Origin of the sequence: Duganella sp. Leaf61 (assembly GCF_001421905.1) — a bacterium.
Taxonomy (GTDB): domain Bacteria; phylum Pseudomonadota; class Gammaproteobacteria; order Burkholderiales; family Burkholderiaceae_D; genus Rugamonas; species Rugamonas zoogloeoides.
In genome coordinates, this window is sequence record NZ_LMLM01000012.1 from 230687 (window position 1) to 288357 (window position 57671).

Genomic DNA, 57671 nt, shown 5'->3' on the forward strand with positions numbered 1-57671 from the left:
GAACGGGCCGGCAATGGCGAACTGGGCGGCGGCTCGATCACGGCGTTCTACACCGTGCTGACCGAGGGCGACGACCAGCAGGATCCGATTGCCGACTCGGCCCGGGCCATCCTGGACGGCCACATCGTGCTCAACCGCCGCCTGGCCGAAGCTGGCCACTATCCCGCCATCGACATCGAGCAATCGATCAGCCGCGCCATGCATTCGATCACGCCGCACGAGCACCAGCAGCGCGCGCGCCGGCTGAAACAGTTGTTTTCACGATACGAACGCAGCCGTGACCTGATCAGCGTGGGGGCGTATGCTTCGGGTACCGACCCGGTGCTGGACCAGGCCATCGTGCTGCACGACAAGATCGAGCAATTCCTGCAACAGCAGATCACCGAAAGGGTGACCATGGACGAGAGCTTGGGGCAACTTACCACGCTGTTCAACTGATTGACGGCTCCGGCCGAGACCTATAATCGGAGTCATTATGGCTTCCAAAGCACAACTCGAAACCCTGATCGACCTAGCCCGCCGCGAAACCGACGATGCAGCCAAGCGCCTGGGCGCCTCGCTCAAAGCGGTGGACGAGGCGCGGCAAAAGCACGAGATGCTGGTCGGCTACCGCGAGGAATACGTCAACCGCTTCCAGGAAGCGCAGGCCGCCGGCATCACGCCCATGGCTTACCGCAACTTCCAGGCCTTCATGGACAAGCTCGACGTAGCCGTCAAGGGCCAGCATGACGCGATCACGCGCGCCGAACAGCGCAGCAACCAGGAAAAGCTGGCCTGGCAGACGGCCGAGCGCAAGCGCGTCTCGTACTCGACCCTGAACGAGCGCGCCGATGCTGCCGCGCTCAAGCTGGAAAACAAGCGCGACCAGAAGCAGATGGATGAACACGCAGCACGCCAGGCGTTCTACAAGCGCTGATTTCTCACAATACCACCCGGTCCACCATGCAAAACGCCCCACTTCCGTCGGTCAATGCCAGCAAGGCGGCCAACCTGCCCAAGGTCAACCCCAATCCGGGCGTCGGCAGCAGCAACGATGCTTTCAAGCAGGCCCTGTCGCAACAGCTCGAACAGCGCCAGATCATGAAAAATGCCGAGACCCGGACTGCCGAGCGCCAGGCGACCGCCAAGCCGGCCCGGCAAGAGCAGTCGATCGACCACGGCGCGCCGTCCAAGTCGGTCGAGCATGCCACCCGGGCCGCCAACGCCGACCAGAAAGATGCCCCGAAATCCGCCAACAATGACGCCAACAATGACGTCAATGAGCGCGCCGCCAGCGATGCCGAGGCCGCGCACGCGGCCGATCCGGTGGCCGACATGCTGGCCCTGGTGGCAGCCTTCAACCAGCGCACCGATGCCAGCGCGGCCAGCGCCGACGCCGATGCTGCCCTGGCGACTGCTGGTGGCGCGGCGGCAGGCGCCGTCGATGCTGCCACCCTGGCGGCACTGACCGCCGCCGAAGCCAGCACCGACACTGCCGAACAGTTGCCCGACACCGAATTTCAGGCTGCACTGGGCCGCGCCGCCGCCCCCCTGCCCGTTGCCGACAGCACCGACGCCGCCAGTACCCCGATCCCGCCGCGTGCAGAACTGGCCGGCGACGCCGCGCCGGCCAAGCATGCCCAAGGCACCCCCAGGCCAGCAGTCGAAGCGAAGACCGATGCGTCCGCCGACCCGGCCGCCACCAGCGCCACCCCGCACGCGCCAGGCACCGAACTTCCACCAAAAGTCGAGGCCGGCAGCTTCGGCCAGCAATTGGCCACCGCCGGCGCACGTGCCGACGCCCATGCCGAAGCGGACGCAGCATTGGCCGCCAGGGATGCCGCATCAGCCACGCCGGCCACGCTGGCAGCGGCCGGCGCGGCCCCTGGCGCCAATGCACCGGAGCTGGCCAGGGTAGCCACACCGGCCACCACGCTGTACAGCCGCGTGGGCACGCCCGCCTGGGACCAGCAACTGGGCCAGAAAGTGATCTTCATGGCCGCCGGCGGCGAACAGAGCGCCACCATGGAACTCAATCCGCCCGACCTGGGGCCGTTGCAGGTGGTCCTGAGCGTGAACAAGGATCAGGCCACCGCTGCCTTCACCTCGGCCGCGCCGGAAGTACGCCAGGCGCTGGAAGCGGCCCTGCCCAGGCTGCGCGAGATGATGGGCGAAGCCGGTATCACACTGGGCAATGCCACCGTCTCGTCAGGTGCCGGGCAGCAGGCTGCCGACCAGCGCGCCGGCAGCAGCGACGGCAACCGCCATGGCAGTGGCCGGGGCGGCGTGGCCGGCGACGATGGCGCCGAGGTGGCGCGCACCGTCACCACCCGGCGCTTGCCGAGCGGCGCGGTCGATACCTTCGCCTGAACCCGGTCCGGCGGTCCGGCAGGCCGCCATGACCGGTTTTGTTGCATGTTCCGCCATGGAAACACCGAGCAGGTGGGCGTTCGCCCCTCTTTTCGGTCGATCTTGCTGCGCAGGCACAACCGATAATGACATAATGGCGGAACCGATTTAACACCCAGGGGCAATTTTTGAAAGCGAACCCAAAAATGAAGGCTGATCAGAAAGTGGATGCGCCGGCAGGCGGCGGCAGCAAGAAGCTGATCATCATCATCGTGGCGGTGTTGCTGGTGCTGGGCGCCGGCGGCGGTGGCGCAGCGTGGTATTTCATGCACAGCAGTGGCGACGCGCACGAGGAAGAAGCGCCGTCCAAGAAAAAGAAGAAGGAAAAGAAAGCCGGTCCACCGGAATATTTGCCGGTCGATCCATTCACGGTCAACCTGCAGCCGGGCGAAGACGGCGCCGAGCAATACCTGCAACTGGCGTTCACGCTGGAAGTGGGCAGCGCCGAGGAAAAGGAAAACCTCAAGGTCAACATGGCCAAGGTGCGCAGCCGGGTGCTCTTGCTGCTGTCGAGCAAACGCGCGGCCGACATCAATACGCCCGAAGGGAAGATGCAGCTGGCCAAGGAAATCGTCGAGCAAACCAGCGAGCCGCTGGAGCAGCGCGGCGACAAGCAGGACGTTGTCGATGTGTTGTTTACCGCGTTCATCATTCAGTAAGTAGTGTCACCACAGCGAAGCAGGCAGTCACACCATGGCCGATAATTTTCTCTCCCAGGAAGAAGTCGATGCCCTTCTGAAGGGCGTCAACGGCGACCAGGACGATGCCCAGGCGCAGGAAGATGTCGCGGGCGTCCGCACGTACAACCTGGCCACCCAGGAACGCATCGTCCGGGGCCGCATGCCGACCCTGGAGATTATCAACGAGCGCTTCGCGCGCCTGTTGCGCGTGGGCCTGTTCAACTTCCTGCGCCGCAGCGCCGAAGTGTCGGTGGGCTCGGTGCGGGTGTCCAAGTACAGCGAATTCATCCGCAACCTGGTGGTCCCCACCAACCTCAACCTGATACACATCAAGCCGCTGCGCGGCACGGCCCTGATGGTGTTCGATCCGGGCCTGGTGTTCCTGCTGGTGGACAACCTGTTCGGCGGCGACGGCCGCTTCCACACGCGCGTGGAAGGCCGCGACTTTACCCAGACCGAGCAGCGCATCATCCTGCGCATCCTCGACATCGTGTTCGAGGCTTACACCAAGTCGTGGGAACCGGTGTACCCGGTCGAATTCGAATACATCCGGTCCGAGATGAACACCCAGTTCGCCAATATCGCCACCCCGAACGAGGTGGTGGTGGCATCGACCTTCACGGTGGAGCTCGGTTCCGTGTCGGGCCAGATCCACTTCTGCATGCCGTACTCGATGATCGAGCCGATCCGCGATTCGCTGACCTCGAGCCTGCAGGGCGAGGCACTGGAAGTCGATAAGCGCTGGATCCGCCTGATGACGCAGCAAATCCAGATCGCCGAAGTGGAACTGGTGGCCTCGCTGGGCACGGCCAAAGTCAACTTCGACGAAATCCTGAACATGCGCGTGGGCGACATCATCCCGCTGCAAATACCGGAATTCATTTCCGCCACCGTGGACGGCGTGCCGGTCATGGATTGCAGCTATGGCGTGATGAACGGCCAGTACGCGCTCAAGGTGGAAAAACTGCTGGCCAATACCGATCACTTCAAATAACACACCATGCCGGCGCCCTGGCCCCTGGCCGCGCCGGTAACCGCTACACAGGAGAGCAACATGTCGGACAATCAAGACGACCAAATGGATGATCCATGGGGCGCGGCCATCGCCGAGCAGGCCGAGGCGGAAGCCGCGGCACTGGCGGCACAGCAGGCGCAACAGGCAGCCAGCGCGGCCGTCTTCAAGGATTTTTCTGGCACGCCCAGCAAGACCGAAACCCATAACGATATCGACTTCATCCTCGACATCCCGGTCCAGCTGACGGTCGAACTGGGCCGCACCAAGATCGCCATCAAGAACCTGCTGCAACTGGCGCAGGGTTCGGTGGTGGAACTCGACGGCATGGCCGGCGAGCCGATGGACGTGCTGGTCAACGGCTGCCTGATCGCCCAAGGCGAGGTGGTGGTGGTGAACGACAAGTTCGGTATCCGCCTGACCGACATCATCACGCCTTCCGAACGCATCCGAAAACTCAATAAATGAAGCAGACCTCCGTCTCGCCACTGGCATCCCTGATCTCGACAGCAACCCTGGCGGCACTGGTCGCCACGGCAGCCCTGGCCGGCGCACCGGCGCTGGCCCAGCAAGCGGCGCCCGCCACGACCAAACCGCCACCGGCGACTGCGCCAGCGGCAGCGGCACCAGCCATTACAACAGCCGCACCGGCCAACACACCAGCAACGGCCCCGGCCGCTACGCCAGCAGCAGCAACGTCCCCAGCCGCGACACAGGCAGCACCGGCCAGCACGGCGGCCACCACCCCGGGCAACGACACGGCTGCCGCACCGGCTGCCGATGCCGCCACCGCGCCTGTCACTGCAGCCAACGACACCACCACCGCCCCCAATCCGGCCCGCGCGCCGCTGGGCGTGCCGGCCGCGCCGTATTCCAACGCCGCTACCGGCGGCGGCCTGATGCAGACCACTTTTGCGCTGGCCTTCGTCATCGCCCTGCTGCTGGGCGGCGCCTGGATGCTCAAGCGCTTCGGTCCGCGCAGCTTTGGCGGCGGCAACAACACGGTCAAGCTGGTGGGCGCGCTCAGCGTGGGCGCGCGCGAACGCATCATCGTGGTGGAAGTGGGCGAACAATGGATCGTGGTCGGCGCCTCGCCCGGCCGCATGAACGCGCTGGCCACCATGGCGCGCCAGGAAGCGCCGGAAGTCGCCCCCGGTAGCCAGCCGATGGCGGCGCCAGCCAATTTCGCCGACTGGATCAAGCACACCATCGATAAACGCAACAACAGCAAGCAATGATGCACTCCAAGCACAGCCGTAATCGCAACATCATCACCGGGCTGCTCGTGGGCGGCGCGCTGGCGCTGCCGCTGCTGGCCGCCGCGCAATCGAGCGTGGGCATTCCGGCCCTGAACGCCACCCCGGCGCCGGGCGGCGGCACCAACTACACGCTGCCGCTGCAGACCATGCTGTTGATGACGGCGCTGAGCTTCATCCCGGCCGCGCTGCTGTTGATGACCTGCTTTACCCGCATCATCATCGTGCTGTCGCTGCTGCGCCAGGCACTGGGCACGCAATCGGCGCCGCCGAACCAGGTAATGGTGGGGTTGGCGCTGTTCCTGACCCTGTTCGTCATGGGCCCGACCTTCGACAAGATTTACAACGAAGCTTACCTGCCGCTGCAAGAAAGCAAGATCAACATGAGCGAGGCGCTCGACAAGGGCGCCGCGCCATTGAAGGCGTTCATGCTCAAGCAGACGCGCCAGGCCGACCTGGCGCTGTTTGCCAAGCTGTCGCGCACGCCGGCCATGCAGGGACCGGAAGACGTGCCGCTGCGCATCCTGGTGCCGGCGTTTGTGACCAGTGAACTCAAGACCGCGTTCCAGATCGGCTTTGCCATCTTCATCCCGTTCCTGATCATCGACATGGTGGTAGCGTCGGTGCTGATGGCGATGGGGATGATGATGATGTCGCCGGCCGTGATCTCGCTGCCGTTCAAGCTGATGCTGTTCGTGCTGGTCGATGGCTGGCAATTGCTGCTCGGCTCGCTGGCCCAGAGCTTTTACTAGGGGAACGCTATGACACCGGAAAGCGTGATGACCCTGGGCCGCCATGCGATGGAAGTGACCCTGATGATTGCCGCGCCGATGCTGCTGGTCGCGCTGGTGATCGGCCTGATCGTCAGTATTTTCCAGGCCGCTACCCAGATCAATGAATCGACCCTCTCGTTCATTCCGAAGCTGGTCGGCGTGTTCGTGGCGCTGGTGGTGGCCGGGCCGTGGATGTTGTCGATCATGCTCGACTACATGCGCGAAGTATTCGGCGGCATTCCCAACCTGGTCGGCTAGCTTTTTGGCACACGCTTGACCACTCCATGATTACCCTTTCCAGCACCGACCTCAATATGTGGATCGCGGGGCTGCTGTGGCCGCTCACGCGCATCCTCGGCATGATCGCGGCCGCCCCCATCTTCGGCAACAGCGCGGTGCCGGCGCGCGTCAAGGTCATGCTGGGCGTGCTGCTGGCGATGATCATCGCCCCCACCGTGCCGGCCGCCCCGGCCGTGGAACCGCTGTCGTGGGCCGGCCTGTTGATCCTGGTGCAGGAAATGCTGGTGGGCGTGGCGATCGGTTTTACCATCCGCGTGATCTTCGCGGCAGTGGAGATGGCCGGCGAAATTTCCAGCCTCACCATGGGCCTGGGCTTTGCCACGTTTTTCGATCCCAACACGCGCGGGCGCTCGTCGGCGATCAGCCAGTTCCTGTCGCTGGTGGCCACCCTGGCCTTCTTGTCGGTGAACGCCCACCTGGTGCTGCTGTCGGTGCTGGTGGAAAGTTTTTCCACCTTGCCGATCTCGGCCACGCCGATCTATAGCGGCGGTTTTAAACAGATGGCCGACTGGGGCGGCACCGTGTTCAGCACCGGCGTGCAACTGTCGATGCCGATCGTGACGGCGCTGCTGCTCACCAACGTCGCGCTGGGCATCCTGACGCGCGCCGCGCCCGCCCTGAACCTGTTCGGTATCGGCTTCCCGATCACGCTCGGCGTCGGCCTGCTGGTGGTGGCGATGACCCTGCCCTACCTGGTCATGCCGATGCAAAACCTGTTCTTGAACGGCATCGAACACGCCCGTCTGATGCCGCGCACCTGGCACGAGCGGGTGCCGCCGGTAGTGCCGGTACCGCCCGCGCCGGTACTGCCAGGGCCGCAAATACCGGCCCCGGCCAACCCGGCGCCGCCTGCCGCGCCAGCACCTGCGCTTCGATAGGAGTAACCCGGTTGTCCCGGGCCCGCTTCTTTCGTAGACTGGCTGCACATCCACTAGCAGCCACGAGCATGCCCACTCGCCATCTCCAGTTCGACGACCAGACCGTGCGCCTCGACGCCCGCGCCGACCGCCTCGATCCGCGCGACCGTCCCTACGCGCCGCCGCTGGCCGCGCTGCCGCCGCGCTGGCCCGAAGACGCGCGCCTGCGCCGCCTGCTGCCGGCCTACGTCAGGCAGGGATTGGTGCTCGATCAGAGCGCGCACGGAGAACATGGCGCATGTACCGGCTACGGCCTGGCCGCCGTGGTCAACTTCCTGCTGTGGCAGCGCGAAGGTGCGCCCACTGCACCGGTCAGCCCGCACATGTTGTACGACCTGGCGCGCTTCTACGACGAATGGCCGGGCGAGGAATACGAAGGATCGAGCTGCCGGGGCGCCATCAAGGGCTGGAGCAAGCACGGCAGTTGCCTGGCGCCGCTGTGGCAGGCCAGCGTCCACGCCGATCCGCACGCCGCTGTCGGCTACCGCCCTGATCCGCGCTGGGCCGCCGACGCCGCCACCCGCCCGCTCGGCGTGTACTACCGGGTGGACCGCGACGCCATTACCGACATGCAGGCCGCCTTGCACGCGATCGGCGCGCTGTACGTGTCGGCCAGCGTGCACGCGGGGTGGCTCGCGGTTGCGGCCGGCAGCGGACTGGCGCAAGGCCACGATGGTCTGCCGGTGATCGGGTATGACGGCATGGCGGCCGACGCCGGCAACCACGCGTTTGCCATCGTCGGCTACAACGAGCACGGCTTCGTGGTGCAAAATTCCTGGGGCGAAGACTGGGGCGCAAGCGGCTTTGCCGTGGTGCGCTACGACGACTGGCGCAACAATGGCCTCGACTGCTGGGTGGCGGCACTAGGGGTGCCGCAGGTGGCGGCCGTATCGGCTGTCGGGCGCCAGCCGGCCTCGGCTCTCGGGACCCTGTCCAACGCGGCGCTCGCTAACGTCTCCAGTAATGCTGGCGACGTCAGGCACGCCGGTCGTGCCGGGGCCGTCGGTGGCATCGGTGGCACCGGGGCCGCCGGCGACTCGAGAAATGTCGGGGGTGCCGAGGTTACTGGGGGTGCCGGTCGAGTCGACGTTGCCACGGCCGCCGCCAAGTCGCGCCGGATCGGCGTGTCGCTGGCTGCTGCCGATCCGCCGGTGCTGGCCAATCCGGCGCTCGCTGGCGCCCTGCCGTGGTCCACCGATACCGCCTATGCCCACACGCTGGTCAGCGGCAATAACGGCGTGCTGCGCAGCAGCCGGCCCGACATCGGCCGCGCGGCCGACCTGGTGGCGGTGGCCGTGGACGAAGGCCTGGGGGCCTGGCTACGCAGCGGCAGCAGTGGCAGCAATGGCGTCAGCGGCGGCCGCAAGAAAGTGGTGATTTACGCCCATGGCGGCCTCAACACGGAGTCGGCGTCGCTACGCCGCATCCGTGTGATGGGGCCGTACTTTGCCGCCAACGGCATTTACCCGCTGTTCTACACCTGGCGCACGGGCGTACTGGAAACCTTGGGTGGCCTGCTGTACGACGCCGTCGGCGACGTGGCGGCGCCAGCCCTGGCCGGCCGCACCTTCAGCGATGCCAAGGACGGCCTGCTGGAAACCGTGGCCCACCAGGTCCGGTGGGCGTGGCGAGAAATGCAGGACAATGCAGCGCGCGCCGCGCAGGACGGCGGCGCGCTGGCCTTGCTCGCTGCTGCACTGGTGCGGTTGTGGCAAGAGCACCCGGCGCTCGAAATCCACCTGGCCGGCCATTCCGCAGGCGCCTTCGTGCACGGCCACCTGCTCGAACTGTGTCGCGCGGCCAGGCTGCCGGTGGCGTCGGTCACGCTGTACGCGCCAGCCTGTTCGCTGGCGTTCGCCCGGCGCTGTTTTGTGGCGGCGGTGACGGCCGGCGTGGTGCCGCGCGACCGCTTCTGGCTGCACCTGCTGTCCGATGCGGCCGAGCGCGACGATACCGTGGGACCTTACGGAAAATCCTTGTTATACCTGGTGGCGCGCGGTTTCGAGGAGGTACGCAAGACGCCGCTGGCCGGCTTGCAACGGACGGTCGATGCGACCGCGCTGCAACCGGACGACGACCTGTGGCGCGCGGCCGACTGGCCGCAGGTGCGTGCCTGGCGCGCCTGGGTGGCAGCGCTGCCGGCCCAGGCCGACGGCGTGCCCGCCTGCGAGGTCACCGGCATGCGCATGCCGGTATCGTTGCAGCGCGCGGTCAAACCGGCCCACAACGCTTTCGATAACGATATCGTGATCCTGACCCGCACCATCAACCGCGTGCTGGGACGGTCGCCGGGCACGGCCCTTGATGCGCCCGTAACCGATCTGGATTATTAGATGTAATTGAACAGTGACAATCCCGACAAGGATTTGAACGATTTCTGCGCCGCGTCGAGGTTGGTCGATTGCTGGGTGAACATCGAGATCGCCGCCACGTAATCGACGTCCTGCAACTCGGAGAGCACGGTCGCGTATTGCAGCTTGAGGTCGTCGCCGGCGCTATCGAGCGAATCGAGTTCCTTCAGGCGCGAGCCGACCGCTGCCTGCACCGACAGGATGTTGTCGGCAGTGTTGTCGATGCTGTTCTGCGCCTGGTTCAGCGCGTTGCTGAGGCTAGCCTGGCCGGCAGCGCCCGAACCGGGCGCACGCAAGGCCTTGATCATGTCGTCGATGGCGCTGAACACCGATTTCTTGGTCGAAGGCTCCACCGAAAACTGGTCACCGTCGGCCGGTGCACCCTTGATGTCGAAGGTCATGCCGTCGAACGCAATCGCCTGGCCGCTCACGTACGGCACCGGGACCGCCGGCACCGGCGTTGCTGGTACGGGCTGGTTCAGGGTCAGGTCGGTGATGGTGTAGGTGGTGGACGCCGGCGTACCGGGTACGGCAGGCGTGACCTGGAAATCGATCTGGTACTTGTTGCCGGTGAGCTTGGTGGCATCGGCCACCGAGCCGGGACCGATGATGCCGGTGCCGCCGCGACCGTAATTGTCCGCGGACGCGCCGGTAGCGAAACGGCCGTTGCCGGTCATATTGTTCTCGAACACCGAAGATCCGGAATCGCTGATCGCCACCTTGCGGGTGGACGCCACCTGCAACTCGCGCTGGCCCTGGTCGCCGTTATAGACCACGCCATTGGCGGTGGGCGTGAACGGCTGGGTCGTCGATTTATAGCCGGAAAACACGTAGCCGCCCACGCCATCGGACGTGTTGGCCTGGCCCAGCAAGTCGGCCATCCGGCCTTCGAGTTCGACCGCCAGCGATTCGCGGTCGGCCTGCGACAAACTGCCGGCGCCGGCCTTGACTGCCAGCGTCTTGATTTCGGTCATCAGGTTGGTGGAGCTTTGCAGGGCCACGGTTTCCAGCGACAACAAGCCCTTGGCATTGCTGCGGTTGGTAACCATCTGCTCGTTGATGCCGGCCGATTGCGTGACCTCGAGCGCGCGCGCGCTGGCGATCGGATCGTCGGCGGCGGTGAGGTTCTTGCGTCCGGTCGAGAGCTGTTGCTGGGTACGGGCCAGCGACGACTGCAGCGTGCTGATCTGGCCAACGCCGACGTCGTAAATGGTTTTGGTACTGATGCGCATGACCATGGGGCTACCTCGTCAAATAATCTGCTACGGGAACGAACATCAACGGCCGAGGCTGAGCAAGGTGTCGAACAATGTGCTGGCGATCTGCATGACCTTGCCTGCCGCCTGGTAGGCCTGCTGGTAACGCAGCAGGTTGGCCGCCTCTTCGTCGAGGTTCACGCCCGACACGCTCTGGTGCGCCTTGGTCGCTTGCACCACGGCGGCGTCGGCCGCGTTCATGCCGATCTGCGCTTCGCGCGCCTTGTTACCGACCACGTTGACCACCTGGGCGTAGGCGCCCTGGAACGTCGCGGTGCCGCCGTTCATGACATTCTTGGCCTGCAGGCCGGCCAGCAAGGCGCCGTTGCGGCTGTCGCCCACTCCGCTGGTGTTGGGGCCGATGGTGAAGGTATCGGTATCGCCGGGCGTGCCCGTGATATTGAAACTGACGCCGCCAAAGCTGATGGCTGCGCCATCGGTAAACGGTACGGCGGTGCCAGCCGGATACGTGGTGCTGTTGCCGTTGGCCGTGACCGTGACATCCTGGCCGGCCGGGAAGCCGGTCAGCGTGCCGGCCGCCTTGTCGAAGGTCAGCGTGACCGGTGCGGTCAAGGCATTGCCCGGTGTCAGGTAGTTCTGATCCACCGTACCGGCCGAGATCTTGGCGGTGCCGGTGTTGGCGATCGGCGCGGCCGTGGTGATCGGCGCGGCCAGGGCGATCTTGGCCGGGTCCTTGATCGCCACCGTCAAGTCCTTGGCCGCGCTGTAGGTCGGGCGCACCAGGAAGTTGTCGTTTTGCGCCGGGGTGCCGGTGATGCTGTAGGCCACGCCGTCGATCACCTGCGGTTCGGTCTGCGGGAACGGATTGATTTGCGTGACCTGGCCATCGGTCAGGCGCTTGACGTTGAAATTGGTGCCGTCGAAGTCGACGCTGTAATCGCTGGCGGTCAGCTTGCCGGCATCGACCACCGTGCCCTTCACCTCGGCCGTGCTTTGCGGCGCGTTGTTAGTGTTGGGATTGACGTAAGCCTGGATCGCGTTGAAGAAGGTGCCGCCGGCCACGCTGTTCTGGTCCTGACCCAGTTCGTGCTGAGCATTGAAACTGGTGGCCAGCGACGCGGCTACCTGGCCCAGCTGATTCTGCGCGCCGTTGAGCGCGGTATTGCGGAATTCCAGCAAGCCGCCCAGTTGGCCGCCGTTGAGCACCTTGTCGGGCAACGGCGTGAATTTGCCGTTCGCGGTCTGGTAGCCGACCGTCATCTTGGACGGATCGTTGGCCATTTGCGCCGTGCCCAGGGTGAACGCGTTATTGCCCACGACCAAAGGCTGGCCGGTGCCCATTTGCACGGTCAGCATATTGTTGTCGCCAGGTACCACTGTCGTCTTGACCAGCTTGTTCAGCTCGGTGATCAGCTGGTCGCGGTGGTCGAGCAGGTCGTTGGGGGCATCGCCGCCCGAGCTGAGGCCGGCGATGGTGTTATTGAGGTCGGCAATCTGGCGCGCAAACGAGTTGATCTCACCGACGTTGGAGACGACCTGGCTGTTGACGCCGTCGGAAATCTCGTCCAGGCGCGCGCTCATGCCCTGGAAACGCGCGGCCAGCGATTCGGACGTGGACAACATCGATTGCCGCGCCGCGGCCGAGGCCGGATTGGCAGTGGCATTCTGCACACCGTTGAAGAAATCCTGCATCACCGGCGACAGGCCGGCGGTGGGGTCGGCCAGCAGGTTGTCGATCTGCGAAATCTGCTTGTAATAGGTTTCCAGCGACGCCTGGTTGGTCTCGGCGCCGCGCAGCTGGTTGGCCAGGAAATTGTCGTAGTAACGGCGGACGGTGGACACTTCGGTACCGGTGCCGACGAAACCCGCACCGCTGTTTTGCGAAGGCGTGTCGGTCTGCACCACGCCCTGGCGGGAGTAGCCCGGGACGTTCGCGTTGGTAATGTTGTTGCCGGTCGTGGACAATCCGACCTGGGCCGCCAACAAACCACTTCTGCCGATGCTCAGTAGACTCATGATGGTTTCACTTTATGTTGCTAATGTTTACGGCAGCCCAGCCCGAAACTTGAATGACCCGGATTTGACAGCCTCAAGCTGGCCGGCTTAAATCGTCCCAGGGCTAGGCGCTGCAACGACGCCCTGGGTCGATTTAACCGGCCAGCGAGCGTTTAATGATGCTAGTGAGTTTATTGGCGTATTGGGGATCGGTGGCATAACCGGCCTTCTGCAGCCCCTGGGCAAACGCGCTGGCGTCGCCGGCACTGGCCAGTACTTTTTCGTAGCGCGGATTGCTGGTGATCAGGCGCGCATAATCCTTGAAGCTGTCCGCGTAGCTGTCGTAGGCGCGGAAGCGTTCGACCTTGGTCTGGGCCTTGCCGTTGACGTATTCGGTCGTGGTCGCCTCGACCACCTTGCCTTTCCAGTCAGCCGTGGCCTTGATGCCGAACAGGTTGTTGCTGTTGGTGCCATCGCGGCCCTTGATTTCGCGTTTGCCCCAGCCGCTCTCAAGCGCGGCCTGGCCCAGCATGAACTTGGCCGGGATACCGGTGGCGGCGCTGGCCTCGTCAGCGTGGGCCGACAGTTTTTCCTGGAAGCTCACCACGTGCGGCGCTTGCGAGCCGCGCCGCGCCGGGGCGGCGGTCTTGACCTCGGCGGTAGCGTCAGCCTTGGCGGCAGCGTTGCCGCCGGCAGCAGCGATGGCTTTTTGCAGCCTGGCGTCCATCAGGCTGGCCATGCCGGCAAAGCTGCCGGCATTGGCGCCGTCGGTGGGGTCGCCGGCGCCGCCCACGGCCAGCGCCTGCTTGTCGTTCTGGCCCAGCTGGCGCACCAGCATGTCGGCCAGGCCGATGCCCTTCTTGGCGATGCTCTGGGCGGTTTGCTGGTCCTGCATGCCGGTAAACATCTTGGTCTGGTCGCTATTGGTGAGACTGTCCTGCGGCGACGCCTCGCGCATGGTCTTCAACATCATGTTGACGAACATCGCTTCGAACTGGGTGGCGGCGCCCTTGAGCGCTTCGGGCGTGCCGGCCCGCGCGCCCTGGCGCAAGCTGCCCATGTCCTTGACATCGAGCGCGAATTTTCGGGAGAGGTCGTTACCGACGTTGGAGGTGTTTTGGCTGGCCATGGCGATAGTCCCGCAATCTGCTTAAATGATTTCCAGTTCGGCGCGCAGCGAACCTGCGGCCTTCATGGCTTGCAGGATCGACAGCAAGTCCTGCGGCGTGGCGCCGATGGCGTTGAGGGCCTTGACGACCTCGGCCAGCGAAGCGCCGCCCTTGACCATCATGACCTTGCCACCGTCTTTTTTGATGGCCACGTTTTGGTTCTGGGTGACCACGGTAGAGCCGCCCGAGAGCGGATTGGGCTGGCTTACCTGCGGATCGGACGAGACCGATACTGACATATTGCCGTGCGAAATGGCGCACGTCTCCAGCGTTACCGCGCGGTTCATCACAACCGAGCCGGTGCGCGCATTCATGATCACCTTGGCCGGCTGTTCGGCCGGATTGACATTCATGTCCTGCAAGGTGCCGATGAAAGTCACGCGCTGGTCGCTGCTGCTGGGCGCCTGCACGCGGATCACGCGGCCGTCGAGCGCGTAGGCTATGCCGGCGCCGTACTTGTCGTTGATGGCATCGACCACGCGGCTTGCAGTCGCGAAGTCTGCGGTGTTGAGTTCCAGGCGAATCATGTTGCCCTCGCCCAGGCTGGAAGCCACGGCGCGTTCCACCGTGGCGCCGGCGGAAATCTTGCCCACGCTCAGGTGGTTGATGACCAGCGAATTGCCGCCACCGCCACCACCGGCCTGCACCCCGACGCCGCCCACCAGCACATTGCCTTGCGCCATGGCATAGACCTGGCCATCGGCGCCTTTCAACGGCGTCATCAACAAGGTGCCGCCACGCAAGCTCTTGGCGTTACCCATCGACGAGACGGTGATGTCGAGCGTCTGACCCGGCTGCGAGAACGGCGGCAGCGACGACGTGACCATGACGGCAGCGACGTTTTTCAGTTGCAGCTGGGTGCCCTGTGGCAGGTTCACGCCCAGTTGCTGCAGCATCGACACCACGCTTTGCACGGTGAACGGAGTTTGCGTGGTCTGGTCGCCGCTGCCATCGAGGCCCACCACGATGCCGTAACCGATCAGCTGGTTGTGGCGCACGCCGGCAATGCTGGCCAGGTCGCGCAGGCGCTCGGCCTGGGCCGGTGGCGCCATCAGCAGCGACAACACCACGGTGCCGACGATGATGCCCACCACCACCGCTGCGCGTTTGCAGGCGGCGACAGCACGCTCGGCGCTGTGGGCTTTCGGGATCGATGGAAAATGTTTCATGATCGGCCTCAGAACGGCAAGATGCTCTGGAAGAAGCGCGACACCATCGACGCCACTTCCGCCTTGTCCACCTGGCTGCTGGTGCGGTACTCGACGCGAGCATCGGCCACGGCGGTGGACGACACGGTATTGCCGGTGACAATATTGTCGGGATTGACCATGCCGGAGAAGCGGATGAATTCCACGCCCTTGTTCATCGCCACCTGCTTTTCGCCGGCCACGATCAGGTTGCCGTTCGGCAGAACTTCCACCACGGTGATGCCCATGGTACCGGTGAAGGCGTTGCTGGCGGTCTGGTTGTCGGCGCCGGAAAAGCTGTTTTCGTTGTTGATCGCCAGCGGGTTGCCGAACGTGCCCTGCAACGGTTTCGGCAGGCCGATGCTGACCGCGCTGGTCTTGTTGGCAGAATTGGTGCCGGCCTTGTTGGCGGTGGTGCGTTCGGTGATGACCAGGGTCAGCACATCGCCCACCTGGCGCGCACGGCGGTCCTCGAAGATCGGCCGGAAATTGCCGCCCTGGTAGATGGCGCCGCTGGTCGGCTTGACCTGCATCTGCTCGGTTGTCAGCGGGCGCGCGGTGCGCGGCGAATCGACGATCGACGTGGGCGTGACATTGGCGCAGCCGGCCAGCATGGCGGCGACAGCAAGGACGAGGGAGGCGAGTTTCATGGCGTATTCCTTACAGCTGCGACAGGCGGGCCAGCATCTGGTCCGACGTGGTGATGGCCTTGGAATTGATCTCGTAGGCGCGCTGGCTCTGGATCATGTTGACCATTTCCTCGACCACGTTGACGTTCGACGATTCCACGTAGCCTTGCAGGATGGCGCCGAGGCCGTTGGTGCCTGGCGTATTGGTTTGCGGTGCGCCCGACGCGCCGGTTTCCACGTACAGGTTTTCACCCTTCGATTCGAGCCCGGTCGGGTTGATGAAAGTGGACAGTTGCAGCGCACCCAGCTGCTGCGGCGCCACCGTGCCCGGCACCAGGGCCGAGACCGTGCCGTCGCGGCCGACGGTGATGTTTTGTGCTTCGATCGGGATGGTGATCGGCGGTTGCAGCACGAAGCCGCTGGAGGTGACCATCTGGCCGTTGTTATCGCGCTGGAACGAGCCGTCGCGGGTGTAGGCGGTGGTGCCGTCGGGCAGCAGCACGTTGAAGAAGCCGGCGCCGTTGACCATGATGTCCTTGTCGTTGCCGGTCGCCTGCGGATTGCCCTGGGTGTGGATGCGTTCGATCGCGACGGGACGCACACCGGTACCTTGCTGCATGCCCGATGGCAGGTTGGTCTGTTGCGACGACTGGCCGCCGGGCTGGCGGATGTTCTGGTACAGCAGGTCCTCGAAGACCGCGCGCGATTTCTTGAAGCCGGTGGTGCTGACGTTGGCCAGGTTGTGCGAGGTGACGTCGAGCTGCGTCTGCTGCGCCTCCATGCCGGTCTTGGCGATCCAAAGTGAACGTATCATGATCCTTCTCCCGTAGCTTGGATGGGCGTTCGCCACAGCGGCAAACGCTCATCCCACAACAGCATTATGCGGGAGTCGGGGTCAACCCAAAGCGAGGATCTGGGTGGCTTTTGCGGCGTTATTCTCGGCGTTCTTCAACAAGCTCATTTGCATGTCGAACTGCCTTGCCAGGCTGATCATGTTGACCATGGAATCGACCGGATTGACATTGCTGCCCTCGATCACGCCATCGACAATGCGCACGGCCGGGTCGTTCTGCGCGGGCGTGCCGTCGGCCTGGCGGAACAGGCCATCGTCGCCGCGCAGCAGGCCGGCGGTCGGCGGATTGACCAGTTTTAAACGGCCGAGCACGTTCGACGGGCCTGGCTGGAATTCGTTGGACACCGTGCTCACCGTGCCGTCGCTGGCGATCGTGATGGTGGTGTCGGGCGGCACCGCGATGGGGCCGCCGTCGCCGATCAGGGTCTGGCCGCTGGTGGTTTGCAGCAAGCCGTTTTCGTTCACGCGCAGGCTGCCGTTGCGGGTGTACGCCTCCGAACCGTCGGCCGACTGCACCGCCAGCCAGCCCTGCTCGCGGATGGCGATATCGAGCGCGCGGCCGGTGGTTTGCATCGGCCCGGCCGTGAAGTTGGAGCCCACCGTGGAATCGACCACGAAGGCGCGCGTGGGCAGACCGTCCGACATGACCGGCACCGCCCGGAAGGAATCGAGCTGGGCGCGAAAACCGTTGGTGGTGGCGTTGGCCAGGTTGTTCGACACGGTGGCTTGCTGCTCCATCACGTGCCGCGCACCGGTCATCGCGGTATAGATCAGACGGTCCATGGTTTACCTCATCAACGCAGGTTGACCAGCGTTTGCAGCAGCGAGTCTTCGGTCTTGATGGTCTGCGCATTGGCCTGGTAGACGCGCTGCGCGGTGATCATGTTGACCAGTTCCTCGGTCAGATCGACGTTCGAGGTTTCCACCGAACTCGAACGCAACTGCCCCATCGAACCGGCATTCGGCACGCCGATCATCGGCTGGCCGGACGCGGCGCTTTCGGACCACGCATTGTTGCCGAGCGGGGTCAGGCCATCGACGCTGGCGAAGTTGGCCATGGCGATCTGGCCCATGGCGCGCGACTTGCCGTTGCTGTACTGGCCCAGGATGATGCCGTTCTCGTCGATCGACAAACGCTGCCACGAGCCGGCCGAGTAGCCGTTCTGGACCGAGCCCAGGTCGTTGGTGGCGCTGCCGTACTGCGTGGTGTTCTCGAACGTGGTGGCAACCGTCAGCGGCTGCAGCGAGCCGGTGTCCGGGAAGATCGGCAACTGGATCTGGAACGGCAGCGTTTGCGGCGGCGTGCGCAGGGCCATGGCGCCCGGGTCGAGGTTGCCGCTGCGGTCGAATTGCAAGGTGCCGACCTTGATTGCCGGCACCGTGATGGCGTCGGCCAGCTTGGCGCTGATTTCGTCCGGCGACTGGCCGGTAATGCTGCCGGAATTGGTCGGATCGAGCGCGGCGTACGCGGTGTCGAGCGCAGCAAGTTGGGCAGCGCTGGCCTGGGCTGGCGCGGTGGACGCGGCCGTGCGCATCACCTGGTAAGCGGCCGTGGCGTAGGTCTTGGCAGCCTGGGCAATAGTGGCGGCATCGGGCGGCGTGGCGCGGATGGCATCGTTGTAGGCGGTGCGTGCCGCGGCCACGCCGGCATCGGAATTGATGGCGGCGGCCACGCCGGCAGAAATGACTTCCTTGTTGTCGGCAGCGGCGTACACGTCCCAGACGTTGGCATCGGTCTTGACATAGTACGTGGTCATGATGTGCTGGGTACCGAGGCTGTCGTACACGTCCAGCACGGTCTGCTTGTTATAGGTTTCCGGGTCGTTGGCGTTGAACGGGTTCTTGGCAGGCACCTTCTCGGCCGAGCTCAGGTTCAGGTGGTAATTGGCCTCGGTGGTTTGCACCGGTTTCAGGTCCGACTTGTCGAGCACCAGCGGCACCGGCGCGCCGAGCTGGATCACGCCGGCGGTATTGGCCAGGTAGCCGGTCAGCACCGCGCCCTGCGCGTTGACCAGCGTGTGCTGGTTATCTTCGTGGAACTGGCCATTGCGCGAGTACTGCACCGCGCCATTGACGGTCATGCGGAAGAAACCGCCACCGTTGATCGAGACATCGAGCGGGTTGTTGGTGGTTTCGATATTCCCCTGCGTGAACTGCTGGGCAATCTTGGAGGTCATCACGCCGATGCCCGGATTTTGGCCGGCCACGCCGTTGAGCGAATTGGCATACAGGTCGGCAAACTGCGCTTCCGAACTCTTGAAGCCGACGGTGCTGGCATTGGCGATGTTGTTACCGATCACCGACAGCGATTTCGATGCAGCGTTCAGGCCGCTCAGTCCTTGTTGGAACATGGTATTCCCCTAGTTAAAGTACTTCTTTAATTTCAGCCAAGGTGAAGTGGCCGAGCGATGTGTTGAGTTTGACGCCGGCGCTGCCGGTGGACACGCTGGCCACGGCCGCCAGTTGCAGCGGGGTCGCGTTGTCGAGCGCCTTGCCGCCGGTGGTGGCCTTGACCGTGAACGTGTAGCTGCCCGCTTCGGCTGCCGTCTTGTCGTCCTTGGTGCCGTCCCAGGTGATCGGATAGGTGCCGGCGTCCGCGCTTTTCATGCTCATGGTGCGCACCGTCTTGCCGGTCTTGTCAACGATGTTGATATCGACCACGTCGGCCGCCGTGCCCAGCTCCACGCCAAACACGCTGCTGCTGGACTTGGTGCCGTCGGCGGCGGTGGCGGTGCTCAATTCGATGCCCTTGCCGGCCACCAGTACGCCTTTGCCGATCAGGTTGGTTGCCGTCATCGACTGGGCGCTGGCCTGGTCGGCCCGCAGGGACTCCAGCGTGGCGTTGACCTTGTTGATGCCGGTAACGGTGGACAGCTGCGCCAGCTGGCTGGTCATGGCGGCGTTGTCCATCGGGTTGAGCGGATCCTGGTTCTTCAGCTGGGTCACCAGCAGCAGCATGAACTTGTCCTGGTCGGCCTGGACGCTGTCGGTGGACGTGGTGCTGGTGCTCGAGCTGGTGGCCACCGAGTTGGTGGTCACGGTCTTGGGAGTATCGATAATGCCGCTGACTGCCATGATGATTCTTTCTATCAGTTCTGACCGATGGTCAGGGTTTTGTTCAACATCGACTTGGCGGCGTTCATCACTTCCACGTTGTTCTGGTAGGAACGCGACGCCGACAGCATGTTGACCATCTCGTCAACCGGATTGACGTTGGGCATGGTGACGTAGCCCTTGTCGTCGGCCAGCGGATTTTGCGGGTCGTACTTCATTTTCATCGGCGACTGGTCTTCCACCACCTGCTTGACGCGCACGCCGGTCGAGGCGCCGCCATTGGTGGGCGGCGTCGCTTCGAACACCACCTGGCGCGCACGGTAGGCTTCGCCGGTGGAGCTGGTGCCGCTGTCGGCATTGGCCAGGTTGGATGCGGTCACGTTGAGGCGCTGGGCTTGCGCGCTCATGGCCGAACCGGAAACATTAAAGATGCTGAAGAGGGACATGATCAGGCTCCTCAGTTACCGGACTGCAGGGCGTTCATCATGCCCTTGATCTGCGAGTTGATCATGGTCAGGCTGGCCTCGTAGCGCACCGCGTTGTCGGCAAACTGGTTGCGCTCGACGTCCATGTCGACCGTGTTGCCATCGACCGCGCCCTGGACCACGCCCCGGTACAGCAGCGGCGTGCCGTCGGCCAGCAGGCCGCCATCGGACGGCGGGTTCGGAAAGTGGCGCGCGGCGGTCGTCTTCATGCTGGCGGCGGCAGTCGGGCTGGCCTTTTCCACGGCCGCTTTCATGGCGCTGGAAAAGTCGATGTCACGCGCCTTGTAATTGGGCGTGTCGGCATTGGCGATATTCGAAGCGAGCACGGTCTGGCGCTTTTCGCGCAGGTTCAGGGCCGATTCGTTAAAGCGCATGTAGTCGTCGAGCTTGGAAAGCATGGTGGCCTCCGGGTGTATTAACAGGATCGATGATACGGAGTTGCTCCCGCGAACCATCAAGCGAGCAGCAGCGGCTTTTCCACCTTATTCCACGCTTCAAGCGCGGTGCGGTTCTCTATCATGGCAGCATTGAATGGAAGGCCCGCGCCATGACCCCACGTCTCGTTACACTGCTAATTTCCGCCGCGTTGCTGCTGCCGGTGCTGCCCCAGGCCCACGCCCAGGGTCGGCAAGATGCGGCCGGCATCAAGCGCACCGTTGAAGAATTTCTCAAGATACAAAGCGGCGGCCTGCCGGGCCAGGTCACGGTGGCCGTGGGCGCCATCGACCCGCGCCTGAACCTGGCCGCCTGCCCTGCCCCGCAGGCATTCTTCTCGCCGGGCGCGCGCGCCTGGGGCAAGACCACCGTGGGCGTGCGCTGCACGGCGCCAGCCGCCTGGACCCTGTATGTGCAAGCGAGCGTGACCGTGATGGGCGACTATGTCGCCAGCGCCGCGCCGCTGGTGCAGGGCCAGGAGATCGAGGAGCGCCAGCTGGTCGTGCTGCAGGGCGACCTGACCAGCCTGCCGGCAGGCGTGGCTACCGATGTCAGCCAGGTGATCGGCCGCAGCACCAATGCATCATTGCCGCCAGGCACTCCCTTGCGTCTTGATACCTTGCGCAGCAAGCCGGTGGTGCAGCCGGGCCAGCTGGTGCGGCTGGTGTCCTCCGGCAGCGGTTTCAGCGTATCGGCCGAGGCCCGCGCCATGAGCACGGCCACCGATGGCCAGGTGGTGCGGGTAAAAACCGCCTCGGGACAGCAAATCAGTGGTATCGCCAAAACCGGCGGACTGGTGGAGGTGGCGTTTTAAAGGATGGGCAAAAGCTGGAGGTCTTGGTCACGACGGCGCTAAAGTTTCTCAAACGCGCGCCGTTATAGACTCAGATCCCGGAGTATCACACTCCACCCAGTGAAGGAAGTGCTGTGAAAATCAACGATACAACATTAAAGAACACGCCAGGCTTGCCTGCAACGAACAGCCCGCCCGCCACGACCACCCGCAGCGCGGAGACGGCGGTGCAGTCGTCCACCCCGGCTGCGACCGACAGCGTACGGTTGTCGCCGCAGGGCCAGGCCATGGCGGCCAGTGCCACCAATGGCGCAGGCGCCGTGTTCGACAGCAAAAAAGTCGAACGCATCAAGCTGGCAATTGCCGATGGGCAATTCCAGGTCAATTCGGAAAAAGTGGCGGATGGCTTGCTCGATACGGTCAAGGATCTGCTGCACTCAAGACAACGTTAGGATAGATCATGACCACGGTCACCCCGCTCGACAATCTGCGCGAAGAAGCGCACATCATGACCACCTTGCTGGACTTGCTCAAGCAAGAACAGCAGATGCTGGTCTCGGCGGAGATCGAAGGCCTGGATGTGGTCACCAACAAGAAAACCGTGCTGATTGCGCAGATGACCCTGCTGTCGGCTCAGCGCCACCGCGCCCTGGGCAAGGCCGGCTTCCCGGCCGAAGAGGCTGGCATGGAAGCCTGGATCGCCGCCAGCGGCGACGACGACATTGCCCACGCCTGGAATGCGCTGCTCGACACCACGCGTGAAGCCAAGGAATGCAATCGCGTCAACGGCATGCTGATCAACAAGCAAATCAATAATACCCAGGGCGCACTGGCGGCCCTGCGGCCTTCGAACGGTGGGCAGACGTATAGTGCGACCGGTATGTCGAATCCAATACCACGCAGCAGAGGCTTTTTAGCAGGCTGAAAGATGGCCTGAAGCCGCCCAGGACGCCGGGCAGTTCAGGCCATCTTTCGGATGCGTGCGTTTTGATTATTGCGGAGCTGGCACCGGAGCTGCTGCGGGGGTTACCGTTGGAGCGGTCGCCGGCGCGCCGTCGGTCGGCAACTCGGTCACCGGATCAGGCAAGCCCGATAGAATCGTTACCGCCACCCGGCGGTTGCGGGCGCGGCCGATGGGGTCGTCGTTCGATGCGACCGGCACGTTCGAGCCGAAGCCCACTGCCGTCAAGCGGGTGGGCGCCACGCCATTTTCCACGAATAAACGCACCACGCTGCTGGCGCGTACCGACGACAGTTCCCAGTTCGACGGGAATTGCGCATTGCTGATCGGCAGATCGTCGGTGTGACCCTCGACCTGCACGTTATGGGAGTCGTTCTTGAGCAGCACGCCCACCGCGCTCAGCGCTTCCACCGACTCGGGCGTCAGGCGCGCATCGGCCGGATCGAACAGCACACTGGCATTGATTTCCACGCTGACGCCCCGGCTGTTCTGCGTCACGCGTACTTTCCCCTCCTTGACCAGCGGCGCCAGCGTGGACAGCAAGTCCTGCGCCAGCCTGGTCATTTCCTGGCGCTCCTGTTTCAGCATTTCGGCGCGGCGTTTCAGGGCGGGATTGGGGATCGGCAGATTGGGCACTTGCGTGTTGACCGGCGGCGACGAACCGGCGCCGCCGAAGGCGTCACCCAGGGCATCGGAAAACACCTTGTACTTGCCGATATTGACCGACGAGATCGCGTACATCACGACGAAAAACGCGAACAGCAGGGTAATGAAATCGGCGTACGAGATCAGCCAGCGCTCGTGGTTTTCCACTTCCTCGTCGAATTTTTTACGGGCGCGCCGATGGTACATCTCAGTGCTCGCGCATCAAGGTGGCGATGCGCTCTTCGATCACGCGCGAGTGGTCGCCGGTGGCAATATCGTAAAACACGGCAGCGGCGATTTCCTGCTGGTGCACATGCTGGTTGACGATGGCCTTGAGCTTGTTGGCGATCGGATAGAAGAACAGGTTGGCCAGGCCCACGCCGTAAATCGTCGAGACGAACGCCACCGCGATGCCGGCGCCCAGCTTGGTGGGGTCGGTGAGATTTTCCATCACGTGAATCAGGCCCAGCACGGCGCCGAGGATGCCGATGGTGGGCGCGTAGCCGGCCGCCGATTCCCACACCCGCACGGCCAGCCGTTCCTCGGTCTCGTACGCGGTGATTTCGGTGTCAAGCAACTGGCGCAGCTTGTCGGGGTTGATGCCATCGACGATCAGGCGCAGGCCCTTGGTATTGAATTTATCCTTGGAGGCCAGCATGTGGCGCTCGAGCGACAGCAGGCCGTCGCGGCGCGCGGCCAGGTTCCAGGCGCTGATGTCGCGCGCCAGCGCGGCGCGCGTGTCCGGCGGCGGCGCAAACACCATGCGCAGCATCTTCATGCCGCGCACGAAGGTGCGCAACTTCGATTGCAGCAGCACGGCGCCGAACGTACCGACCACCACGATGGCAAACGCGGCCGGCTGCACCAGCGAGGACAGTTTGCCGCCCTCCATGGTCTGGCCGATGGCAATGCCGATCAGCGCAATGACGACACCGGCTATGCTGGCCCAGTCCATGCCTTCTCCCTGAGATTGGCCCGCAGGCGCGCCACGGCTTGCGTATGCAGCTGCGATACGCGCGATTCCGACACACCCATCACGGCGCCGATTTCCTTCAAGTTGAGCTCCTCTTCGTAGTACAGCCCCATCAGGATCTTTTCGCGCTCGGGCAAGGCATCGATAGCGTTGATCACGGCCTGGCGGAAATCGGTGTCGAGCAGCGCGCGCAGCGGATCGGATTCTTCATCGGAACAGTAACGGTCAAGGAAACTGTCGTTGCCGTCGTCGTCATGGAAGTCCTCGTAGTACACCAGTTGGTGGCCGCCGCCGTCGGAGAGCATGTCCTGGTAATCGGACAGCGACAGCTTGAGCGACTTGGCCACTTCCGACTCGGTCGGTGGATGGCCGAGCTTTTGTTGCAGCGTGCTCATGGCCGCTTCGATCTTGCGCATGTTCTGGCGCATCGAGCGCGGCAGCCAGTCACTGGTGCGCAGCTCGTCGAGCATGGCGCCACGGATGCGCAGCACGGCATAGGTCTCGAACTGCGCGCCATGGGTTTCTTCGTAACGGTTGATGGCGTCGAGCAGCCCGATCATGCCGGCTTGCACCAGATCATCGACCTCTACGCTGGGCGGCAATTTTGCCTTCATGTGATGGGCAAGACGCTTGACCAACGGCATGTGCTCCGTCAGCAAGGTGTTCTTGTCCGCTTTCCCTTTGACCGTGTACATAGCCTATTGTTTTACTTTCAAGCGCTAAAATGATTGCCGCTCCCCGTCTGGAAAGAAGGCGAGCCAGCCAGCGCAAAGCGCCCCGCCAGTTGACGAAACGCCACCGATGCACCGGCCAGCGGAAACGCATCCACCACCGCGCGACCCAAACGCGCGGCGCGCTGCAGGTATTCATCGGCCGGCACCGAGCCCATCGAGACCAGGTTGACGGCCAGGTAACGGCTGGCAGCTTGTGCCATATTATCGTAAACCAACTTAGCTTCGGCTTCCGATGCACCGGTGACAAGAATTCCGAATGGCCGGCGGCCCAATTCCTGGTTCAATTGCTTGATTAAACTATAAGCCGCCTTGATCGAAGCAGCGTTGGCCGACACTTGCACCACGATCTCGGAACTGGCCATGACCGGCACCGGGAACGACTCGCCGTCGAACTCGCCATCGACAATCACCATGCCGGTCTGTTTGACCAGCACGTCGAAAGCCTTGGCCAGGCGGCGGGTTTCGTCGGGGCCGCTACGCGGCATGCCGCGCGTCATCGACGCCACGGCAAAACCCTGCGGCGCCTGGTGCAGCACCTGGTTCAACGCGCATTCCTGGCGCGCCACGTTGAGCAGGCTGGCGCCGCCGTCGAGTCCGAGCCGGCTGGCCACGCCGCGGGCGCTGGCGCACGCGTCCATCAGCAGCACGTCGTTGCCGGCCCGGGCCAGCGAAGCGCCCAGGTTGACCAGCATGGCGCCCTTGTCGTCCTGCGCGGTAGCGGACAAAAAGGTGACGATGCGGGGCTTGGGCCCCGCCAGCATGCGGCGCAGGCCTTCGGCCTGGTCGAAATCGAAATTAGCCAAGGTGTACCTCGCGCTGCGCGTTGTGCTGGCTGCCCGACATCAACAGCGGCAGTTCATTGTCCAGGTACTGGGTATTGACCACGTCGCGTTTCAATTTGAACGCGCGGTCGATCAGGTAGGCCGGATCGGCCAGGTGCAGGTCTTCCGGCACCCGCTGGCCGTTCGAGACGTAGAACAGGTTGAGCTTCTGGCGGATCACCACGTCAAGCACGTTGCCGATCGCTGCCGCTTCGTCGAGCTTGGTCATGATACAGCCGGCCAGGCCGCTGCCCTGGTAGGCGCGCACCACTTCCGACAGGGTTTCCTGCGTAGCCGTGGCGTTCAGGCACAGCAGGCGCTTGACGTCGGAACCGGCGCCTTGCAGCATCGAGACCTGCTCGGTGACCATCTGGTCGCGCTGGCTCACGCCCACGGTATCGATCAGCACCGTGTGCTTGTTGCGCAATTCCTTGAGGGCGATGCGCAGGTCCGCTTCGTCCTTGACCGAGTGCACCATCACACCGAGTATCTTGCCGTAGATGCGCAGTTGTTCATGGGCGCCGATCCGGTAGGCGTCGGTGGTGATCAGGGCCAGCTTGTCCGGGCCGTGACGCATCACGCAGCGCGCGGCCAGCTTGGCGGTGCTGGTGGTTTTGCCGACGCCGGTCGGGCCCACCAGTGCGAACACGCCGCCCTGGTCGATCAGCGCATCTTCGTTGGCCATGGCCGACAGGTTGCGCGTCAACACGGTCTTAATCCAGCGCATGCTGTCGGCGGCGTCGCGGCCGGCCGGCAGCTTGTCGATCAGGTAGCGCGACAGGCTGGCCGAAAAGCCAGCAGCCAGCATCTCGCGCAGCACGGCGGCTTTTTGCGGCTCGCGCGCCTGCGTGCTGCCCCAGGCGATTTCTGCCAACTGGGTTTGCATCATGCCGCGCATGGCGCGGATTTCGCTCATCATGTCCTGCATTTCCTGCGCGGCGCTCTGCTTGGCGCTGGCCACGGCCGAGGCGACCATGGCGCTGACCTGGTCGGCATCGAGTTGCGGTGCGCGCGGCTGGGCTGGCATGCTGGCCGGCGCTGCTGCAGCAGCGGTCTTGGTGGCGTACGACGATGGCGAGGCGACCACGCGGCGTGGCGGTTGCTGGGCGGCCTGGTGGTGCAGCGGTTGCATGGTCTGCTGAGGCGGCTGCATGGTCTGCTGAGGCGGCTGCGCCTGGCGTGGCGCCATGTAGGGCGCTTCGTCGAAATGGGGCTCGAGACGCGCATCGAGGCGCTGGCTGCGTTGCGCGATGGCGGCGTCGAAATCGAGCGACGGGGCCGGCTCGGCCATCGGCGAGTGCGGTGCCGGCATCGCCAGCGAGGCTGCATCGTCGTTGGCCAGGGCCAGGATTTCCACCATGCCATCGGCCTGGCGATTGGACAAGATTACGGCATCAGGCCCCAGCGCTTCGCGAACCTTGCGCAATGCCTCGCGCGACGTCGGCGCGGTGAATTTTTTCACGTTCATGGCCGGCTCCCCAGGAACTGGCTGACGCGGGGTTGCAAAGTAATGTAGGCCATCGATGACTCCTGTAGCTTGAGCAATGCATCGCGCGGCTGCGATGCTTCTATCACTCGGACAGTGCCATTATTGACGATGCACTCAGGAAACGATCTGATGAACAGGCGGGGAAATGGGCCGCATTTCAATGCGGCCGCGTGGAGTGATCAGGCTTGGTCACTCGGTACGAAAAACAGCGTCGAGAGTATCGGCGTGGACAAAGTTTTTTGCCCACTGATTGAGCAGGTCGGCGGGTGCATCTTCCAGCATGATTTGCACAGGCAAACTTAACGGGCCGAAGCGGGATTTAAGCATCAGGGACAGCAAGTCGGCAGAACCGCGCCGCTGTCCTTGCTCCAGTCCTTTTTGCAGACCTTTTTCCAGTCCTTGCTCCAGACCTTGTTCCAGACCTTGTTCCAAACCTTGTTCCAAACCTTGTTGCATGCCCTGTTGCATGCCCTGTTGCAGGCCTTGCTCCATGCCTTTCTTGATCCCAATTTCCATACCTATACGTTCGATAGAAGACAAGTATGTCATGTCACTCCTCCTTTCCAATTGAACAATCCCTGATCGCAGGCGCTGCTCCAGCGCTGGCGGCAAGCGCATGATCCAGTCCATCACCCGATAGAGATCGATGATACGCTGCCGATCCCAGTCGCGCTGATACAACATCTTGGTGAGTTTCCACTTGGCGATGCGGCGTCGATGCGCATCGTTACGGGTATTCTGAGCCAGCAAATGCGCTGCGCTCACCAGCGCGAACGCGTTTTCCTGGCTCGCCAAGTCCGGGATCACGTATGCGTAATCCTGCATTTTTGCGATCGGAAAATCAAGCTGCATCGTGCAGCCAAGCTGCTGCCAGCCGAAGCTGGTCGGACGCCAGTGGCGATTCTCGTCGGTCAGCAACGCCATGCTGGCCACCGGATGGCGGTAGCGGTCATACACGCGGTAGTTGTAGATGAACATGCGCTCGGCAAAATCGGCATCGCGCCAGCCCTGCACTTCCAGGTGCACCAGTACCCATTGCTCGTCGCCATCGAGCTTGCGCACGCTGACCAACTTGTCCAACAAGCGTTTGCCGAGCTCAGCATCAGCCGACAACGCCGCCAGTTCCTGGTCGAGAAACACGTGCGGCAGCGACCAGTCGATTTGCGCATGCGCCTGGGGGAAGTAGAAAGCCATGAATTCCGGAAAGTGGTGCATGACCACTTCCTTCCATGGCGAATCGTAGTCGTCGCTCATATGCCAAGTTTTAGACTTTGCACAGGGCGCGGTTTGATGCAGATCAAAGGCGCGCCGGACGGTGCGAGATTACGTCTGTCCCACCAGCGCGGTCACGCGAATGGTTTTGCTCTCCGGGATTTCGGCATGCGACAGCACTTTCAGCTGCGGCAGCGCGCGCCGCAGGAAGCGCGACAGCAAGGCGCGCAACGGGCCCGGCACCAGCAGCACCGGCGTCAGTCCCATCGCCTCCTGCTGCTGCGCCGCGTTCGCGGCCTGCTGGGCGATGGTGTCGGCCAGGCCGGGTTCGATGCCGGCGCCGTCCGGACCGCTGGCAGCCAGCGCCTGCATCAACAGGCGTTCCAGGCGGTTATCCAGGGTCATCACCGACAGCTCGTTGGTCCCCGGGAACAGTTGCTGGACAATGGCGCGGCCCAGCGCCATGCGCACCAGCGCGGTCAGGTCGCTTGGGTCTTGCGTGTGCACGGTGTGCTCGGCCAGGGTCTCGATGATGGTGCGCATATCGCGGATATGCACGCCTTCGACCAGCAGGTTTTGCAGCACTTTTTGCAGCGTGGACAGCGACACCATTTTCGGCACCAGGTCTTCCACCAGGCGCGGCGCTTCCTTGGCCAGGTGGTCGAGCAGCGCCTGCACTTCGGCCCGGCCCAGCAGTTCCGACGCATGGGTGGAAATCAGGTGGTTCAAATGCGTGGCCACCACGGTGCCGGCATCGACCACCGTGTAACCCATGCCCTGCGCCTGGTCGCGCAGGCTGGCGTCGATCCAGGTGGCCGGCAGGCCGAAGGCCGGATCGGTGGTCACCAGGCCTTGCAGCGTGCCGCTGGCCATGCCGGGATTGATCGCCAGGAACTGGCCGTTGAACGCTTCGCCCATGCCCACTTCCACGCCCTTGAGGGTGATGCGGTAGGCCGACGGTTTGAGCTCCAGGTTGTCGCGGATGTGCACCGGCGGCGCCAGGAAGCCCACTTCCTGCGCGAACTTCTTGCGGATGCCCTTGATGCGCTTGAGCAGCTCGCCGCCCTGGGTCTTATCGACCAGTGGAATCAGGCGATAGCCCACTTCCAGGCCCAGGGTATCGACCGGCATCACGTCCTGCCAGCTCGCTTCTTCCTGCTCCGGCGCCGGTGGCGCGGCGGCAGCAGCTGCGGCAGCTTCCGCCTCGGCCTTGGCCGCCTTGCCCACCGGGCCACCGGTGACTTTTTCCTTGCGGGCCATCATGTAGCCGGCGCCGAGGATGGCGCCACCGATGGTCAGGAACATCACGTTCGGCATGCCGGGAATCAGGCCCAGGCCGAAGATGATGCCGCCGGTGACGTACAGCACTTCCACCCGAGCAAACAGTTGCGACACCATCTGGGTGCCGATGTCTTCGTCGCTGGCCACGCGCGAGACCACGATACCGGCCGCAATCGAGATGATCAGCGATGGAATCTGCGCCACCAGGCCGTCACCGATGGCCAGCAGCGTGTAGATCTGCGCCGCTTCGCCGAACGGCAGGCCGTGCTGGATCACGCCCACCAGCAAGCCGCCGATAACGTTGATCACGGTGACCAGGATGCCAGCCACGGCATCGCCGCGTACGTACTTGCTGGCGCCGTCCATTGCGCCATAGAATTCCGCTTCCTGCGAGACTTCGTTGCGGCGCTTGCGGGCGTCCGCTTCGCCGATCAGGCCGGCATTCAGGTCGGCATCGATCGCCATTTGCTTACCGGGCATGGCGTCCAGGGCGAAACGCGCACCCACCTCGGCGATACGGCCCGCACCCTTGGTCACCACGATAAAGTTGATGATGGTCAGGATGATGAACACCACAATACCGACCGTGTAATTACCGCCGATCAGAAAGTGGCCGAACGCTTCGACGACTTTACCGGCAGCATCCGCGCCAGTGTGGCCTTCGGTCAGCACCACGCGGGTGGACGCGACGTTCAGCGACAGCCGCAGCATAGTCGAGACCAGCAGCACGGTCGGGAACGCCATGAAATCGAGCGGCTTCACCGTATACAGGCTGGTCAACAGCACCACGATTGCCAGCGCGATATTGAAGGTGAAAAAGATGTCGAGCACGAACGCCGGCAACGGCAGGATCATCATGGCCAGCATCATGATCAGGAAGATCGGCGCCGCCAGCGACGACTTGTTCTGGCTGGTCGCCAGGCCTTGCAGCCATGGCGGCATTTTGACGTTGCTCATTGCGCTCATGCGGGTGCTCCGTTATTCATGTTTGGTTTGTTGCCGAATTTATCGACGTAAGCCGGGTTGTGCGGATCGAGTTCAGGCGGCACGTCAAGTACCTTCGGTTCGGTCGGCCGTGGCGCGCCGCCCTTGCTGTACATGCGCAGCTGGAATACGTAGGCCAGCACTTCGGCCACCGCTGCGTACAGCGTGGCAGGAATCTCGTCACCGATCTCGGCATGCTTGTACAGCGCCCGGGCCAGGGCCGGCGCTTCGAGCATGATGACCTTGTTTTCGCGGGCGATTTCGCGGATCTTGGCAGCAGTTTCGTCGGTGCCTTTGGCGATCACTTTCGGTGCGCCGCGCATGCCATCGTTGTATTTCAGCGCCACCGCGTAGTGGGTAGGATTGGTCACCACCACGTCGGCGGTCGGCACATCGGCCATCATGCGGCGCTTGGCCATCTCGCGCTGCAGCTGGCGGATCTTGCCCTTGATTTGCGGATTACCATCCGATTCTTTCGACTCCTGGATCACTTCCTGGCGCGTCATCTTGAGCTTGTCGGCGTAGTGCCACAGCTGGTACGGCGCGTCAATGGCGGCGATCAGGCCCAGCGCGCCGACGATGTACAAAAAGCTGCTGCCCAGCATATTGAGCATGTGGGTGGTGCCCAGGCGCAGCGGCTCCACGGCCAGACCGATGACGGCGTCCTGCTGCTTCATCATTACCATCCACGCCACCACGCCCACCACGGTCGCCTTGGCGATAGCCTTGAACAGTTCCACCAGCGAGTTCTTCGAGAACATATTGCTGATGCCGTTGATGGGGTTGAGCTTGTTGAATTTCGGCACGAAGGCCTTGGCGCTGAACAGCCAGCCGCCGATCAGGATCGGCGAGATCACCGCCACGAGCATCAGGGCCAGGCCCAGCGGCAGACAGGCGATCAGCACGCGGCTGACGTCGAGCGCCACGCGGTGCAGCAAGACGTTGGAATTGAAGATTTGCTCCTGGTCCAGGGTCAGGCCCGAGACCAGCGCGGAATTGAGTTGGCGGATCAGGCTGTCGCCAAAGGTCCACAGGCCGACGCCGGCCGCCATCAACACGGTAAACGTGGCCACTTCGCGCGAACGCGGAATATCGCCTTCCTCACGCGCCTGCTCGAGGCGCTTCGGTGACGCTGCTTCGGTCTTTTCTGCGTCGCTGCTGTCTGACATGGTGTGTCTGCCGCATGGTTTATTTCGATGTTGCCATTATCGAGTGCGGCAACATCACACCATCGGTGGAATACGGCAGGTTTTCCGTGCCAGATCAGTGATTCCGTGTGGAAATTATTGGGAAGGTGTTAATTTCGCCATGTGTTCCGGGGTGAGGAAGCACCATTCTCCCTCCTCCAGGCCCAGCTCTTCCAGGGTCAGGGTGCCGATGGCAGAGCGATGCAAGGCGCTGCAATGGTTGCCGGCAGCGGCCAGCATGCGCTTGACCTGGTGGTACTTGCCCTGTTCCAACACGATTTCGAGCTGGTGCTCGCCACGCTTGACGCAAGTTTGCGCTGCCAGCGGCGCCGGCTCGTCGTGCAATTGCACGCCGCCCAGCAGCTGAGCCACCAGTTCGTCGGTGACCGGGTCTTGCGTGGTGGCCTGGTAAATTTTCGGAACATGGCGCTTCGGCGACGATTGGGCATGGATAAACGGGCCATCGTCGGACATCAGCAGCATGCCGGTGGTGTCGTGATCGAGCCTTCCGACCGGCTGCACTTCGCGCCAGGTGAATTGCTCGGGCAACAAGGTCAGCACGCCAGGATGGTGGCTGGGCTTGCGCGAACACTCGAAGTTGGCGGGTTTATACAGGGCGATGTACACGTGTTCGCGCACTACCCACTCTTCCTCGAACACGGTCAGCACCAGGCCGTCGGTTTCAAGCGTTTCTTTGTATTTGTCGTGTACGACACCGGCGATGCTCACTTCGCCATCTTCGATGAGGGCGCGGCAGTACTTGCGGGTGCCGAAACCCTGCGATTGCAGGATGCGGTCCAGGGATAATTTGCTCATGGAGCGAATTTTACAGGATGGCTGTATGCTTGGGAGGGGCACGCGCATTATTGATATACATCAAGTTCAGCAATGTTCGCGGGGTTAGACTTCAAACCGCATTAGGAATTCGCCTAACGCACTAGGAAATACTCAGCAGGAAGCTCGTCATGCCCACCACCTATATCCGCACCTTGCTGGCCCGTTCCCACGCCGCCACGCACCGCACCCAGCTCCTGATCAGCCGTTGCCGCCACGGTTGTCTGCCTGCGCCGGAAAGTCAAGCGCCAGCCACCGGCGCACCGGCCAGCAGCGCGCAAGCCGCCTGGTACGCGCGGCAACAACAACTGTTTCTGGACTGGCTGGACGGGGGTGGCATGACGCAGGAATCTGCGGGCACCATAGGAAACAGCGGCATTGCGCCGCTGTTTCCAGCACCCTGTACGGGTGCTGACGAGGAATCACAATTCTCTCAAGTCCGCATGCGAGATGCGGTAAGGTAGTTCATTCTTGGTGGATCAAGCTAAGCTTCAACTTTTGCTGACAACGAGATAAACAGTTTATATCGACCTCCCTTGGAAAGAACTACACCACCACTATAGCCGAACTGGTAGCAGATGCAAGCAAGTCGGTATTGATAATGTTAATCGGTTTGCCTTGAGCGACAGCAAACCCGGTATCTCGCCGCTCAGCGCAAGGTCGGTTTGACGCTTTCCACCGCCGATTTGATGGCCCCCGCGCCCATGGCAGCGCCGAATTTCTTCAGCACGCGCTCCGGCAAGCCCTCGTGGGTGGTGTAGTCGATGATGTCCTCGGCCCGCACCACGTCGCGTGCGACGCTGTCCACGGTGCCGTAGGCGTCTGCCAGGCCCAGGTCGATCGAGCGGGCGCCGGTCCAGAACAGGCCCGAGAACATCTCCGGGGTTTCCTTGAGGCGCTTGCCACGGCCGGCGCGCACGACATCGATGAACTGCTGGTGAATTTCATCGAGCATGGCCTGGGCATACTGGCGGTGCTTGTCGGTTAGCGGACTGAACGGGTCCATGAACCCCTTGTTTTCACCGGCCGTCAGCAATCGCCGTTCGACACCCACTTTTTCCATGGCGCCAGAAAAGCCGAAACCGTCCATCAGCACGCCGATCGAACCGACAATGCTGGCCTTGTTGACATAAATGCGGTCGGCGCCGGCAGCGATGTAATAGCAGCCCGAGGCGCAAATCTCGTCCACCACCACGTACAGCGGCTTCGACGGATAGCCGGTGCGCAGGCGCCGCATCTCGTCCACGATCATGCCGGCCTGGACCGGGCTGCCGCCCGGGCTATTGATGTGCAACACCACGGCCACCGAACCGCTGTCAGAAAAAGCCTTGTTCAGCGCCGGGATCACGATGGATGCCGCGCCACTGCCCTCGGATTCGATGGCGCCTTCGATCTCGATCAGCGCGGTATGACGGCCCAGGGTTTCCTCGGAGCCGGTCCAGCTGACGTCCATGTAGGTAGCCAAGGCCACCACGATCACCAGCAAGGTGACGGATTTAAAGAAGATGCCCCAGCGGCGCGCCGATTTTTGCTCCTTGAGCGTGGCAAACACCAGCTTTTCCAGCACGGCGCGCTCCCAGTTGCCGGCAGCAGTTGACACTGCGGGCAGTACAGGGGTGGCAGGTGGCGCATTGACGCCGCCGGCGTCGCTGTCGCCGGGCTTGGGTATATGGTTGTCGCTCATGGATTACTTAAGTTGGATAGTCAGGCCGATGGCGGCCGCACGTAGTCGTCCGGTTGCCAGAAAATCTGCTGGTCGCGCTCGACCACGGCGATTGGCCGCAGGCGGCCGCCACGGCAGGGACCGCCTGCGCACACGCCGGTCTCGGGCGCATAGATGGCGCCGTGGGTGGCGCACATCAGGTACGCGCCGCCCGACTCGAAGAATTCGCCTTCCGCCCAGTCGAGTTCGATGGGCATATGGGCGCAACGGTTCAGGTAGGCATATGGCGCGCCATCGTAGCGCACCACGAAGCCGGTGCCGGCCGTGCCGTCGGTGTTCACGGCGAAACGCACGCCCTTGCCGCCATCTTCCACGTCGGCGGTGGCGCAGACCAGGATCTCGTCCATCACGCGTTCTCGCTCAGCCATTGGTGCAGCTCGGCCACCGTCGCAGCCGAATACACCGGATTGCAGGCGGTCAGTTGTTCGACCGGGTGGGCGCCATATTGCACTGCCACCCCGGCTGCACCGGCATTGTTCGCCATTAGCAAATCGTGCGACGTATCGCCGATCATCACCGTACGTCGCATATCCTGGCCCAATTCCCGGGTCAATTCCTGCAACATGGCCGGATGGGGCTTGGAAAACGTTTCGTCGGCGCACCGGGTGGCGTCGAACAGCGACAGCACCTTGACGTCGTTCATGGCGCGATTCAGACCTACCCGGCTTTTGCCGGTGGCCACCGCCAGGAAGTAACCTTCCTGCGAAAGTTCCTGCAACATGTCGCGTACGCCGGGGAACAGCACCAGTTCGTGGTCGCGCGAGAGGAAGTGATGGCGGTAACGCTCGACCATGCGCGGGTACCAGGTCGGGTCGATGTCGGGCAACACGGCCTGCATCGCCTCGTGCAGGCCGAGGCCGATCACGTGGGCAGCCTTGTCGTCGCGCGGCACCGGCAGGCCGAGGTCGCGCGCTGCCGCCTGGATGCAACGGACAATGGTGGCCGTCGAGTCCATCAGCGTGCCGTCCCAGTCGAACACGATTAAATCAAATTGCTTTCTTGCCATGAATTCAGCCGCTGCACGCAGCGCGCCCCTAAATATTTGCGATTAGTTAATTGGTTTGCCCAAGCTTACCAAGAATCGCTCGCATTCGGCGGCTAAAGGTGCGTTCAGCGTCATGATTTTTCCGGAGTCCGGATGGGTGAACGTAATTTGATGCGCATGCAGGAACATTCTCTTCAGCGCGCCGCGCTGCGCATCGGCTTTCAACAGCGCGCGGTTGAGGGCGAAATCGCCGTACTTGTCGTCGCCGAGGATGGGGAAACCCGATGCCGACAGGTGCACCCGGATCTGGTGGGTGCGGCCGGTTTTCAGTTCTGCTTCCAGCAAGGCGAAGCCCGCGAACTTTTTGAGCAACGAAAACACGGTGTGCGACGGCATGCCTTCCGGATTGACCGCCACGCGGCGCTCGCCCTCGGCGGTGGAATACTTGTGCAGCGCCAGTTTGACGTGCTGGCGCGCATTCTTCCAGTCGCCCGCTACCATGGTGAGATAACGCTTGTCGGTATCGCCATCGCGCATCTGCTCGTGCAGATTGGTCAGTGCCGAGCGTTTTTTGGCCAGCAGCAGCAAACCCGAGGTGTCGCGGTCGAGCCGGTGCACCAGCTCCAGGAATTTGGCGTCGGGGCGCGACGCGCGCAATTGTTCGATCACGCCAAACGATACGCCCGAGCCGCCATGCACAGCCACGCCGGCCGGCTTGTCGATCACCAGGAGGTGGCTGTCTTCGAAAATCACCTTGAATTCGGCAGCCGGCACGTGGGCGGTGTCGGCTTTTTCCGCGATGCGGATCGGAGGAATGCGGACCATGTCGCCTTCGACCAGGCGATACAGCTGGTCGATACGGCCCTTGTTGACGCGCACTTCGCCCGAACGCAGGATGCGATAGACGTGACTCTTCGGTACACCTTTGCAAATTCGCAACAGGTAATTATCGATCCTCTGTCCAGCGTCTTCTTCTGAAATAGTGACGAACTGCGCCTGCAGCGGGACTTGCGACGAGGGTACTGCGCCGGTGGTCGCGGAATGTGACGGGGGGACAACATCATTTTGCATCTTCATTTAAGCTGTCTTCCCAGAAATCTCTCTAAGTCCTTCATTTTGAATATATAATCATTTCGCTGCGGCATACACTGCGGCTGGTGTAAGAAGAAAAGCATATTTTACACAGGGGCGTCCCACCTGGCCTCGCCTAATTGCAAATTCAGGGGGAAATACGTATACGCACCACCCTTGCCGATATCAAGGTTGCACCGTTGTTGTAATCGGTTAGTGGCAGGGAGGCAGGATCAGAATGATAGTATTGTAAGGATAAAGTGCGGCCAGCCGGTCAAGAGTCGGCTGGCCGATTGATGAAGTTGATAACGCTTGCCGTTTCCGCCGGACCCCATGCTTTGCTGCAAGCTCAACGGATGGCTGTCACCAGCCCTGTAACATTTCAGCCCGGCACACTGTCGTCGCTGCGATATTGATTACTTGTAGTATGTAAGCTTGAGGATTTGGCTCTCAACGTTGCTGCTCACCGCCTGTATTTTTCTGCCGTCCTTAAGGGCCGCATGGAGGGGTACAGGTGATGCGAGCCCGCGGCCTGACGTTCAGCCTCTCAGCGCCCAGTTGCGTCCGCAGCGCCGGTTACCTCCCGCGCTGCTGCTCCGCACAGAATGGGCAATACCCCCCGCAATCGTTCTGATTCTTCGCGTATACCCCAAAACCTTCGTCGCCGGCTTCCACGAGCCGACGGCATAGAGCTGGCCTACGGGTCGCGGAGTTAAAAAAATGAAACGCATGTTGTTTAATGCTACGCAGCAAGAAGAGCTGCGCGTAGCGATTGTCGATGGTCAGAAACTGATCGATATCGATATCGAAACCGCCGGACGCGAACAGCGCAAGTCCAACATCTACAAAGGCGTGATTACTCGCATCGAACCATCGCTCGAAGCTTGCTTCGTCAGCTATGGCGAAGATCGCCACGGTTTCCTCCCATTCAAGGAAGTAGCGCGAACTTATTTCAAGGAAGGCGTCGACGTTCGCAACGCGTCCGTCAAGGAAGCATTGCGCGAAGGCCAGGAAATCATGGTCCAGGTCGAAAAGGAAGAGCGCGGCAACAAAGGCGCTGCCCTGACCTCGTTCGTATCGCTGGCCGGCCGCTATCTGGTCCTGATGCCGAACAACCCGCGCGGTGGTGGTGTTTCGCGTCGCGTCGAAGGTGAAGAGCGCCAGGAACTGCGCGAAACCATGGACAAGCTCGACCTGCCATCAGGCATGTCGGTCATCGCCCGTACCGCCGGCATCGGCCGCAACGTCGATGAACTGCAATGGGACTTGAACTACCTGATGCAACTGTGGCGCGCGATCGAAGGCGCCGGCAAGTCCGCTTCCGGCGCGTTCCTGATCTATCAGGAGTCGTCGCTGGTGATCCGCGCCATCCGCGATTACTTCCAGCCCGATATCGGCGAGATCCTGATCGATACCGACGAGATCTACGAGCAGGCGCACCAGTTCATGAGCCACGTGATGCCCGACATGGTGCACCGTGTAAAGCGTTACAGCGACGACGTACCGCTGTTCTCGCGCTTCCAGATCGAACACCAGATCGAAACCGCCTACAGCCGCACCGTGCCGCTGCCATCGGGCGGCGCCATCGTCATCGACCACACCGAAGCGCTGGTGTCCGTTGACGTCAACTCGGCCCGCGCCACCCGCGGTTCCGACATCGAAACCACCGCCTTCAACACCAACTGCGAAGCGGCCGAAGAAGTGGCCCGCCAGCTGCGCCTGCGCGACCTGGGCGGCCTGATCGTGATCGACTTCATCGACATGGAAGTGGCCAAGAACCAGCGCGAGGTCGAACAACGCCTCAAGGATGCGCTGCACCACGACCGTGCCCGTGTGCAAATGGGCAAGATCTCGCGCTTCGGTCTGATGGAACTGTCGCGCCAGCGCCTGCGTCCGTCGCTGTCGGAAGGCTCGCACGTGACCTGCCCGCGCTGCTCCGGCACCGGCCACATCCGTGATACCGAATCGTCGGCCCTGCAAGTCCTGCGCATCATCCAGGAAGAGGCGATGAAGGAAAACTCGGCCACCATCCACGTGCAAGTGCCGGTCGATGTGGCAGCGTTCCTGCTCAACGAAAAGCGCGGCGAAGTGCTGAAAATCGAGAACCGTCACCGCATTTCCGTGATCCTGATCCCGAACAAGCACCTCGACACGCCGCACTACAAGCTCGAGCGCATCAAGCACGACGATCCGCGCCTCGAAGATAGCCAAGCCAGCTACAACCTGGCCGAGCAAGCGGAAACCGACATGGCCTACAGCAAGCGCCAGAAGGAAGAAGCCAAGCCGCGCCAGGAAGCCATGGTCAAGACCATCACTCCTGACCAGCCTGCTCCGCTGGTCGAGCGCAAGCCTGCCGAAACCGTCATCACGCCAGCTCCGGCCCCCGTGCCGGCGCCAGCGCCTAAAGGTTTCTTCGCCAAGCTGTTCAGCTTCCTGAGCCCGGAACCAGCGAAACCGGTTCTGCCGCAGCAGCCGACCATCGTGGTCAAGGCGCCGTCGCCGGACCGTAATGCCGACCGCAACGCCACCCGTGGCCCGCGCGGCCGTACCCGCACCGGCAAAAATGGCCGTCCGGAACGCGAAGAGCGCGAACCAGGCGCCGCCCGTCCGGCATCCGACGAGACCAAGGCAGCCGACGCCGGCCGCCCGGCCCGTCCGCCGCGTCCGCCACGCGAACCGCGTGAAGGCCGTGAAGGCCGCGAAGGTCGTGAACCACGCGAAGGCCGCGACGGCGCGCCAGCCGAAGGCCAGATGCCGCGCGAACGTGCTGAACGCGCCGAGCGTCCTGAGCGCGCGGAACGTCCCGAGCGCGGCGAGCGTCCGGAACGTGGCGAGCGTCCGCCACGCGAACCGCGTCCACCACGTGAGCCGCGTGCCGACAAGGCGCCGGTAGACGCCAAGGTTGATGAGCTGGCACTGGGCGCAGTAGCACCGGTTGCCGCAGCGTCGGCTGCCGCAGCGTCGGCTGCCGCAGCGTCGGCTGCCGTCTCGGGCACCTTTGCAGCGGGCGTGTTGGCTCCTGCCACCGGTCCTGAAGCGGAAGCCACCAGCATCCTGAAAACCGCCCCGAACGCCGGTCCGGAAAGCGATGCGCAAGACCTGGCAGGCGAAGGCGATGAGCCGCGTCGTCGCCGTCGTCGTGGCGGTCGCAACCGTAACCGCCGTGATCGTGATGGCGAAGGCCAGGACAACGAGGCAGGTGAAGGCAATGAAGGCGCCGATGGCGAGCAAGGCTACGCCGAGCACGATGGTGCGCGGGTCGCAGCCGTGGCCGCAGCCGCCGCAGTTGACGCTGCTGCTGGCGCCGAAAAAGCGCCGGCACCAGCTGCCGAGCCTGTTGTGGCAGCAGCCACGCCGGCAGCGGACGTCGCCCCGGCCGCACCAGTTGTTGCCGAGACGCCAGCCCCGGCAGCAGTGGAAGTTGCCAGCGAAGCAGCACCAGCAGTGGCAGAGCCGGCCGCTCCGGTGGCCGCAGCAGCGCCAGTGGTATCGGTAGCAGCACCGGCCGCACCGGAAGCGCCTGCAGCATCGGTGGCAACTGCTGCTGAAGCACCGGTGGCACCTGTTGTATCTGCTGCACCTGCTGCACCTGTTGAGCAGGTTGCGCCAGCAGCGCCGGCCGTGGCAGAAGCCGCCGCACCTGCGCCGGTCGCAGCAGCAGCCGAGGTGGAAGCGCCAGTTGCGCCAGCACCGGTTGCCGTATCGCCTGTGGCTGAAGAAGCCGTGGTAGCAGCCCCTGTAGCAGCGCCGGCAGTTGCCGAAGCAGCGCCAACCCCGGTTGCAGAGGCGCCAGCCCCGGCACCAGTGGCAACTTCTGCGCCAGTAGCAACTCCGGCTCCGGCGATTGCTCCGGTAGAGGCTCCTGCTCCAGTGGCAACTCCGGCACCAGCGCCAGCACCAGTCGCGGCACCTGCCCCAGCACCAGCACCTGTTGCAGCAGCGACCCCGGCCGACCTGCAAGCCGTGCTCGGCTCCGCCGGCCTGACCCTGGCGGCCACCGATCCGGAAAAACTGCGCGCCGCGCAGGAAGCTGCTGCCAAGGTGGTAGCACCGGTCCGAGTGCCACGCGAGCGCAAGCCGCTGCCGCCGCAAAACGACGAGCCAATGGTGCAGATCGACACGCGCCGCTGATCATCGCGGTGAGCTGATCACAGGGAAGCCTTCGCGCTTCCCTTTTTTTATGCGTCGGGCAGCCGGCGATAGCCGATCCGGCACGGTTGCCCTGGCCGGGTGGATGGCTACGAGCAACGCCCGCTCGTGGTATCGTAAGCACATGGCGCAGTCAGGGCAGCGCGGCACCACCTTTCAATCCCAGCAAGTTTAGAGTTCAGACCACGAGTCATGTCAGAGAAAGTCATCATGATGACCGCGCAGCGCCCCAACGCGCCGGCCATCCCCTCCCCGCTCGAAGCGCCTACCGGATTGCTTGCCGACCGCCTGGCGCGGCCGCTGCACGACCTGCGCATCTCGGTCACCGACCGCTGTAATTTCCGCTGCGTGTACTGCATGCCCAAGGCGGTGTTCAACAACGATTACCAGTACCTGCCGCATACCGCGCTGCTGTCGTTCGAGGAAATTACCCGTATCGCCCGCATCTTCATCGCCCACGGCGTCGAGAAAATCCGCCTGACCGGCGGCGAACCGCTGCTGCGCAAGAATCTCGAACGCCTGATCGGCATGCTGGCCGAACTGAAAACGGCCAGCGGCAAGCCGCTCGACCTCACGCTCACCACCAATGCATCGCTGCTGGCGCGCAAGGCGCAGTCGCTCAGGGACGCTGGCCTGCAACGGGTCACCGTCTCGCTCGATGCGCTCGACAACGCCACCTTCCAGCGCATGAACGACGTCGATTTCACGGTGGACGACGTCTTGAAGGGGATCGACGTGGCGCACCAGGTGGGCCTGGGGCCGATCAAGATCAATATGGTGGTCAAGGGTGGCATGAACGACCAGGAAATCCTGCCGATGGCGCGCTACTTCAAGGATACGCCGTACATCCTGCGCTTTATCGAATACATGGACGTGGGCGCCTCCAACGGCTGGAAAATGGATGAAGTGATTCCATCGTCGGAGGTGGTGCGCCGCATCGGCGCCGAACTGCCCCTGGCGCCGGTGGCTGCCAACTACAGCGGCGAGACCGCCTCGCGCTGGCGATACGCGGACGGCGGCGGCGAGATCGGCCTCATTTCCAGCGTCACCCAGGCTTTTTGCAGCGACTGCTCGCGCGCGCGCCTGTCCACCGAGGGCAAGGTATATACGTGCCTGTTCGCCAGCAGCGGCTACGACCTGCGCGCGCTGTTGCGCGAGGGACGCAACGACGCCGAGATCAGCACCGCGCTGGCGCACCTGTGGCGCGCCCGTGGCGACCGCTATTCCGAGTTGCGCACCAATGATACCGACGGCCTGGCGCGCGGCGCCAGGGTCGAGATGTCCTATATCGGAGGCTGACATGGCACCTGCGAACGCCATCACCGGATGGATACTGGCCGGCGGCCGCGGCACGCGCATGGGCCGCGTGGACAAGGGGCTGCAACCGATGGGCGACACCACCATGGCCGGCCACGTGCTGGCGCGCCTCAGGCCACAAGTGGGCGCCATTGCCATCAACGCCAACCGCAACCTGGCGCAGTACCAGGCGCTTGCCGGCCCGGATGTTGCCGTTGTCGCCGACCACATCGGCGGTTTCGAGGGCCCGCTGGCCGGCCTGCAAACCGCCCTGATGTATTGTGCGGCCCACTGCACCGCGCAGGGCGACACCGCGCTCGTGCTCACCGCGCCATGCGACTCGCCTTTCCTGCCGCCCGACCTGGCTGCGCGCCTGCATGCCGCGCTCGTGGCGAACGACGCCGACGTAGCGCTGGCAGTGACCATGGAAACCGATCCGGAAGACGCCAACGCAGCCCCGTACCGCCAGCGCCATCCCGTGTTCAGCCTGATCAGAGCCCACCTGCTGCCGCAACTCGAAACCTGGCTGGCCACCGGCGCGCGGCGCATGGAAGGCTGGTATCACACGCTACGCGTGGCCGAAGTGCTGTTCGACGATGCTGCAGCCTTCCGCAATATCAACACGCTCGAAGAACTGCAACGCCATGCACATGAGGCCACTGCGGCAACATCCGCACCGATGGCAAGCGGGTCCGCGACTGGAACCAGCACCGGAGTCGGCGTCGCGGCCGAAGCTGGGACTGAGGCTGGGGCTGGGGCTGGGGCTGGGAACGGTGACGACAACGATCCGTTGCCGGTGGACCAGGCGCTGCGCCGGATCGCCGCCCGCGTGGCGCCAGTGGCCGAGACCGAGACCGTGGCGCTGCGGGCAGCGCTCGACCGTGTGCTGGCAGCCGACATCATCTCGCCCATCAACGTGCCCGCCTACGACAATTCGGCCATGGACGGCTACGCGCTGCGCGGCGCCGATTTGCCGGGAGTGGAGTCGGGCGCACTTCCGGATACCGGCACGGTAACGCTGACGGTTGCCGGCAGCGCCTACGCCGGCCGCGCCTTCGCCGGCAAGGTTGAACAAGGCCAGTGCGTGCGCATCATGACGGGAGCTGCGATGCCAGCCGGCTGCGACAGCGTGCTGCCGCAGGAACTGGCGGCAGCCATCGGCAGCGACAGCGTCACCATTGCCGCCGGCGTGATCGCACCGGGCGCCAACCGCCGCTTTGCCGGCGAGGACCTGGCGCTGGGCGGCGTGGCGCTGGCCGCCGGCAAACTGCTGCGTCCTGCCGACCTGGGGCTGGTGGCCTCGCTCGGCATTGCCGAGGTGACGGTGCGGCGCCGCCTGCGGGTGGCGTTCTTCTCCACCGGCGACGAACTGCGCGCGCTGGGCCAGCCGCTCGACGACGGCTGCGTCTATGACAGCAACCGCTACACGCTGTTCGGCATGCTGGCGCGGCTCGGCTGCGAGGTGATCGACCTGGGTATCGTGCGCGACGACCCGGCGGAGCTGGAGGCCGCGCTGCGCACGGCCTGCCGCGATGCCGACGCCATCATCACGTCGGGCGGCGTCTCCGAGGGCGCGGCCGACTACACGCGCGACATCATGGCGCTGCTGGGCGACGTGGCGTTCTGGAAGCTGGCCATGCGCCCCGGCCGCCCGCTCGCCTTCGGCAAGGTCAGCGACGGCGATGCCAGCGCGTGGCTGTTCGGCCTGCCCGGCAACCCGGTGGCGGTGATGGTGTCGTTTTATTTGTTCGCGCGGCCGGCGCTGCTGCGCATGATGGGCGCCACGCAAGCAGCGGCGCGCCCGCTGCTGCTGCGCGCGCGGGCCGCAACGGCAATGCGCAAGCGCCCGGGCCGCACCGAGTACCAGCGCGGCATCGTCGCCCCCGGACCGGACGGCGCACCGCAAGTGCGGCTCACCGGCGCCCAGGGTTCGGGCATTCTCAGCTCGATGACAGCCGCCAACTGCATCGTGGTGCTGGCGCACGGCCAGGGCAATGTGGCGGCCGGCGATATGGTCGATATTTTGCCGTTCGACGGCCTGATTTGAAGGAGGCCGGACTTAAAGGGGGCCTGAATTAAAAGAACCTCGACCAACCTGCTGCGCGTCCAGCTATCGCCGCTGCGTTGCTCAGCGTACCTCCGAACGCTTGCGCTACCCAAGTCGGTAACAGGCCGCTCGCTACGGTTTGCCGAGGTTCCTATGTTTCGCCGTCGGCCTGGTCGATCTCCGGCCCCAGTAACAGCTGCGCCGCCTCGCTCGGCAGCGCTTCCACCGACTTGAGCTTGCGCGCCATCTGGCGGCTGCGGGTTTCGGCCGATTCGATATTCTTGGCGGCGCGCTCCAGCGTCAGCTTGGTGGCGGCCAGCACGTCGCCGAACTTGGCGAATTCCGTCTTCACCGCGCCCAGCACCTGCCACACTTCCGACGAACGCTTCTCCAGCGCCAGCGTGCGGAAGCCCATTTGCAGGCTGTTGAGCAGCGCGGTCAGGGTCGATGGCCCGGCAATGCTGATGCGGTGCAGCCGTTGCAGCTCGTCGGCCAGGCCCGGGCGCCGCATCACTTCCGCATATAGCCCTTCGGTGGGCAGGAACAGGATCGCAAAGTCGGTCGTGTGCGGCGGTGACACGTATTTTTCCGAAATGGTCCTGGCCTCGCCGCGCACCGCGCGTTCCAGTTCGCGCCCGGCCTGCGCCACCCCATCGGCGTCGGCGCGGTCGGCCGCTTCCAGCAGGCGCTCGTACTGCTCCTTGGGGAACTTGGCGTCGATCGGCATCCACACCGGAGATCCGCCTTCCACCTGGCCCGGCAGCTTGAGCGCGAACTCCACCCGCGCGCCGCTACCGGCAATGGTCTCGACGTTCTTGGCGTACTGCTCCGGGGTGAGCACTTGTTCGAGCAGCATTTCCAGCTGCACCTCGCCCCAGGTGCCGCGCGTCTTGACGTTGGTGAGCACGCGTTTGAGGTCGCCCACGCCCAGCGCCAGCTGCTGCATCTCGCCCAGGCCCTGGTGCACGCGCTCGAGACGCTCGGACACCTGCTGGAACGACGCCGACAGGCGCGATTCCAGCGTGGCGTGCAGCTTCTCGTCCACGGTCTTGCGCATCTCTTCGAGGCGCGCGCCGTTATCGGCTTGCAGGTCCTTGATCTTCGCTTCCAGCGTGGCGCGCACCTCTCCCATGCGGGCGGCGTTCGATTCGGTCAGGCGGGCCAGGGTCTGGTTCATGCTGTCGGCGAACAGCTTGAGGTTGCGCGTCTGCTCGTCGCGCGCGACCAGTCCTTGCGTTTCGAGCTGGCGCCGCATGCCATCGAACTGCTGCACCGTGGCCGCGTGGCTCGACTGCGCCGTGGTTTGCAACTGCACCCGCACCTCGCGCTCCACGCGTTCGATACGCTCGGCCAGGTTGGACAGGGATGCCAGCGTTGCGCCATCGAGGCCGGCACTGGTGCGCGGGCGCAAGAGCACGAGGACCAGCAGCACGATCGCTGCGAGCACCAGCGCCAGCAACACATAGAAGTGGATATCGGTCATGGAATCTTAATCGGGCTTGTTGCGCATCCAGTCGGCGGTCTGGAAGAAGGAATTCATCAGCCGCACGCGCAATTCGGTATCGATGCCCACGTCTTCCATCGCCCACGCCATGCAGCGCAGCCACTGGTCGCGTTCCTGGGTGCCGATGGCGAACGGCATGTGGCGCATGCGCAGGCGCGGATGGCCGTGCGCTTGCTGGTACAGGTCGGGCCCGCCCATCCAGCCGCTGAGGAACTTGAACAGGCGGTCGTTGGCATTCTCGAGCGATGGGCCGTGCACGGAGCGCAGCAGCTGGAACTCGGGCTCGAGTTCCATCAGGTCATAAAAACGGTCGACCATCGCACGCACGCGCGCCTCGCCGCCGATCACTTCATAGAGGGTTTTCGATTCTTCGGTCATAGCCGCCATGATAGCGTACCGCGCTCCCCCTCGTGCGCCCTCACACCAGCGCCAGCTTGTGCAGGCGCCGCGTGGACGTCCAGCCCTCGACATCGGCCAGGCTGCGGATATCGTCGCAGGCCTCGACGATGCGCCGCAGCTGGCTGCGATCGAGGCCGCTATTGAGGGTCAGGCGCACCAGCGAGCGGTTCTTCGGCGTGGCCGGTGCGCAGAACATGGCGCCCACCACGCCGCGCGCTTCGAGCAGCTTGCGCAGCGCCAGCGTTTTCGGTTCCGGGCCCGCTTCCAGGGCGATGATCTGCTCGGTGCCGTCGCTGACGTTGTAGCCGAGCGCACCGAGTTCCTCGCGCAGCGCGCAGGCCTTGATGTGCAGGGCCACGCGCCGCTCGTCGGCTGCCGCGACAAAGTCGATGGCGGCATCGAACCACGCCAGCTCGTGCCGCAGCAGGCAGGAACTGAAGATGGCAGGGCGCGACTCGGACAGGAAGTAGCCCTTGAATTTGCTGGAGCACGTGATGACGCCGGCGCGCCCGGCAAACGCCTTGGCCAGCGACGCCGTGCGGAAATGCACGCGGTCCTGCAAGCCCAGCGCGGCGACCAATCCGGCGCCGCGCGGACCGTGGGTGCCCAGCGAATGCGATTCATCGACGATCAGCACGCAGCCGGTCGCCCAGGCCAGATCGACCAGTGCCGGCAATGGCGCCACGCTGCCATTGGTGCTGTAGAGCGCATCGACCGCGATTACGCCGCGTCCGTGGCGCGCCACCTGCCGCTGCAGATGCTCGAGGTCATTGTGGCGGAACGAGACCGGCACGGCGCCGGCCGACTGCACGCCCTCCCACAGCGAGGCGTGGGCCTGCATGTCGAGGTACACCGGCAAGCCGGGCTCGGCCAGCGTCTGGACCAGGCCAACATTGGCGGCCCAGCCCGACTGCGCCAAAATCGCGTCCTCGGCACCCATGAAGCGCGCGAACTTGTGTTCGAGCCGGTGCTGGGCGCTGCCCTCCTGCAGGTACACCGCCGACATCAGCTGTTCGCTTTCGCCCCCCTGCAAGGCGTTGACCTGGGCCCGCACCAGCGCCGGCTCGCCGGCCAGGCACAGGTAATCGTTACCGGCCAAAAATACCGAGCCCGCCTGGACCGGCTGCCAGGCATGCGGGTGCTCGCCGCCGAGCAACTGTTCAATCCGCGTCACGTGATGCGCATCCATGCGCCGGCGCACGTAATCCGGCATCAGGTGTTCGGCAGCAAACAGCGAAGGGTGAAACAAGGCATTTTGGCAAGTGTTAACGTTGGTCATGATATTTTCCTGTTTTGAAATGGTTGTGTTTTTTTATGAAACTATTCCGCACCTTGATGCATAAAAATCCTAAACCAGTTGATCAAAATCAACGACCTATTTGATATGCCAGAGTGCGTTGCAAATCCGGGCGATGATAAGTCTCACAGACAAGTAAATCCTTGCCATGAAGCAACCACTGCAAGAATCCTTCAAGCGTTGGAAGACGAGCGTGCTGCAGTCGCTGCTCCAATACCATGGCCGCGAAGACCATGCCACCGTGCGCATCTTGCTGCTGGCCTGCATCGGCACGGTCGCCATGCCGCTGTACTACGTGATCTGGCAGCACTTTTTCCCGCAGGAATACGAGAGCCTGCCGCTGCGGCTGGTCGGTATCGTGCTGTGCGCGATCGGCCTGTTTGCGCGCCAGTTCAGCCGCCGCATGCTGGACCTGTACCTGCTGGTCACGCTCAGCTACATCTTCCCGTTCTTCTTCACCTTTATGTTCCTGATGAATCATGCGTCCGGCGTGTGGAGCGAGTCCCTGCTGATCGGCCTGATCGTGCTGTTCCATTTCGACACCAGCGTCGCCGTCAAGGCTTACCTGATCGGCACGGCGGCGGCGGTGGCAGCGGTGGCCATGGTGGGCGACACCGCCGTCCTCGGCAGCCGGCTGGTATTGCAGCAGTTGCCGATCCACTGGTTCACGATTGCCGTGCTCGCTGCTGCCAAGATCAGCCGCGAGGTACTGGCGCAGGAAAAACTGGCGGGACTGGGCGCCGGACTGGCGACCGTGGCGCACGAACTGCGCACGCCGCTCACCAGCGTGGACGCCAATGTGCGCGGCCTGCTGCGCATGTGCTCGGAAAGTGCGGGGCCGCTGCCGGCCGACCGCGTGGGCACCGTCGACGCGCTGGCGCGGATCCAGTTCGAGGTGCGCCACATGAACCACATGATCGACCTGTTCCTGCTCAGCGCCACGGCGGTGCGGCGCAGCCTGCGGCCGATCGAGACGGTATCGATGGAAGCGGTGGTGGCGGCGGTGCTCAAGCGCTACCCGTTCGTCAACGCCGGCCAGCAAAAGCTGGTGGCGCTGGAGGTACGCCGCAATTTCAGTTTTGCCGGCCAGTCCGAGCTGTCGGTGGTGATCTTGCTGAACCTGCTGAGGAATGCACTGAAAGCCATCCAGCGCGCTGGCAAGGGCCGGGTGCGGATCGTCATCGATGGCGGCCATGCGCCGCCGCGCCTGCTGTTCATCGACACCGGCTGCGGCATTCCGGCGCAGCAGATGCCGCTGATCTTCCACCGCTTTTATTCGTTCCCGCCGCACAACGGCGCCGGTATCGGCCTGGCGCTGTGCCAGGAAATCATGGATGCCTGGAGCGCCACCATCGAATGCATCTCGCGCGAGAGCGCCTATGCCATCTTCATCCTCGAATTTCCCCAGCAGCCATCACTGGCAAAATAATCATGTCACTTCCTCTCTACACCCACCCTACCCTGACCGTGCTGGTCGATGACAGCGATTCATTCCTGCGCAGCCTGGCGTTCCAGCTCGACCCCATCCACGCCAGCAAGACCTTCCACGACACCACCACGGCGCTGCACTGGCTGCGCCACGGCGACCACGGACGGCGCGGCACACCGCCGCCCCCACCGCTGCACATGAATTTCGATACCCAGAACCAGCCGGGCGACCAGTTCAACGTGGCGCTCGATATCGATGCGATCTACCGCATCGCCGGCCAGCCGCAGCGCTTTGCCACGCCGTCGGTGCTGGTGGTCGATTACTCGATGCCGCAAATGAATGGACTGGAATTTTGCGAGCTGGTGAGCGACCTGCCGTGCAAGAAAATTTTATTTACCGGCGCCGCCGACGAAAAGATCGCGGTGAGCGCCTTCAACCGCGGCCTGATCGACCGCTACATCCAGAAAAGCGACGACCACGCGCTCGATATCCTGGAACTCGAACTCACCACGCTGCAACGGCGCTATTTCACCGACCAGTCGGAAACCCTGCGCGAGCTGGTGCTGCTGCACAATTACCACTTCCTCGGCGACCCGGTGCTGGCCTTGCAGGTGCAGCGACTCAAGCAGGACCTGGGCTTCATCGAACACTACCTGTTCGCCAACCCCACCGGCATCGTGTTCCTGGACAAGTTCGGCCGCACCCGGCTGATGATGATCGAAACCGAGCAAGGCATGGCAGCGCAATACGAGATGGCGTGCGACAGCGACGCGCCGCAGTCGCTGCTCGACGCCCTGGGCGCGCGGCGCGTGCTGCCGTTCTTTTCGGATGTGGATGGCGACGGCATGTATGCGCGCCACATGGGCGACAACTGGCAACGCTATTGCGCCACGCCCCAAGTGTGCCAGGGCCGCGAAACGTATTACTGGGCGCTGTTCGACCTGCCGCCGCACTATTACGCGCAGCCGCCGCTGGCCTATACCGAGTTCCTGCGCCAGGAGCGCGAACTGGCCAACGCGGCGGCCAGCGTCACGTCAACGCGGCGCGGCCGGCAGCGTGATCGTGAAACAACTCCCTGACGCTACGCCCGCGCTGGCGGCAGCCACCGTGCCGCCATGCAGGTCCACCAGCGCCCGTACCAGCGACAGGCCCAGTCCCAGGCCGTCGCTCTTGCGCTCGGTGGACTTGTGGACCTGGCTGTAGATGTCGAAAATAGTCCCCAGTCGCTCGGCCGGGATGCCCATGCCATTGTCGGTGATGCGCACGGTGATCATTTCGCCGGCGCGGCGCAGCGCCAGCGCGATGACGCCACCCTCGGGCGTGTAGCGCACCGCGTTGCCCAGTACATTGCCCACCGCCTGTACCAGCCGCATGTGGTCGCCCATTACCAGGCAAGCCGCGGCATCGATATCGACCGTCAGGCGATGCTGCTTGGCCTGCACTGCCGACTGTAATTGCTCCACGGTGTCGGCCACCACGGTGCGCATGTCGAGCCGGACCAGTGTCAGGCGGATTTCGCCACGGCGGATGCGTGTCGTATCGAGCAAGTCCTCGGCCACCCGGCTCATGTGGCCCAGCTGGCGCTGCACCATTTGCGCCAGTTCGGCGGTGCGGACGTGGTCGAAGGCCTTGAGCTTCAACAGTTCGGTGGCGTTGTGCGCAGCCGAGATGGGGTTGCGCAACTCGTGCGCCACGGTGGCCAGGAAGGCGTCCTTGCGCAGGTCAGCGTCGTGCAGCGCCTGGCGCGCCATGAACAGCTCGGTCATGTCGCGTGACACCACCATCACTTCGCGCACCTGGCCGTCGGCCCCGAACACCGGGTTGGCCACCACGTCCCACCAGCGCGGCGTGCCCTGGGCGGTGGGACAAAAGGCGTTGAATTTGCTGACCTTGCCGTTTTTGGCGCTTTCGAAAGCGTTTTGTGCCAGCATGCGGCCGTCTTCGGGCCAGAATTCCCACCAGGTCTTGCCAAGTATCTGCTCCGGTGCGCTCAGCTCAAGCGCCACCACCCCGCCCGGATTGAGCTGACCTAATCGTCCCTGCAGGTCGAGAATTTTAATGCAATCGACAGAACTGCTGAACAGGTCGCGATTCAGTTCGCCGTCAGATCCGGTATAGGTCGCGCAGATGGAATCAAACATGGTGTGGACGGTCGCTTCTCAGGGGTAAAGAAAGGAAGCGGGGGCGGGGCATCCTGTTGGTGGGCCGATTCTACAATACTTCGCAGCGCCGGCGCGCAAGGCAGGAGGCGCCAGCCCCCTGCCCGGTCAATGCGTCTGCGTCAGCCTTCGCGCAAGGTTTGCAGCGGCGGCTGGCGCAGCACGCTGCGCAAACCGAGCCAGCCGCCGGCAATCGCGCACACGGCGCCAGCGAACAAGCCCACCATCCACACCGACGGCGAGAAGGCCCAGGCAAACTTGAACTGGTACGTGGCCAGCGCCCAGCCCATCACGGCGGCGCCGGTGGCGGCCAGCACGCCGGCCAGCGCGCCCACCAGCGTGAATTCGATCAGCTGTGCCTGCGACAACTGGCGCCGGGTGGCGCCCAGCGCGCGCAGCAGACCCGATTCGCGGGTGCGCTCGTCCTGCGAACCCATCAGCGCGGCATACAGCACCAGCAAGCCGGAGGCCAGCGTGAAGATGAACAGGAATTCGATCGCGGTGACCACCTGGTCGAGCACGGCCTGCACCTGGCGCAGCAAGCCGCCGACATCGACGATCGTCAGGTTCGGGAAGTCGCGCGTGAGGGCGTTCATCACCGGTCCCTGCTGGCCCGGCAGGTGGAACGCCGTGATCCAGCTTTGCGACACTTCGGTGAGCGCCGCCGGGTTGATGATGACGAAGAAATTGACCCGCATCGAGCCCCATTCGAGCTTGCGCAAGCTGGTAATCGTCACCTCGACCGGCGAACCGGCGATATTGAAGTTGAGCTTGTCCCCGACCTTCCAGCGCAGGGTCTTGGCGATGCCCTCCTCCACCGACGCTTCGGCCACGCCGGGAGCGTCGGTAAACCACTTGCCGGCCACGATCTCGTTCTCGGCCTGCATGGTGGCCATGGTGGAGAGGTTGAATTCGCGGTCGGCCAGGCCGCGCGCGCGGTCCTCGGTGTACGTCTCGGCCGTGACCGGCTGGCCGTTGACGGCGGCCAGGCGGCCACGGATCATCGGATACTGCGGCGCATAGGCCACGCCGGCCGATTTCAGGCGCGCGGCGATCTGGTCTTTTTGCTCGGGCTGGATGTTGATGATGAAGCGGTTCGGCGCATCGGGCGGCGTGGCGTTGCGCCAGGCCGTCATCAGGTCTTCGCGCACCACGGTGAGCACCAGCAGCGCCATCATGCCCAGCGCCAGCGACACCACCTGCACGATGGTCGCGCCCGGGCGGCGTTGCAGCGAGGTGATGGCAAAGCGCCAGCTTTGATGATCGATGGCGCCGCGCAGCGGCTTGAGCGCTTTCAGACCCAGCCACGCCACCAGCGCAAACACGCCGAAGGCGGCCACAAAGCCGAGCGCCGTGTACAGCGCCAGCATGGCGTCGCCGGCCTGCCACAACAGCAGCGACGCAAAACCGGCGAAACCGAGGCCGTAGGTGGCCAACGCCGCCACCTGCGGTGCGTCCTGCTCGCGGCGGATTACGCGGTTGTGCGGCACCTTGCGCAGTTGCAAAATCGGCGGCAGCGCGAACGCGGCCAGCAGCAGGATGCCGGTGGCCAGGCCTTGCAGCGCCGGCCAGATGGTGGGTCCAGGCAAGTTGGCGGCCACCAGCTTGCCCAGCACTTCCAGCAGCACGTAGTGGGCGCCGAATCCGACCGCCACACCCATGGCGCTGCCGGCCAGGCCGACCAGCAGGAATTCATACAAATACATCGCAGTGACCTGGTTTTGCGTCAGGCCCAGGCAGCGCAGCATGGCGCAGGCATCGAGGTGGCGCTGCATGAAGCGGCGCGCAGCCATGGCCACGGCCACTGCCGCCAGCATGGCCGACAGCAGGCCGACCAGCGACAGGAAACGGTCGGCGCGGTCAAGCGTGTTGCGCATTTCGGGGCGGCCATTTTCCAGCGATTCAACCCGCACGCCCTTGAGATTGGCCTGTTTGATGGTGTCCTGCATCCATTGCTGGAATGCAGCCGCTTCGGCTGCGGTATTTTTCGACGATGGCGGCGCCGCCACCAGCAGGCGGTAGGTCACGCGCGAACCGGGCTGGATCAGGTTGGTCGCTTCGAGGTCGGCCAGCGCCAGCATCACGCGCGGCGCGAACGCCAGGAAGTTGGCGCCGCGATCGGGTTCCGACGCGATCAGTTGCGCGACCGTAAACGTCTTGTCGCCGAGCTTGACCTGGTCGCCCACGCGGGTGCCCAGGCTACCCAGGAGGCCGGCATCGAGCCAGACCGTACCCGGCGCGGGAATGCCGTCGGCGCCCGCGCCTTCGCTTTGCTCGGCCTGGGCGGCATCGGTGGTGAGCTTGAGCCGGCCGCGCAGCGGGTAGCCGGGGCCGACCGCCTTGAGCGAGGCCAGCATCGATTGCGACTGCTCGCCCTCGCCTGCCGTGGCCATGCTGGGGAAGACCACGGTGTCGGTCACCACCAGCCCGCGCCTGAGCGCTTCGGCACGCCACTCGGGACGCACCGGCAAGTCGGTGCTGACGACCACGTCGGCGCCCAGCAGTTGGTGGGCATCACGGTCCAGGCCGCTACGCAGGCGATCGACGAAGAAGCCAGTGGCGGACAGAGCCGCGACGGCCACCGTCAGGGCGATCAGCAGGAAGCGCAATTGGCCGGCGCGCCAGTCGCGCGCGGTCATGCTCAGGGCGAGTTTGATCATGTTGGTTTAAAAAGGGAGAGAGGCGAAATAGGCATCAACTTCGGCCAGCAGCTGCTGTTTTTGCGCTGCGGGCAGGAACGCCGCTTCAAAGCCATTGCGCGCCAGGCGCTGCGCGTGCGACAGGCCCAGCGGCAACGCTTCGAAGGTGGCAATGAAATTGTCGTTCATGTAGCCGCCGAAGTAGGCGGGGTCGTCCGAGTTGATGGTGACCTTGACGCCGGCATCGAGCAGTTGGAGCAGGTTGTGCTGGGCCATGGCCGGGAACACGCACAGCTTGACGTTCGACAGCGGGCATACGGTGAGCGCCATCTGCTCGCGCGCCAGGCGTTCGACCAGTGCCGGGTCTTCCAGGCAACGCACGCCGTGGTCAATGCGCTCGACCTGGAGCACGTCAAGCGCGGTTTCGATATAGGCCGGCGGCCCTTCTTCGCCGGCATGGGCCACCAGGCGGAAACCGAGTTCCTTGCAGCGCGCAAACACGCGGGCGAATTTTTCCGGCGGATTGCCGCGCTCGGACGAGTCAAGCCCGATGCCGATGTACTTGTCGCGGTACGGCAGCGCTTCTTCCAGCACGGCGAACGCCTCTTCTTCCGACAGGTGGCGCAGGAAGCTCAAGATCAGCGTGGCGCTGACCGGGCTGTCCCGGCAGGCGCGGTGGATGCCGTCGATGACGTCCTTGACCGGCACGCCGCGTGCGGTGTGGGTTTGCGGATCGAAAAAAATTTCGGTGTGACGCACGTTATCCGCCTCGGCGCGCTGGAGGTAGGCGGCGGTCATGTCGTAGAAATCCTGCTCGTGCAGCAGCACGCTGGCGCCGGCGTAATAAATATCGAGGAACGATTGCAGGTCGGTAAACGCGTACGCGGCGCGCAGGTCTTCGACCGAGGCGTACGGCAGCGCGACGTTGTTGCGCGCGGCCAGCGCGAAGATCAGTTCGGGCTCGAGCGAGCCTTCGATATGGATGTGCAGTTCGGCCTTGGGCATGCCTTCGAGCACGCCGCGCAATTGGGTATTCAACATGATGAGTTCCTGTTACAGATGACGAGATTGATGCGTATGACTGGGCATCTTAGCGCACGCTGCGCGCAAGCGTGATACTGTGGCATAAATGGCGGTAAAAATTGCGGAAAAGTCCATGCTAAACGTGCAGTTTTATCGAATTTTATTCTTTTAAATCAAAGCTTTACGAAAGAGTATTAACGATATTACGACATATCTTTTGACTTCCTGCACCAATAGAGCAATAATAAATTTCATAGACGTAAGAAGCCTTACGACCAACACATAAAAGCCGTCCACCGGCGATAAAGTCAGCTCAGAGCCACGGGCAATCCGTGCTACTCCGAGGACGCTCACAGAAGCTGATCAAAAAGAAAAATACTCAGCAAGTACGCACCGATCCAGGGCCACGGCAGCCTTGCTGTCTGACCCGTGACTAGTAGGTTTACATCATCAAAGGACATTCAAATGACCATTTTTGACAACTACGCTGCACGGTATGAACGGACCAAAGAGGAAGAGATGTCCATGAAGGAATATCTCGACCTGTGCAAGAAAGATCGACTCACCTACGCCAGCGCGCCCGAACGCATGCTCGCTGCCATCGGCGAACCGACCCTAGTCGATACCCGCAACGACACCCGGCTCTCGCGCATCTTCGCCAACAAGGTCATCAAGATTTACCCGGCCTTTCGCGAATTCTATGGCACCGAGGAAGTGATCGAACAAGTGGTCTCCTACTTCCGCCACGCGGCCCAGGGCCTCGAGGAGCGCAAGCAGATCCTGTATCTGCTGGGCCCGGTTGGTGGCGGTAAATCGTCGATCGCGGAAAAGCTCAAGTCGCTGATGGAACACGTGCCGTTCTATTGCCTGAAAGGTTCGCCGGTCAACGAATCGCCGCTGGGGCTGTTCAACGAGGACGAAGACGGCACCCTGCTCGAGGAAGACTACGGCATTCCGCGCCGCTACCTGCGCAACATCCCGAGCCCGTGGGCGGTCAAGCGCCTGCACGAGTTCAACGGCGACATCAACCAGTTCCGCGTGGTCAAGCGCTACCCTTCCGTACTGAAACAGATCGCCATCTCCAAGACCGAACCGGGCGATGAAAACAACCAGGATATTTCGTCGCTGGTCGGCAAGGTCGATATCCGCAAGCTTGAAGATTATTCGCAGGACGATCCCGATGCGTACAGCTACTCGGGCGGCCTGTGCCTGGCCAACCAGGGCCTGATGGAATTCGTCGAGATGTTCAAGGCGCCGATCAAGGTGCTGCACCCGTTGTTGACGGCCACGCAGGAAGGCAACTACAAGGGCACCGAGGGCTTCGGCGCGATTCCGTTCGACGGCATCATCCTGGCCCACTCCAACGAGTCGGAATGGAAAACTTTCCGTAACAACCGCAACAACGAGGCGTTCCTCGACCGGATTTACATCGTCAAGGTGCCGTACTGCCTGCGCATCACCGACGAGATCAAGATTTACGACAAGCTGCTGGCCAACTCGTCGCTGGCCGCCGCGCCATGCGCGCCCGGCACCTTGCGCATGATGTCGCAGTTTGCCATCCTGTCGCGCCTGAAAGACCCGGAAAACTCGAGCATTTACAGCAAGATGCTGGTCTATGACGGCGAGAATTTGAAGGACACCGATCCGAAAGCCAAGTCCATGCACGAGTACGTCGATTACGCGGGCGTGGACGAGGGCATGAACGGGCTCTCTACCCGGTTTGCGTTCAAGATCCTGTCCAAGGTCTTCAACTTCGACAACACCGAGGTGGCGGCCAACCCGGTGCACCTGCTGTACGTGCTGGAGCAACAGGTCGAGCGCGAGCAGTTCCCGCCGGAGACCGAGCAAAAATATCTGTCATATATCAAGGAACATCTGGCGCAGCGCTATGTCGAATTCATCGGCAAGGAAATTCAGACCGCTTACCTGGAGAGCTACTCCGAGTACGGCCAGAACATTTTCGACCGCTACGTGACGTTTGCCGACTTCTGGATCCAGGACCAGGAATTTCGCGATCCCGATACTGGCGAGAGTTTCGACCGCGAAGCGCTGAACAACGAGCTGGAAAAGATCGAAAAGCCGGCCGGCATCTCGAACCCGAAAGACTTCCGCAACGAGATTGTCAACTTCGGGCTGCGTGCGCGCGCTAATAATGGAGGCAAGAACCCGGCGTGGACCAGCTACGAGAAATTCCGTACCGTGATCGAGAAGAAAATGTTCTCGAATACGGAGGAACTGCTGCCGGTGATTTCGTTCAATGCCAAGGCCAGCGCCGAGGACGCCAACAAGCACGCGGACTTCGTCGCGCGCATGGTGGAAAAAGGGTATACGGCCAAGCAAGTCCGCCTGCTGTGCGAATGGTACTTGCGCGTACGTAAGTCGTCATAAGTCGTCGTCACGCGGCGGAGCCCACATAGACCAAGGGGGTATCTTTTGAGTCACCTCATCGACCGACGTTTGCAGGGCAAGAACAAATCCGCAGTCAACCGCGAGCGTTTCCTGCGCCGTTACAAATCGCAGATTAAGGATGCGGTGGGGCGCGCCATCAAGGGGCGCTCCATCACCGACATCGAAAGCGGCGAGAAAGTTTCCATTCCCGTCAAGGATGTGGGCGAACCGTCGTTCGGCCATGCCCATGGCGGGGTGTGGGAAACCATCAGTCCCGGCAACCAGGAATATCAGAAGGGCGACCAGATTACCCGGCCCAAGGGCGGCGGGGGCGCCGGCCGTGGCAAGGCCGGCAATAGCGACCAGATGACCGAAGACGATTTCATCTTCGAGCTGTCGCGCGAAGAATTCATGAATTACTTCTTCGAGGATCTTGAACTGCCGAACCTGGTCAAGACCCAGCTGACCGCCACCACCGAGTTCAAGAACCAGCGCGCCGGCTATAACATTTCCGGCACGCCATCCAATATCCACGTGCTGCGCTCGTTACGTGGTGCGCTGGGCCGGCGCATTGCCGTCGGCGGCAGCTCGCGCAAGCGCCTGGCCGAAGCGCAGGAGGAACTGCAGGCCTTGCTCGACAAGCCGGTGCCTGACCTGGAGGATTCGATCCTGGTGGCCGAGCTGCGCAAGCTGATCCACCACCTGCACACGCGGCTGGCAGCAATTCCGTACATCGACCCGTTCGACCTGCGCTACAGCAACCGCATCAAGGTCCCTAAGCCGATGACGCAGGCGGTGATGTTCTGCATCATGGACGTCTCAGGTTCGATGGACGAAACCCGCAAGGACACGGCCAAGCGTTTCTTCATCCTGCTGTACCTGTTCCTGAAACGCGTGTACGACAAGATCGAGGTGGTGTTCATCCGCCACCATACGGCCGCGTCCGA

At 63.5% G+C, this 57671-nt stretch carries 52 protein-coding genes (2 of these 52 running past the window's edge); 22 read left to right on the top strand and 30 right to left on the bottom strand.

Annotated elements, in window-relative coordinates; genetic code table 11:
* From fliI to ASF04_RS10085, 11 genes are all read left to right on the top strand, one after another.
* Positions 1-438, top strand: the end of a protein-coding gene (gene fliI / locus ASF04_RS10035; RefSeq protein ID WP_373922130.1) for a flagellar protein export ATPase FliI. The gene continues 1140 nt to the left of window position 1, outside the view; the window shows 438 of its 1578 coding nt (coding positions 1141-1578); the start codon falls outside the window, past its left edge; the stop codon is at positions 436-438.
* A gap of 37 nt (positions 439-475) precedes the next feature.
* Complete coding sequence (gene fliJ, locus ASF04_RS10040; RefSeq protein WP_019922828.1) at positions 476-916, top strand: flagellar export protein FliJ; 441 nt, start codon at positions 476-478, stop codon at positions 914-916.
* Positions 917-942: 26 nt separating this feature from the next.
* A complete protein-coding gene (locus tag ASF04_RS10045; RefSeq protein WP_056140707.1) occupies positions 943-2349 on the top strand; it encodes a flagellar hook-length control protein FliK in 1407 nt (468 codons plus the stop codon).
* Between the two features lie 185 nt (positions 2350-2534).
* On the top strand, positions 2535-3047 hold the full coding sequence (gene fliL, locus ASF04_RS10050) for a flagellar basal body-associated protein FliL (protein WP_056140709.1): 513 nt from the start codon (positions 2535-2537) through the stop codon (positions 3045-3047).
* Positions 3048-3081: 34 nt separating this feature from the next.
* Entirely contained in the window at positions 3082-4062 is a 981-nt protein-coding gene (fliM, locus tag ASF04_RS10055) for a flagellar motor switch protein FliM (protein ID WP_019922831.1), read from the top strand.
* A 60-nt stretch (positions 4063-4122) separates the two neighbouring features.
* The gene (gene fliN, locus ASF04_RS10060; protein ID WP_019922832.1) at positions 4123-4548 is read left to right on the top strand and encodes a flagellar motor switch protein FliN; all 426 of its coding nucleotides are present in this window, start codon (positions 4123-4125) and stop codon (positions 4546-4548) included.
* A complete protein-coding gene (gene fliO, locus ASF04_RS10065) occupies positions 4545-5318 on the top strand; it encodes a flagellar biosynthetic protein FliO (protein ID WP_082488674.1) in 774 nt (257 codons plus the stop codon). Before fliN ends, fliO begins: the two co-directional genes overlap by 4 nt.
* A complete protein-coding gene (fliP, locus tag ASF04_RS10070; RefSeq protein ID WP_056140713.1) occupies positions 5318-6088 on the top strand; it encodes a flagellar type III secretion system pore protein FliP in 771 nt (256 codons plus the stop codon). The genes fliO and fliP overlap by 1 nt, the downstream gene beginning before the upstream one ends.
* A 9-nt stretch (positions 6089-6097) precedes the next feature.
* A complete protein-coding gene (gene fliQ, locus ASF04_RS10075; RefSeq protein ID WP_026637458.1) occupies positions 6098-6367 on the top strand; it encodes a flagellar biosynthesis protein FliQ in 270 nt (89 codons plus the stop codon).
* Between the two features lie 26 nt (positions 6368-6393).
* On the top strand, positions 6394-7287 hold the full coding sequence (gene fliR / locus ASF04_RS10080) for a flagellar biosynthetic protein FliR (protein WP_056140716.1): 894 nt from the start codon (positions 6394-6396) through the stop codon (positions 7285-7287).
* Between the two features lie 68 nt (positions 7288-7355).
* Positions 7356-9659, top strand: a complete 2304-nt coding sequence (locus ASF04_RS10085) for a C1 family peptidase (RefSeq protein ID WP_056140718.1) — start codon at positions 7356-7358, stop codon at positions 9657-9659.
* Here ASF04_RS10085 and flgL read toward each other — a convergent pair.
* The 11 genes from flgL to flgB form a co-directional block, all read right to left on the bottom strand.
* Positions 9656-10915: a flagellar hook-associated protein FlgL gene (gene flgL / locus ASF04_RS10090; RefSeq protein WP_082488675.1), complete on the bottom strand. Its 1260-nt coding sequence runs from the start codon at positions 10913-10915 to the stop codon at positions 9656-9658. The genes ASF04_RS10085 and flgL overlap by 4 nt on opposite strands.
* Positions 10916-10954: 39 nt before the next feature.
* The gene (gene flgK / locus ASF04_RS10095) at positions 10955-12910 is read right to left on the bottom strand and encodes a flagellar hook-associated protein FlgK (protein ID WP_056140721.1); all 1956 of its coding nucleotides are present in this window, start codon (positions 12908-12910) and stop codon (positions 10955-10957) included.
* A 133-nt stretch (positions 12911-13043) separates the two neighbouring features.
* Entirely contained in the window at positions 13044-14018 is a 975-nt protein-coding gene (gene flgJ, locus ASF04_RS10100) for a flagellar assembly peptidoglycan hydrolase FlgJ (RefSeq protein ID WP_056140723.1), read from the bottom strand.
* 21 nt (positions 14019-14039) lie between these two features.
* A complete protein-coding gene (locus ASF04_RS10105) occupies positions 14040-15227 on the bottom strand; it encodes a flagellar basal body P-ring protein FlgI (protein WP_082488676.1) in 1188 nt (395 codons plus the stop codon).
* Positions 15228-15235: 8 nt separating this feature from the next.
* Complete coding sequence (locus ASF04_RS10110) at positions 15236-15895, bottom strand: flagellar basal body L-ring protein FlgH (RefSeq protein ID WP_056140726.1); 660 nt, start codon at positions 15893-15895, stop codon at positions 15236-15238.
* A 10-nt stretch (positions 15896-15905) separates the two neighbouring features.
* The gene (gene flgG, locus ASF04_RS10115; protein ID WP_019922843.1) at positions 15906-16688 is read right to left on the bottom strand and encodes a flagellar basal-body rod protein FlgG; all 783 of its coding nucleotides are present in this window, start codon (positions 16686-16688) and stop codon (positions 15906-15908) included.
* An 81-nt stretch (positions 16689-16769) separates the two neighbouring features.
* A complete protein-coding gene (gene flgF, locus ASF04_RS10120; RefSeq protein WP_019922844.1) occupies positions 16770-17510 on the bottom strand; it encodes a flagellar basal-body rod protein FlgF in 741 nt (246 codons plus the stop codon).
* Positions 17511-17521: 11 nt separating this feature from the next.
* Positions 17522-19078 (bottom strand): flagellar hook protein FlgE, encoded by a 1557-nt coding sequence (locus ASF04_RS10125; protein ID WP_056140730.1) that lies wholly within the window; start codon positions 19076-19078, stop codon positions 17522-17524.
* Between the two features lie 13 nt (positions 19079-19091).
* Positions 19092-19802, bottom strand: a complete 711-nt coding sequence (locus tag ASF04_RS10130; protein ID WP_056140734.1) for a flagellar hook assembly protein FlgD — start codon at positions 19800-19802, stop codon at positions 19092-19094.
* Between the two features lie 14 nt (positions 19803-19816).
* Positions 19817-20227, bottom strand: coding sequence for a flagellar basal body rod protein FlgC (flgC, locus tag ASF04_RS10135; RefSeq protein WP_019922847.1), 411 nt, complete (start codon positions 20225-20227; stop codon positions 19817-19819).
* An 11-nt stretch (positions 20228-20238) separates the two neighbouring features.
* Positions 20239-20664, bottom strand: a complete 426-nt coding sequence (flgB, locus tag ASF04_RS10140; RefSeq protein WP_056140737.1) for a flagellar basal body rod protein FlgB — start codon at positions 20662-20664, stop codon at positions 20239-20241.
* Positions 20665-20813: 149 nt separating this feature from the next.
* On the opposite strand from flgB, the gene flgA reads away from it, so the two are divergent.
* From flgA to ASF04_RS10155, 3 genes are all read left to right on the top strand, one after another.
* A complete protein-coding gene (gene flgA / locus ASF04_RS10145) occupies positions 20814-21515 on the top strand; it encodes a flagellar basal body P-ring formation chaperone FlgA (RefSeq protein WP_056140741.1) in 702 nt (233 codons plus the stop codon).
* A 113-nt stretch (positions 21516-21628) separates the two neighbouring features.
* Positions 21629-21946 carry a flagellar biosynthesis anti-sigma factor FlgM gene (flgM, locus tag ASF04_RS10150; protein ID WP_026637463.1) on the top strand — a complete coding sequence of 106 codons (318 nt, stop codon included), beginning with the start codon at positions 21629-21631 and terminating at the stop codon, positions 21944-21946.
* Positions 21947-21954: 8 nt separating this feature from the next.
* Entirely contained in the window at positions 21955-22419 is a 465-nt protein-coding gene (locus ASF04_RS10155; RefSeq protein WP_056140745.1) for a flagella synthesis protein FlgN, read from the top strand.
* Positions 22420-22485: 66 nt separating this feature from the next.
* On the opposite strand, the gene motD is transcribed toward ASF04_RS10155, so the two are convergent.
* From motD to ASF04_RS10200, 9 genes are all read right to left on the bottom strand, one after another.
* Complete coding sequence (gene motD, locus ASF04_RS10160; protein WP_056140746.1) at positions 22486-23307, bottom strand: flagellar motor protein MotD; 822 nt, start codon at positions 23305-23307, stop codon at positions 22486-22488.
* A 1-nt stretch (position 23308) separates the two neighbouring features.
* Positions 23309-24055 (bottom strand): flagellar motor protein, encoded by a 747-nt coding sequence (locus ASF04_RS10165; RefSeq protein WP_056140749.1) that lies wholly within the window; start codon positions 24053-24055, stop codon positions 23309-23311.
* Positions 24037-24768, bottom strand: a complete 732-nt coding sequence (locus ASF04_RS10170) for an RNA polymerase sigma factor FliA (protein WP_019922854.1) — start codon at positions 24766-24768, stop codon at positions 24037-24039. The genes ASF04_RS10165 and ASF04_RS10170 overlap by 19 nt, the downstream gene beginning before the upstream one ends.
* Positions 24769-24785: 17 nt before the next feature.
* Positions 24786-25610 carry a hypothetical protein gene (locus tag ASF04_RS10175; protein ID WP_056140752.1) on the bottom strand — a complete coding sequence of 275 codons (825 nt, stop codon included), beginning with the start codon at positions 25608-25610 and terminating at the stop codon, positions 24786-24788.
* Complete coding sequence (gene flhF / locus ASF04_RS10180) at positions 25603-27096, bottom strand: flagellar biosynthesis protein FlhF (protein WP_056140753.1); 1494 nt, start codon at positions 27094-27096, stop codon at positions 25603-25605. The genes ASF04_RS10175 and flhF overlap by 8 nt, the downstream gene beginning before the upstream one ends.
* Positions 27097-27306: 210 nt before the next feature.
* Positions 27307-28371 carry a hypothetical protein gene (locus ASF04_RS10185; protein ID WP_056140758.1) on the bottom strand — a complete coding sequence of 355 codons (1065 nt, stop codon included), beginning with the start codon at positions 28369-28371 and terminating at the stop codon, positions 27307-27309.
* Positions 28372-28440: 69 nt separating this feature from the next.
* Positions 28441-30567 (bottom strand): flagellar biosynthesis protein FlhA, encoded by a 2127-nt coding sequence (flhA, locus tag ASF04_RS10190; RefSeq protein WP_304438339.1) that lies wholly within the window; start codon positions 30565-30567, stop codon positions 28441-28443.
* 5 nt (positions 30568-30572) lie between these two features.
* Complete coding sequence (gene flhB / locus ASF04_RS10195) at positions 30573-31763, bottom strand: flagellar biosynthesis protein FlhB (protein WP_056140765.1); 1191 nt, start codon at positions 31761-31763, stop codon at positions 30573-30575.
* Between the two features lie 114 nt (positions 31764-31877).
* Positions 31878-32597, bottom strand: a complete 720-nt coding sequence (locus tag ASF04_RS10200) for a pseudouridine synthase (protein WP_056140768.1) — start codon at positions 32595-32597, stop codon at positions 31878-31880.
* Between the two features lie 149 nt (positions 32598-32746).
* On the opposite strand from ASF04_RS10200, the gene ASF04_RS26730 reads away from it, so the two are divergent.
* The gene (locus ASF04_RS26730; RefSeq protein WP_229204998.1) at positions 32747-33079 is read left to right on the top strand and encodes a hypothetical protein; all 333 of its coding nucleotides are present in this window, start codon (positions 32747-32749) and stop codon (positions 33077-33079) included.
* A gap of 185 nt (positions 33080-33264) precedes the next feature.
* On the opposite strand, the gene ASF04_RS10205 is transcribed toward ASF04_RS26730, so the two are convergent.
* The 4 genes from ASF04_RS10205 to ASF04_RS10220 are packed head-to-tail and all read right to left on the bottom strand — an operon-like array spanning position 33265 to position 36400.
* Positions 33265-34299: a S49 family peptidase gene (locus tag ASF04_RS10205; RefSeq protein WP_056140770.1), complete on the bottom strand. Its 1035-nt coding sequence runs from the start codon at positions 34297-34299 to the stop codon at positions 33265-33267.
* A gap of 20 nt (positions 34300-34319) precedes the next feature.
* Positions 34320-34685 (bottom strand): Rieske 2Fe-2S domain-containing protein, encoded by a 366-nt coding sequence (locus ASF04_RS10210; protein WP_056140773.1) that lies wholly within the window; start codon positions 34683-34685, stop codon positions 34320-34322.
* Positions 34685-35344 carry an HAD-IIIA family hydrolase gene (locus tag ASF04_RS10215; RefSeq protein WP_056140776.1) on the bottom strand — a complete coding sequence of 220 codons (660 nt, stop codon included), beginning with the start codon at positions 35342-35344 and terminating at the stop codon, positions 34685-34687. Before ASF04_RS10215 ends, ASF04_RS10210 begins: the two co-directional genes overlap by 1 nt.
* Positions 35345-35386: 42 nt before the next feature.
* On the bottom strand, positions 35387-36400 hold the full coding sequence (locus ASF04_RS10220) for an RluA family pseudouridine synthase (protein WP_056140781.1): 1014 nt from the start codon (positions 36398-36400) through the stop codon (positions 35387-35389).
* Between the two features lie 714 nt (positions 36401-37114).
* On the opposite strand from ASF04_RS10220, the gene ASF04_RS10225 reads away from it, so the two are divergent.
* From ASF04_RS10225 to glp, 3 genes are all read left to right on the top strand, one after another.
* Positions 37115-40525, top strand: coding sequence for an Rne/Rng family ribonuclease (locus ASF04_RS10225; RefSeq protein ID WP_056140784.1), 3411 nt, complete (start codon positions 37115-37117; stop codon positions 40523-40525).
* Between the two features lie 210 nt (positions 40526-40735).
* Positions 40736-41842: a GTP 3',8-cyclase MoaA gene (gene moaA, locus ASF04_RS10230; RefSeq protein WP_056140787.1), complete on the top strand. Its 1107-nt coding sequence runs from the start codon at positions 40736-40738 to the stop codon at positions 41840-41842.
* Between the two features lies 1 nt (position 41843).
* A complete protein-coding gene (gene glp / locus ASF04_RS10235) occupies positions 41844-43886 on the top strand; it encodes a gephyrin-like molybdotransferase Glp (protein WP_056140790.1) in 2043 nt (680 codons plus the stop codon).
* 151 nt (positions 43887-44037) lie between these two features.
* Here the strand turns inward: glp and ASF04_RS10240 are convergent, their stop codons facing one another.
* Genes ASF04_RS10240 through cqsA form a run of 3 tightly spaced genes read right to left on the bottom strand, consistent with a single transcriptional unit; the run spans position 44038 to position 47068 of the window.
* Entirely contained in the window at positions 44038-45369 is a 1332-nt protein-coding gene (locus ASF04_RS10240) for a DNA recombination protein RmuC (RefSeq protein ID WP_056140792.1), read from the bottom strand.
* A 6-nt stretch (positions 45370-45375) separates the two neighbouring features.
* Entirely contained in the window at positions 45376-45777 is a 402-nt protein-coding gene (locus ASF04_RS10245) for a group II truncated hemoglobin (protein ID WP_373922131.1), read from the bottom strand.
* Positions 45778-45808: 31 nt separating this feature from the next.
* Complete coding sequence (gene cqsA / locus ASF04_RS10250; protein WP_056140796.1) at positions 45809-47068, bottom strand: alpha-hydroxyketone-type quorum-sensing autoinducer synthase; 1260 nt, start codon at positions 47066-47068, stop codon at positions 45809-45811.
* A gap of 166 nt (positions 47069-47234) precedes the next feature.
* Between cqsA and ASF04_RS10255 the strand changes: the two genes are divergently transcribed.
* Together ASF04_RS10255 and ASF04_RS10260 are read left to right on the top strand one after the other, a co-directional pair.
* Positions 47235-48515, top strand: coding sequence for a sensor histidine kinase KdpD (locus ASF04_RS10255; RefSeq protein WP_056140798.1), 1281 nt, complete (start codon positions 47235-47237; stop codon positions 48513-48515).
* A gap of 2 nt (positions 48516-48517) precedes the next feature.
* Positions 48518-49594: a response regulator gene (locus tag ASF04_RS10260; protein WP_056140800.1), complete on the top strand. Its 1077-nt coding sequence runs from the start codon at positions 48518-48520 to the stop codon at positions 49592-49594.
* On the opposite strand, the gene ASF04_RS10265 is transcribed toward ASF04_RS10260, so the two are convergent.
* The 3 genes from ASF04_RS10265 to ASF04_RS10275 all read right to left on the bottom strand — a co-directional run bounded on the left by ASF04_RS10265 (position 49550) and on the right by ASF04_RS10275 (position 54354).
* Complete coding sequence (locus tag ASF04_RS10265) at positions 49550-50656, bottom strand: PAS domain-containing sensor histidine kinase (RefSeq protein ID WP_056140803.1); 1107 nt, start codon at positions 50654-50656, stop codon at positions 49550-49552. The genes ASF04_RS10260 and ASF04_RS10265 overlap by 45 nt on opposite strands.
* Before the next feature lie 140 nt (positions 50657-50796).
* A complete protein-coding gene (locus tag ASF04_RS10270) occupies positions 50797-53334 on the bottom strand; it encodes an ABC transporter permease (protein WP_056140806.1) in 2538 nt (845 codons plus the stop codon).
* A gap of 6 nt (positions 53335-53340) precedes the next feature.
* Positions 53341-54354, bottom strand: coding sequence for an adenosine deaminase (locus ASF04_RS10275; RefSeq protein ID WP_056140809.1), 1014 nt, complete (start codon positions 54352-54354; stop codon positions 53341-53343).
* A gap of 447 nt (positions 54355-54801) precedes the next feature.
* Between ASF04_RS10275 and ASF04_RS10280 the strand changes: the two genes are divergently transcribed.
* Positions 54802-56724, top strand: coding sequence for a PrkA family serine protein kinase (locus ASF04_RS10280; protein WP_019922877.1), 1923 nt, complete (start codon positions 54802-54804; stop codon positions 56722-56724).
* Between the two features lie 45 nt (positions 56725-56769).
* A protein-coding gene (locus ASF04_RS10285; protein ID WP_026637466.1) for a YeaH/YhbH family protein crosses the window boundary here: on the top strand, positions 56770-57671 show its 5' portion. The gene runs 376 nt beyond the window's last position; the window shows 902 of its 1278 coding nt (coding positions 1-902); its start codon is at positions 56770-56772; its stop codon lies beyond the right edge, outside the window.

Bases quoted from the DNA above. Each gene is read 5' to 3' on its own strand.
- fliR (WP_056140716.1), top strand. From the start codon at position 6,394: ATGATTACCCTTTCCAGCACCGACCTCAATATGTGGATCGCGGGGCTG.
- flgA (WP_056140741.1), top strand. From the start codon at position 20,814: ATGACCCCACGTCTCGTTACACTGCTAATTTCCGCCGCGTTGCTGCTG.
- ASF04_RS10205 (WP_056140770.1), bottom strand. From the start codon at position 34,299: ATGAGCGACAACCATATACCCAAGCCCGGCGACAGCGACGCCGGCGGC.
- fliN (WP_019922832.1), top strand. From the start codon at position 4,123: ATGTCGGACAATCAAGACGACCAAATGGATGATCCATGGGGCGCGGCC.
- ASF04_RS10260 (WP_056140800.1), top strand. From the start codon at position 48,518: ATGTCACTTCCTCTCTACACCCACCCTACCCTGACCGTGCTGGTCGAT.
- ASF04_RS10110 (WP_056140726.1), bottom strand. From the start codon at position 15,895: ATGAAACTCGCCTCCCTCGTCCTTGCTGTCGCCGCCATGCTGGCCGGC.
- flgJ (WP_056140723.1), bottom strand. From the start codon at position 14,018: ATGGCCAGCCAAAACACCTCCAACGTCGGTAACGACCTCTCCCGAAAA.
- ASF04_RS10245 (WP_373922131.1), bottom strand. From the start codon at position 45,777: ATGGCGGCTATGACCGAAGAATCGAAAACCCTCTATGAAGTGATCGGC.
- flgL (WP_082488675.1), bottom strand. From the start codon at position 10,915: ATGGTCATGCGCATCAGTACCAAAACCATTTACGACGTCGGCGTTGGC.
- flhF (WP_056140753.1), bottom strand. From the start codon at position 27,096: ATGAACGTGAAAAAATTCACCGCGCCGACGTCGCGCGAGGCATTGCGC.
- ASF04_RS10265 (WP_056140803.1), bottom strand. From the start codon at position 50,656: ATGTTTGATTCCATCTGCGCGACCTATACCGGATCTGACGGCGAACTG.
- ASF04_RS10200 (WP_056140768.1), bottom strand. From the start codon at position 32,597: ATGAGCAAATTATCCCTGGACCGCATCCTGCAATCGCAGGGTTTCGGC.
- flhA (WP_304438339.1), bottom strand. From the start codon at position 30,567: ATGAGCAACGTCAAAATGCCGCCATGGCTGCAAGGCCTGGCGACCAGC.
- ASF04_RS10210 (WP_056140773.1), bottom strand. From the start codon at position 34,685: ATGGACGAGATCCTGGTCTGCGCCACCGCCGACGTGGAAGATGGCGGC.
- ASF04_RS10105 (WP_082488676.1), bottom strand. From the start codon at position 15,227: ATGAAACATTTTCCATCGATCCCGAAAGCCCACAGCGCCGAGCGTGCT.
- ASF04_RS10240 (WP_056140792.1), bottom strand. From the start codon at position 45,369: ATGACCGATATCCACTTCTATGTGTTGCTGGCGCTGGTGCTCGCAGCG.
- ASF04_RS10125 (WP_056140730.1), bottom strand. From the start codon at position 19,078: ATGTTCCAACAAGGACTGAGCGGCCTGAACGCTGCATCGAAATCGCTG.
- ASF04_RS10270 (WP_056140806.1), bottom strand. From the start codon at position 53,334: ATGATCAAACTCGCCCTGAGCATGACCGCGCGCGACTGGCGCGCCGGC.
- fliJ (WP_019922828.1), top strand. From the start codon at position 476: ATGGCTTCCAAAGCACAACTCGAAACCCTGATCGACCTAGCCCGCCGC.
- moaA (WP_056140787.1), top strand. From the start codon at position 40,736: ATGTCAGAGAAAGTCATCATGATGACCGCGCAGCGCCCCAACGCGCCG.
- fliO (WP_082488674.1), top strand. From the start codon at position 4,545: ATGAAGCAGACCTCCGTCTCGCCACTGGCATCCCTGATCTCGACAGCA.
- flgG (WP_019922843.1), bottom strand. From the start codon at position 16,688: ATGATACGTTCACTTTGGATCGCCAAGACCGGCATGGAGGCGCAGCAG.
- flgB (WP_056140737.1), bottom strand. From the start codon at position 20,664: ATGCTTTCCAAGCTCGACGACTACATGCGCTTTAACGAATCGGCCCTG.
- ASF04_RS10215 (WP_056140776.1), bottom strand. From the start codon at position 35,344: ATGGCAAGAAAGCAATTTGATTTAATCGTGTTCGACTGGGACGGCACG.
- cqsA (WP_056140796.1), bottom strand. From the start codon at position 47,068: ATGACCAACGTTAACACTTGCCAAAATGCCTTGTTTCACCCTTCGCTG.
- motD (WP_056140746.1), bottom strand. From the start codon at position 23,307: ATGTACCATCGGCGCGCCCGTAAAAAATTCGACGAGGAAGTGGAAAAC.
- ASF04_RS26730 (WP_229204998.1), top strand. From the start codon at position 32,747: ATGCCCACCACCTATATCCGCACCTTGCTGGCCCGTTCCCACGCCGCC.
- ASF04_RS10280 (WP_019922877.1), top strand. From the start codon at position 54,802: ATGACCATTTTTGACAACTACGCTGCACGGTATGAACGGACCAAAGAG.
- fliM (WP_019922831.1), top strand. From the start codon at position 3,082: ATGGCCGATAATTTTCTCTCCCAGGAAGAAGTCGATGCCCTTCTGAAG.
- glp (WP_056140790.1), top strand. From the start codon at position 41,844: ATGGCACCTGCGAACGCCATCACCGGATGGATACTGGCCGGCGGCCGC.
- flhB (WP_056140765.1), bottom strand. From the start codon at position 31,763: ATGTCAGACAGCAGCGACGCAGAAAAGACCGAAGCAGCGTCACCGAAG.
- ASF04_RS10045 (WP_056140707.1), top strand. From the start codon at position 943: ATGCAAAACGCCCCACTTCCGTCGGTCAATGCCAGCAAGGCGGCCAAC.
- flgK (WP_056140721.1), bottom strand. From the start codon at position 12,910: ATGAGTCTACTGAGCATCGGCAGAAGTGGTTTGTTGGCGGCCCAGGTC.
- ASF04_RS10085 (WP_056140718.1), top strand. From the start codon at position 7,356: ATGCCCACTCGCCATCTCCAGTTCGACGACCAGACCGTGCGCCTCGAC.
- ASF04_RS10170 (WP_019922854.1), bottom strand. From the start codon at position 24,768: ATGTACACGGTCAAAGGGAAAGCGGACAAGAACACCTTGCTGACGGAG.
- ASF04_RS10165 (WP_056140749.1), bottom strand. From the start codon at position 24,055: ATGGACTGGGCCAGCATAGCCGGTGTCGTCATTGCGCTGATCGGCATT.
- ASF04_RS10220 (WP_056140781.1), bottom strand. From the start codon at position 36,400: ATGAAGATGCAAAATGATGTTGTCCCCCCGTCACATTCCGCGACCACC.
- fliP (WP_056140713.1), top strand. From the start codon at position 5,318: ATGCACTCCAAGCACAGCCGTAATCGCAACATCATCACCGGGCTGCTC.
- ASF04_RS10155 (WP_056140745.1), top strand. From the start codon at position 21,955: ATGACCACGGTCACCCCGCTCGACAATCTGCGCGAAGAAGCGCACATC.
- ASF04_RS10130 (WP_056140734.1), bottom strand. From the start codon at position 19,802: ATGGCAGTCAGCGGCATTATCGATACTCCCAAGACCGTGACCACCAAC.
- ASF04_RS10275 (WP_056140809.1), bottom strand. From the start codon at position 54,354: ATGTTGAATACCCAATTGCGCGGCGTGCTCGAAGGCATGCCCAAGGCC.
- ASF04_RS10185 (WP_056140758.1), bottom strand. From the start codon at position 28,371: ATGAGCGACGACTACGATTCGCCATGGAAGGAAGTGGTCATGCACCAC.
- flgF (WP_019922844.1), bottom strand. From the start codon at position 17,510: ATGGACCGTCTGATCTATACCGCGATGACCGGTGCGCGGCACGTGATG.
- ASF04_RS10225 (WP_056140784.1), top strand. From the start codon at position 37,115: ATGAAACGCATGTTGTTTAATGCTACGCAGCAAGAAGAGCTGCGCGTA.
- fliQ (WP_026637458.1), top strand. From the start codon at position 6,098: ATGACACCGGAAAGCGTGATGACCCTGGGCCGCCATGCGATGGAAGTG.
- flgC (WP_019922847.1), bottom strand. From the start codon at position 20,227: ATGTCCCTCTTCAGCATCTTTAATGTTTCCGGTTCGGCCATGAGCGCG.
- ASF04_RS10255 (WP_056140798.1), top strand. From the start codon at position 47,235: ATGAAGCAACCACTGCAAGAATCCTTCAAGCGTTGGAAGACGAGCGTG.
- fliL (WP_056140709.1), top strand. From the start codon at position 2,535: ATGAAGGCTGATCAGAAAGTGGATGCGCCGGCAGGCGGCGGCAGCAAG.